General features: G+C 67.4%; 47 protein-coding genes and 2 pseudogenes (1 of these 49 running past the window's edge). 11 read left to right on the top strand and 38 right to left on the bottom strand.

Annotated elements, in window-relative coordinates:
• The first annotated feature begins 162 nt into the window (after nucleotides 1–162).
• The 3 genes from ACFV57_RS36490 (at nucleotide 163) to ACFV57_RS36500 (ending at nucleotide 1,578) form a co-directional block, all read left to right on the top strand.
• Nucleotides 163–555 carry a hypothetical protein gene (locus ACFV57_RS36490; protein ID WP_385241430.1) on the top strand — a complete coding sequence of 131 codons (393 nt, stop codon included), beginning with the start codon at nucleotides 163–165 and terminating at the stop codon, nucleotides 553–555.
• On the top strand, nucleotides 545–1,054 hold the full coding sequence (locus tag ACFV57_RS36495; protein ID WP_385241432.1) for a hypothetical protein: 510 nt from the start codon (nucleotides 545–547) through the stop codon (nucleotides 1,052–1,054). Before ACFV57_RS36490 ends, ACFV57_RS36495 begins: the two co-directional genes overlap by 11 nt.
• Before the next feature lie 143 nt (nucleotides 1,055–1,197).
• Nucleotides 1,198–1,578: a hypothetical protein gene (locus tag ACFV57_RS36500; RefSeq protein WP_385241435.1), complete on the top strand. Its 381-nt coding sequence runs from the start codon at nucleotides 1,198–1,200 to the stop codon at nucleotides 1,576–1,578.
• An 84-nt stretch (nucleotides 1,579–1,662) separates the two neighbouring features.
• Here ACFV57_RS36500 and ACFV57_RS36505 read toward each other — a convergent pair whose 3' ends face one another.
• From ACFV57_RS36505 to ACFV57_RS36595, 19 genes are all read right to left on the bottom strand, one after another.
• The gene (locus tag ACFV57_RS36505) at nucleotides 1,663–2,046 is read right to left on the bottom strand and encodes an HU family DNA-binding protein (RefSeq protein WP_385241438.1); all 384 of its coding nucleotides are present in this window, start codon (nucleotides 2,044–2,046) and stop codon (nucleotides 1,663–1,665) included.
• 134 nt (nucleotides 2,047–2,180) lie between these two features.
• On the bottom strand, nucleotides 2,181–2,546 hold the full coding sequence (locus ACFV57_RS36510) for a hypothetical protein (protein ID WP_385241441.1): 366 nt from the start codon (nucleotides 2,544–2,546) through the stop codon (nucleotides 2,181–2,183).
• Between the two features lie 41 nt (nucleotides 2,547–2,587).
• Nucleotides 2,588–4,258: a hypothetical protein gene (locus ACFV57_RS36515; RefSeq protein WP_385241444.1), complete on the bottom strand. Its 1,671-nt coding sequence runs from the start codon at nucleotides 4,256–4,258 to the stop codon at nucleotides 2,588–2,590.
• A 67-nt stretch (nucleotides 4,259–4,325) separates the two neighbouring features.
• On the bottom strand, nucleotides 4,326–9,911 hold the full coding sequence (locus ACFV57_RS36520; protein ID WP_385241447.1) for a hypothetical protein: 5,586 nt from the start codon (nucleotides 9,909–9,911) through the stop codon (nucleotides 4,326–4,328).
• A gap of 176 nt (nucleotides 9,912–10,087) precedes the next feature.
• The gene (locus ACFV57_RS36525) at nucleotides 10,088–14,134 is read right to left on the bottom strand and encodes a type IV secretory system conjugative DNA transfer family protein (protein ID WP_385241450.1); all 4,047 of its coding nucleotides are present in this window, start codon (nucleotides 14,132–14,134) and stop codon (nucleotides 10,088–10,090) included.
• Nucleotides 14,135–14,270: 136 nt separating this feature from the next.
• On the bottom strand, nucleotides 14,271–16,340 hold the full coding sequence (locus ACFV57_RS36530) for a hypothetical protein (RefSeq protein WP_385241453.1): 2,070 nt from the start codon (nucleotides 16,338–16,340) through the stop codon (nucleotides 14,271–14,273).
• Between the two features lie 140 nt (nucleotides 16,341–16,480).
• Nucleotides 16,481–18,247: an AAA family ATPase gene (locus ACFV57_RS36535; RefSeq protein ID WP_385241456.1), complete on the bottom strand. Its 1,767-nt coding sequence runs from the start codon at nucleotides 18,245–18,247 to the stop codon at nucleotides 16,481–16,483.
• Between the two features lie 478 nt (nucleotides 18,248–18,725).
• Nucleotides 18,726–19,268: a hypothetical protein gene (locus ACFV57_RS36540; protein WP_385241459.1), complete on the bottom strand. Its 543-nt coding sequence runs from the start codon at nucleotides 19,266–19,268 to the stop codon at nucleotides 18,726–18,728.
• Between the two features lie 147 nt (nucleotides 19,269–19,415).
• On the bottom strand, nucleotides 19,416–21,695 hold the full coding sequence (mobL, locus tag ACFV57_RS36545; RefSeq protein ID WP_385241461.1) for a relaxase MobL: 2,280 nt from the start codon (nucleotides 21,693–21,695) through the stop codon (nucleotides 19,416–19,418).
• Between the two features lie 94 nt (nucleotides 21,696–21,789).
• Complete coding sequence (locus tag ACFV57_RS36550; RefSeq protein ID WP_385241464.1) at nucleotides 21,790–22,836, bottom strand: hypothetical protein; 1,047 nt, start codon at nucleotides 22,834–22,836, stop codon at nucleotides 21,790–21,792.
• Nucleotides 22,818–23,342, bottom strand: a complete 525-nt coding sequence (locus ACFV57_RS36555; RefSeq protein ID WP_385241468.1) for a hypothetical protein — start codon at nucleotides 23,340–23,342, stop codon at nucleotides 22,818–22,820. Before ACFV57_RS36555 ends, ACFV57_RS36550 begins: the two co-directional genes overlap by 19 nt.
• Nucleotides 23,343–23,403: 61 nt before the next feature.
• Nucleotides 23,404–24,114: a hypothetical protein gene (locus tag ACFV57_RS36560; RefSeq protein ID WP_385241471.1), complete on the bottom strand. Its 711-nt coding sequence runs from the start codon at nucleotides 24,112–24,114 to the stop codon at nucleotides 23,404–23,406.
• A complete protein-coding gene (locus tag ACFV57_RS36565; protein ID WP_385241474.1) occupies nucleotides 24,111–24,860 on the bottom strand; it encodes a hypothetical protein in 750 nt (249 codons plus the stop codon). The genes ACFV57_RS36560 and ACFV57_RS36565 overlap by 4 nt, the downstream gene beginning before the upstream one ends.
• 112 nt (nucleotides 24,861–24,972) lie before the next feature.
• A complete protein-coding gene (locus ACFV57_RS36570; RefSeq protein WP_385241477.1) occupies nucleotides 24,973–25,674 on the bottom strand; it encodes a hypothetical protein in 702 nt (233 codons plus the stop codon).
• Nucleotides 25,671–26,654 carry a hypothetical protein gene (locus ACFV57_RS36575; protein ID WP_385241480.1) on the bottom strand — a complete coding sequence of 328 codons (984 nt, stop codon included), beginning with the start codon at nucleotides 26,652–26,654 and terminating at the stop codon, nucleotides 25,671–25,673. Before ACFV57_RS36575 ends, ACFV57_RS36570 begins: the two co-directional genes overlap by 4 nt.
• A gap of 195 nt (nucleotides 26,655–26,849) precedes the next feature.
• On the bottom strand, nucleotides 26,850–29,060 hold the full coding sequence (locus ACFV57_RS36580) for a phage tail tip lysozyme (protein WP_385241483.1): 2,211 nt from the start codon (nucleotides 29,058–29,060) through the stop codon (nucleotides 26,850–26,852).
• 58 nt (nucleotides 29,061–29,118) lie between these two features.
• Entirely contained in the window at nucleotides 29,119–30,423 is a 1,305-nt protein-coding gene (locus tag ACFV57_RS36585; protein WP_385241486.1) for a hypothetical protein, read from the bottom strand.
• Nucleotides 30,424–30,561: 138 nt separating this feature from the next.
• On the bottom strand, nucleotides 30,562–30,954 hold the full coding sequence (locus ACFV57_RS36590; RefSeq protein WP_385241489.1) for a hypothetical protein: 393 nt from the start codon (nucleotides 30,952–30,954) through the stop codon (nucleotides 30,562–30,564).
• A gap of 125 nt (nucleotides 30,955–31,079) precedes the next feature.
• On the bottom strand, nucleotides 31,080–31,349 hold the full coding sequence (locus ACFV57_RS36595; RefSeq protein WP_385241492.1) for a hypothetical protein: 270 nt from the start codon (nucleotides 31,347–31,349) through the stop codon (nucleotides 31,080–31,082).
• A gap of 28 nt (nucleotides 31,350–31,377) precedes the next feature.
• Here ACFV57_RS36595 and ACFV57_RS36600 point away from each other — a divergent pair, with 28 nt between their 5' ends.
• Together ACFV57_RS36600 and ACFV57_RS36605 are read left to right on the top strand one after the other, a co-directional pair.
• Nucleotides 31,378–31,968 (top strand): helix-turn-helix domain-containing protein, encoded by a 591-nt coding sequence (locus ACFV57_RS36600; protein ID WP_385241495.1) that lies wholly within the window; start codon nucleotides 31,378–31,380, stop codon nucleotides 31,966–31,968.
• Nucleotides 31,969–32,293: 325 nt separating this feature from the next.
• Nucleotides 32,294–32,617 (top strand): hypothetical protein, encoded by a 324-nt coding sequence (locus ACFV57_RS36605; protein ID WP_385241498.1) that lies wholly within the window; start codon nucleotides 32,294–32,296, stop codon nucleotides 32,615–32,617.
• Between the two features lie 823 nt (nucleotides 32,618–33,440).
• On the opposite strand, the gene ACFV57_RS36610 is transcribed toward ACFV57_RS36605, so the two are convergent.
• The 6 genes from ACFV57_RS36610 to ACFV57_RS36635 all read right to left on the bottom strand — a co-directional run bounded on the left by ACFV57_RS36610 (nucleotide 33,441) and on the right by ACFV57_RS36635 (nucleotide 38,563).
• Complete coding sequence (locus ACFV57_RS36610; protein WP_385241501.1) at nucleotides 33,441–34,607, bottom strand: methyltransferase domain-containing protein; 1,167 nt, start codon at nucleotides 34,605–34,607, stop codon at nucleotides 33,441–33,443.
• Between the two features lie 170 nt (nucleotides 34,608–34,777).
• A complete protein-coding gene (locus ACFV57_RS36615) occupies nucleotides 34,778–35,569 on the bottom strand; it encodes an MvdC/MvdD family ATP grasp protein (RefSeq protein ID WP_385241504.1) in 792 nt (263 codons plus the stop codon).
• Nucleotides 35,569–35,907 (bottom strand): hypothetical protein, encoded by a 339-nt coding sequence (locus ACFV57_RS36620; protein ID WP_385241507.1) that lies wholly within the window; start codon nucleotides 35,905–35,907, stop codon nucleotides 35,569–35,571. The genes ACFV57_RS36615 and ACFV57_RS36620 overlap by 1 nt, the downstream gene beginning before the upstream one ends.
• Nucleotides 35,908–36,719: 812 nt before the next feature.
• Nucleotides 36,720–37,142 (bottom strand): DUF6193 family natural product biosynthesis protein, encoded by a 423-nt coding sequence (locus tag ACFV57_RS36625; protein ID WP_385241510.1) that lies wholly within the window; start codon nucleotides 37,140–37,142, stop codon nucleotides 36,720–36,722.
• A 42-nt stretch (nucleotides 37,143–37,184) separates the two neighbouring features.
• The gene (locus ACFV57_RS36630) at nucleotides 37,185–37,676 is read right to left on the bottom strand and encodes a YfbM family protein (RefSeq protein WP_385241574.1); all 492 of its coding nucleotides are present in this window, start codon (nucleotides 37,674–37,676) and stop codon (nucleotides 37,185–37,187) included.
• Between the two features lie 554 nt (nucleotides 37,677–38,230).
• Nucleotides 38,231–38,563, bottom strand: coding sequence for an Lsr2 family protein (locus ACFV57_RS36635; RefSeq protein WP_385241513.1), 333 nt, complete (start codon nucleotides 38,561–38,563; stop codon nucleotides 38,231–38,233).
• A 613-nt stretch (nucleotides 38,564–39,176) separates the two neighbouring features.
• Here ACFV57_RS36635 and ACFV57_RS36640 point away from each other — a divergent pair.
• Entirely contained in the window at nucleotides 39,177–39,539 is a 363-nt protein-coding gene (locus ACFV57_RS36640; protein WP_385241515.1) for a hypothetical protein, read from the top strand.
• 214 nt (nucleotides 39,540–39,753) lie between these two features.
• Nucleotides 39,754–40,370: pseudogene (locus ACFV57_RS36645) on the top strand (S8 family serine peptidase).
• A 152-nt stretch (nucleotides 40,371–40,522) separates the two neighbouring features.
• Here the strand turns inward: ACFV57_RS36645 and ACFV57_RS36650 are convergent.
• From ACFV57_RS36650 to ACFV57_RS36680, 7 genes are all read right to left on the bottom strand, one after another.
• On the bottom strand, nucleotides 40,523–41,380 hold the full coding sequence (locus ACFV57_RS36650) for a 3'-5' exonuclease (RefSeq protein ID WP_385241518.1): 858 nt from the start codon (nucleotides 41,378–41,380) through the stop codon (nucleotides 40,523–40,525).
• Nucleotides 41,377–42,510, bottom strand: a complete 1,134-nt coding sequence (locus ACFV57_RS36655; RefSeq protein WP_385241521.1) for a hypothetical protein — start codon at nucleotides 42,508–42,510, stop codon at nucleotides 41,377–41,379. The genes ACFV57_RS36650 and ACFV57_RS36655 overlap by 4 nt, the downstream gene beginning before the upstream one ends.
• Nucleotides 42,507–47,084 (bottom strand): hypothetical protein, encoded by a 4,578-nt coding sequence (locus ACFV57_RS36660; RefSeq protein WP_385241524.1) that lies wholly within the window; start codon nucleotides 47,082–47,084, stop codon nucleotides 42,507–42,509. Before ACFV57_RS36660 ends, ACFV57_RS36655 begins: the two co-directional genes overlap by 4 nt.
• Before the next feature lie 3 nt (nucleotides 47,085–47,087).
• Nucleotides 47,088–47,837 carry a hypothetical protein gene (locus ACFV57_RS36665; protein ID WP_385241527.1) on the bottom strand — a complete coding sequence of 250 codons (750 nt, stop codon included), beginning with the start codon at nucleotides 47,835–47,837 and terminating at the stop codon, nucleotides 47,088–47,090.
• Nucleotides 47,834–49,471 (bottom strand): hypothetical protein, encoded by a 1,638-nt coding sequence (locus tag ACFV57_RS36670; protein ID WP_385241530.1) that lies wholly within the window; start codon nucleotides 49,469–49,471, stop codon nucleotides 47,834–47,836. The genes ACFV57_RS36665 and ACFV57_RS36670 overlap by 4 nt, the downstream gene beginning before the upstream one ends.
• Before the next feature lie 545 nt (nucleotides 49,472–50,016).
• Nucleotides 50,017–50,547, bottom strand: a complete 531-nt coding sequence (locus tag ACFV57_RS36675) for a hypothetical protein (protein ID WP_385241533.1) — start codon at nucleotides 50,545–50,547, stop codon at nucleotides 50,017–50,019.
• The gene (locus tag ACFV57_RS36680) at nucleotides 50,544–50,747 is read right to left on the bottom strand and encodes a hypothetical protein (protein WP_385241536.1); all 204 of its coding nucleotides are present in this window, start codon (nucleotides 50,745–50,747) and stop codon (nucleotides 50,544–50,546) included. The genes ACFV57_RS36675 and ACFV57_RS36680 overlap by 4 nt, the downstream gene beginning before the upstream one ends.
• A gap of 86 nt (nucleotides 50,748–50,833) precedes the next feature.
• On the opposite strand from ACFV57_RS36680, the gene ACFV57_RS36685 reads away from it, so the two are divergent.
• Nucleotides 50,834–51,292: a hypothetical protein gene (locus ACFV57_RS36685; protein WP_385241539.1), complete on the top strand. Its 459-nt coding sequence runs from the start codon at nucleotides 50,834–50,836 to the stop codon at nucleotides 51,290–51,292.
• 221 nt (nucleotides 51,293–51,513) lie between these two features.
• Here ACFV57_RS36685 and ACFV57_RS36690 read toward each other — a convergent pair.
• Nucleotides 51,514–51,837 (bottom strand): annotated as a pseudogene (locus ACFV57_RS36690) (glycoside hydrolase family 15 protein); the annotation flags it as partial.
• Between the two features lie 57 nt (nucleotides 51,838–51,894).
• Between ACFV57_RS36690 and ACFV57_RS36695 the strand changes: the two are divergent.
• Nucleotides 51,895–52,407: a cell wall assembly protein Knr4 gene (locus tag ACFV57_RS36695; RefSeq protein ID WP_385241577.1), complete on the top strand. Its 513-nt coding sequence runs from the start codon at nucleotides 51,895–51,897 to the stop codon at nucleotides 52,405–52,407.
• 146 nt (nucleotides 52,408–52,553) lie between these two features.
• On the opposite strand, the gene ACFV57_RS36700 is transcribed toward ACFV57_RS36695, so the two are convergent.
• Complete coding sequence (locus ACFV57_RS36700; protein WP_385241579.1) at nucleotides 52,554–52,808, bottom strand: DUF397 domain-containing protein; 255 nt, start codon at nucleotides 52,806–52,808, stop codon at nucleotides 52,554–52,556.
• Nucleotides 52,805–53,671, bottom strand: a complete 867-nt coding sequence (locus ACFV57_RS36705) for a helix-turn-helix domain-containing protein (RefSeq protein WP_385241542.1) — start codon at nucleotides 53,669–53,671, stop codon at nucleotides 52,805–52,807. Before ACFV57_RS36705 ends, ACFV57_RS36700 begins: the two co-directional genes overlap by 4 nt.
• Nucleotides 53,672–53,872: 201 nt before the next feature.
• Here ACFV57_RS36705 and ACFV57_RS36710 point away from each other — a divergent pair, with 201 nt between their 5' ends.
• The gene (locus ACFV57_RS36710; protein WP_385241545.1) at nucleotides 53,873–54,241 is read left to right on the top strand and encodes a DUF6415 family natural product biosynthesis protein; all 369 of its coding nucleotides are present in this window, start codon (nucleotides 53,873–53,875) and stop codon (nucleotides 54,239–54,241) included.
• Nucleotides 54,242–54,598: 357 nt separating this feature from the next.
• Nucleotides 54,599–55,162, top strand: coding sequence for a hypothetical protein (locus ACFV57_RS36715; RefSeq protein ID WP_385241548.1), 564 nt, complete (start codon nucleotides 54,599–54,601; stop codon nucleotides 55,160–55,162).
• Between the two features lie 238 nt (nucleotides 55,163–55,400).
• Here the strand turns inward: ACFV57_RS36715 and ACFV57_RS36720 are convergent, their stop codons facing one another.
• The 3 genes from ACFV57_RS36720 to ACFV57_RS36730 form a co-directional block, all read right to left on the bottom strand.
• Complete coding sequence (locus ACFV57_RS36720) at nucleotides 55,401–55,712, bottom strand: hypothetical protein (RefSeq protein WP_385241551.1); 312 nt, start codon at nucleotides 55,710–55,712, stop codon at nucleotides 55,401–55,403.
• A 687-nt stretch (nucleotides 55,713–56,399) separates the two neighbouring features.
• Nucleotides 56,400–56,540 (bottom strand): hypothetical protein, encoded by a 141-nt coding sequence (locus ACFV57_RS36725; protein WP_385241554.1) that lies wholly within the window; start codon nucleotides 56,538–56,540, stop codon nucleotides 56,400–56,402.
• Nucleotides 56,537–57,671, bottom strand: the 3' portion of a protein-coding gene (locus tag ACFV57_RS36730; protein ID WP_385241556.1) for an IS110 family transposase. Its footprint extends 68 nt past the window's final position; 1,135 of the gene's 1,203 nt are visible here — the last part of the coding sequence; the start codon falls outside the window, past its right edge; the stop codon is at nucleotides 56,537–56,539. The genes ACFV57_RS36725 and ACFV57_RS36730 overlap by 4 nt, the downstream gene beginning before the upstream one ends.

A 57,671-nucleotide genomic window follows, 5' to 3' on the forward strand; every position in this document is an offset into this window, starting at 1 on the left:
GTCCCGCATCATGCGGGACTGGGACACGGGCCTTTTCTTTCTCTCTGCCCGTCCGGCCCCTCAAAAGCAGGGCGATCCATCGTTCGAGTCCTTTGCCGGCTCGGCGGACTTATTCGTATGCGAGACGATGACCAATCATTCCCGACTGATTAGGGTGAGCCTATGACTCACAATGACAACGTTCACGACAACAGCACTCCCGGCGCCGAGCTCCCGAAGTTCCCCGTCAACGTCGTCCCGGCCGACCAGCTCAGGCGTGAGGACCTCGGCAAGATGCTGAAGCGCTATCGCCGTGGTGAGATCACGCCGCTGATCTTCGGCGACGACAACAAGCCCGAGGCCGCGATCATCCCTTTTGCTGCCCTCGTGCGCCTCATGAAGTACGACCACGCTGCTCACGTCCGTCAGGAGGCCGCCTTCCAGGCTGAGCTCTCCCGCCGTGTGCAGGAGTCCGATGCCTCCGGCGAGCCGGGCATGACCTTGGAAGAGCTCGGTGAGGAGCTCGGTGGGCCCGCACAGTCGATGATCCGCAGGGTGCGTGACGATGACGAATAGCCTCCGGATCAAGGTCTGTCTGAGTCCCGGAGCCCGCACCGACCTTCAGCGGCTCAACGAGCGAGCCCTCAAGGATCCGCACGGGAAAGAGGAGGCACTGCTGGAGGCGGCCATCGTGATGCTGCACCGACTGAACGGGCGTCGCCATCCCACGAAGCCTCTCGACCACAACCCGCACTTCGCCGATCTCTCCGATTGCGACGCGACCTACGTCGGGGCTGACCCCTACGAGAAGCCGCCGCTGCGGATCGTCTCCCGGGACATTCGGCCGAGCCGCCCCGACGGGATTACCCGCCGCGAGATCGTCGCGATCGGCGCTCGGCAGGACAGCAAGGTATACCGAGTCGCCGGCCAGCGCTTAGGCCGGCCCGTGGGCATCACCCTCGCAGAGCTGGCCGCGCAGCGTGAGCCGACCACAGGTCCCTCGCGATCCCATCAGCGCTCGGCCAACGGCTTCGATGCTCCATCCGAGAGTGAGCCCGACCTCGACTTCGGGTGACCTGTGGTCGGCGATTGAACCCTTCATTGAGGGCTTATCTCTGACTGGACGCAATGGCAGTACGATAGGGCTGAGTTGGTGACGATGTGCGAGTACGAGTCGGTAGCCCAGGTTGTTGCCCCTGAGGCCGATACCAGTCTGATGTGACCATGGACCGCCGCCGGGGGGTGAGCCCTCGCGGTGCCCTCCTCGTGCGATGCGGTATCGGGCTGGCCATCACCCTCGGCCTGGCCTATGCGATTTTCCACGTTGTCTTCCGCACCGGCGTGCTCGCCTCCGCGCTGGCCTGCGTCGGAGCCGTCAAGGACTTCATCGGCTGGGTGGCCGAGGATGCGGGGCGGGCCTGGAGCGCGCTGGAGGGCCTCATCGCCCCGCACATCAGGCTTGTACTGCCTGCCCTTCGAGGACCAGAAGTAAGGCAGACCCTTGAGGTCAAGACCATGCTCATGAGCGCCCGCGTCACCGTCGCCCTCAGCTTGACCGGCGGGCTCGGCCTTGCTTGTTCTGATCTTCGCCATCGCTGACGACTGAGGTCGTCCCGCCACGACAGAACCCCCGTGATGCCTGTGCATCGCGGGGGTTCTCTTTTTCTGCTGACTCCTCCACGCCTACGACGCGGCCCGCAGGTCACGATCTCCGATGGCGCTCTCGAACTGGTCGGCATCCTCGATCATCCCGTAAGTCTCCGGCTCTAACTCGTCCGTGTTGCCTGCGAGTCGGCGGTTGAAGCTGCTCGACGCGGAGAACTTCAGCACCGTGTAGTCGTCGACGTCGCTCTTGCCGAAGCGCACCTTGTGACCCTTGTGGTCCTGCCGGTAGAAGCGGCCGAAGCTCGTGAGCACGACCGTCTCCCCGCAGATGACCGCCCCTGTGAGTTCACGGAGCAACGACTCGTACACTTTGCTCACCGTCCGGACCGGCAACCCACTGCGAGTCGCGACCCGGGAGATGAATGCGCGTTTGCTCACACGCGGGTTCGTCGTCGTCTCCATACCCACACCTTGTCCTGTCGTCCGTCATGCCGCGGTTCTGCTTAGAAACCAGTCTATCGAAGGCAGCCGCGAGTCAAAAAGGCAGAACATGGCTTATCTATTGCCACTCGATGCGCTTGTTGTGGCCCATTCGACTAGGGCTCCAGGTCCGGCTCGATCTCTTCCCGGTCGTCCTTGGGTTCGTAGCCGACCGACTCGATGATCGACCGCGTGTTCGGATCCCGATACTGGTTCACGATCTTGTTGTGGGACTCCTCGAACCGCTGCTGCGCCGCCACGCGGTGGGCCGCGTCGAGCTTCGCGCCGATGTTGCGGTCCCCGAACTCCACCATCGAGCCCAGCAACGACTTCGCGCCCTGCTTGATCGCACCGATGTTCGGCTTGTTCTGGGCCCGCTGCTGCTCCCATCGGCTCCGGTCCTCGGGCGTGACATAGCCGAACATCCGCGCGAAGCGCGATCCGTACCTGACCTGCTGTCCCTCGTTCTGTTCCTGGCTCACTGACCTTCCTCCTGTTCCCCGTTCGCACTCTCGGATCGCCCTCAGGCGGGCTGGTAGTTCTCGGAGCCGGCCTCGGCGCCCGGGCCATCGCCCTGCGGGCCGGCCTCCTGCTCGCGTGACGGGCCCGCGGGGCGCGCCCGCGGCCTGAGCCGCTGTTCCTCGAAGAAGGCCCCCGGGTCGTCGACCGCGGTCTGCAGCGTCTGCTGCCAGTTCTCCCCGAGGCTCCGCTTCAGCTCGGCCCCGAGATCCGGGTACGTCTCGTTCACCGCTTCCATCGCGTCGACAAAGGCGTTGGAGTAGACCCGCTGCTGTTCCTCGGAGGCGAGGCCGTCGATGTCCATGCTCGCGATCATCACCTCGGACTGGTCCAGGCGGTGCTGGAGCATGCCGGGCAGCCCACTGGTGTCCAGCCCCTGCTTCTGTGCCGCGAAGCCGACCAGGTAGCCGAGCATGTTGCCTGCGTAGCCTCCCTGGTCGCCGCGGCCGAGCGCGTTGAGCATCGAGGTCTTCATCGTCTCGCCGAGCTGGACCTGATGGGCGTTCGCGTCCATGGGCCGGCGCAGCGTGAACATCCCGTCCTCGGGCAGGCGCTGGCCCAGCTGGTCGTCGAACTCTCCGCTCCAGACCGTGCGGACCCGGTCCGAGCCAGCGATCCGCTCCTCGTGTGCGGGAGCCTTGACGATCCGGCCATGGGCCACACCGTTGAACATCGTGCGCAGCTCGGGCTCGTACTCCATTCGCTCTCCGATGATCATCCTGGCGCGCTGGACGACCTCCTGGCGCTCCAGGCCGTCCTCGCCCATCTGCTCGTGCAGGCGCTTGCGCATCGCCATGTAGCTGTCGCGGATCAGGCCGGCGTCCGCACCCGGCTCCCGCATCTTCCAGAAGGCGTTCTCCATGAGCGCGACCTCGGTCATGGCCGCCGAGTCCGGGGTGTACATTTCCCGGTGGCCGCGTTCGCGGTGCTGCATGGCGTCGAAGCGCTTTTGCCACTTTTTCGTCAGGTGATCACGCGGATCGGTGCTGCCGATGAGGCGCTCGTGCCGGGCGCCGCTCGGCACATCCTTGAAGATCCGCTGCCGGTGCGAGATGCCGCTCTCGGCGGCGGCGACCATGCCGCGGGTCCGGCTGTCGATGCGCTCCTGGATCTTGTCCTTGAGGGGCTGGAGGTAGCTGTCCATCTCCCTCTTGAAGTCCGGGGCGAGCATCCGCATCGCCATCACCATGCCGACGGCCTGGACGACCGAGTTGGCGTTGACCCCGCGTGAGAGCGGCTTGAGGCACGACTGCATCATCATCTGCATGTAGACGTGGTGCATGACGCTGAGCTCCTGCGTCCGCTCGTCGTCATTGAAGCCGGGTACCAGCAGCTTTGAGTCCCGCAGGGAGGCCATGTACTTCTCACCAGCCAGCCGCGTCTCCGCCCGGAGCTTGAGCAGCTGCTCGCGCTGGTCCAGGACTTCGCCCTCCTCTGCGGCACGATCGAGGTCGATCCAGTGCTCCGCATCCCGGTCGGCCATCCGCTCCCGGGTCTTCTGGCCGAAGTATCCTCGGGTCCTGTCCCGGAGCCGCTCGCGCCAGGCGCGCGAGCCGTCGTCCTCCGGTCCCGGCTCCTCGATCACCTCGGTGTCGATCGGCTCGTCTGAGCGCGAGTCCCAGTGGGCGTGAGCGCCGCCCTGAGGCTCGTCGGCCTGCTGCCGGTCGTCGTCCACCGGGAGCTCCTTGGTCGCGCGCCGGCGACCCGCGAATTCCGTTCCCAGTTTCTTGTGCTGCGCCATCTCAGTACCCCACCCCGTAGCCGTCGTCGTTGCCCTGCTGCTCGATCTCGATGCTCGGTGTGTAGAGCGGGCGCGATGCGCCGACGCCCACGGCGTGCGCCGAGCGGCGGTGCGAGCCGCGGATCCGGGAGGCCCCCGCGTCCTGGGAGATCACATCGTGCTTGACCACCGAGTCGTCGACGGCGATCGCGGCGCTGTCCGGGCTGCGCGCTTCCGTGGACCCAAGCTGATCGAGTTGCCGGGACGTCTCCGCCCGGGCCTTTTGGGTGCCCGAGGACGCGAACTGCTCGTTCTTCTCGCCGTCGTAGACGCTCTCGCGGTTCTTGGCCGCCTGCACGAGCGCATCGAAGTCACCGCCGTAAGCCATGCGATCCATCACGGTGCCAGCCAGCGACGGGTCGTCCTCCAGGTTGCGGATGAGCCCGGTCTTCGGGTCCTCCAGGGCGCTGGCCACGCGGGCCACGTAGTCCGGGTTGACCGTGACGTTGAACCCGTCCTTGGCCTCGTAAAACTCCGTGAACTGCTGCTCCCACTCCTCAGCCGTGGCCTGGAGGGGCTCACCGTCGACGAAGGCCGTGCGCCACTGGCCCGGGCCGACGTGCTCGATGCTGCGGCCCCTCCAGAGCTCGCGGCCGGGGCCCTGGAGCATCTCGTACTTGTGCCGGGCCTCAGCCGCGTCGTGCTTGGCCTGCAGAATGCTCTGCGTCACCGGGTAGGTGACTTCCAGGACCGCCTTGAGGTCTTCGCCGCGCAGCGCTCGCACAGCACGCTGGCTGAACGAGCCGCCCAGTCCGGTGCCGTGGGCCTTGATTGCCGTGGCGAACATCGAGGCCTCCTGGTCGGCCTGCGTGATGCCGGGCGTGCCCTGCGCATCGCCCAGGTTCCGGGCGTAGTCGGCCAGCTTCTTCTCGCTGCCCTTCGCCCCGGTCTCGACGCAGACTTCGCGCACGCTCTGCAGGTGCGCCTCGCGGTCCGAGAACGTCAGTGCAGCGCCGAACTCGCCGCGCTGCGCCTGGCGGTAGAGCGCGCTCAGTTCCTCCGCCACGACCTGCTGGCCGAGCCAGATGTCCGCTGGCGACTCTGTACCGGTGCGCGCCTGCATCCGGAGCCGGTTCGCCTCGCGCCGCGAGCTCTCCAGCTCGTCGGCCAGAGCCGCGTCCTTGGAGAGGGCGACCTGGGTGTCCAGCGAGACCTGCATGGCCAGTGGATGCGAGCCGTCGCCCTTGACCACGCCGGTGTCCAGCAGGTTGGCCGGCACCGAGAGCTTCGCCAGGGCCTCCTGCTTGGCGGCCTCGCTGTGCAGCTTGACCACGGCGACGGCGTCGCCGTCGAAGTCGCCGTCGAAGCACTGGTCCATCACGGGGTTGATCGCGGCACCGGTGAGCCGGTCGTCGATTGCGACCCGCATGTAGCGCACGCCGGCGTCACGGAGCACCGGGTCGCGCCACACCAGCGCGTGGTCGCCTTCGGCCAGCCCCAACTGCCCGGCCTTGACGGAGCTGAGCGCGACCTGGTCCACGTCCAGCCTCGGGTCCGCGGTCCACACCATCGTTGCCGAGTCGGTCAGCCGTGAGGCCATCAGCCCGGTCTTGAAGATGTTGTTCTTGCCCGTGAGCACCCGGTTCTGCACGTCGGTCGTGATCACCTCGAAGGCGCGCTGGGCGCGCGAGACGGATTCGCTCATGCCGCGACGCACCTGGGCGCGCTTCTCGGCGGACAGGCCCTGGCCGCCCAGCTGCTCGGCCATGTAGCGGTAGCGGCAGGCCTCCACGAAGACGTCCTGGTAGCTGCGGGTGTAGTCGTGCGTGACGGAGGACCCGTCCTCGAACTCCTGGCCGCTGCGCAGATGCGAGGACATCACCGGCAGCTTCCAGGAGGCGGCGCTTACTGTCTCGGTCTGCTCGCCGGTCGGGTACGTGAGCGGGAACGGGATCTCCATGTCGCCGCCGCGGTTGCCGATGAGGTCGCCGAAGGACTTGCGCATCGCCGTGGTATTCAGCCCCGGGGGCTGACCCTGCTTGCGCGGCTGGGTGCGCAGGAGCGCGGGCATCGGGATGAACCGGCGCTCGGGGCGCTCGTCGACGTCCTCAGCCTTGCCGACCACGCGTAGCGTGCCATCGGCCTCCATGTCCAGACCGGTGACCAGCAGGTACTCCCGCAGGTTCGACTCGGCCCCGCTGTTGTGGCCGTAGAATTCGCGCATGATCGCAGGGCAGTCCTGCGACTGCAGCGCCCAGGCCAGCTGTGAGGAGGCCTTGCGGCCCTTGCCGGCGCGCACCTGCTCGTCGTCGTAGATCTTGGTCTTCTCGTCGACGGCCATGTGTGTGACGACGAAGCGCATCTGACCGATGCCACCCGGCGTCACCGTAGCCAGATCAGTCACGGTGCGCCCGTCGGGGTCTTCGGCCTCGACGCGCTCGCGCAGATCGGAGACCGAGCTGCTCATGAGCTCACGTGCCGAACCGGCGTTGCGCCGGGAGATCAGCGAGAACGGGCTCATCACCACGTCCATCTCCGGGTTCGCCCTGAACCAGGACACCTCCTGGTTCAGCCCCTGCCGCTCAGCCTCGTCCCACGGCATCGCACGATCGATGATCAGCGAGATGACGCCCTTGTTGCCGTGCAGGTCGGAGATCTTGTCGCCGACCACGAGGTCACGCAGCTGGCCGCCGGCGCCGCGGATCTGGTGCTCCCGGGCGAACTCGGTGCTGACCACGATCGGGTCGTCCGCCGTCCACCCGCCGAAGGTCATCAGCGCGGTGCCCACGGGCTTGGTCACCTCCGCCGACTGCATGATCGTCGAGGCCGTCATCTGCTGGCGGTCGAACGGGTCGTATTGGAGCGACCGGAGTTCCGGGAGGGTCATGAGCGGCGCACGCTGCCCGGCCACGCTCGCATCGCCCGGCACGATCCGGCCGTCGGCGTCGACCTGCGCCTGGGCGGTCAGGTAGCGCACGATGCCCTGGTTGGTCGCGCCTCCGGTCATCACCGGGTCGAAGTAGCCTCCGGGGGCCTGGACGCCGTCCTTGCCGGTGCCCGTCAGCACCGTCATGTTGCGCCCGCCGGTGAGCCGCCAGGCGTCGAAGCGGTTGTCGTCGGCCGGGTCGGTGCGGTCACGCTGGGCCCGGTACTCGGCGTAGATCGTCGAGCCTGCCTTGATCTCGTTGGAGTAGCGCACCCGGCGCGCCTCGGTCTGCAAGATCGCGGCCGTCCACTCGTCCAGGTGCTCGGTGATCTCTCCGGTGGACTCGTCGAGCTGGTTCGCGGTGGCGCGCTCGATGAAGTCGACCGGGTGCTTCGTGCCGTACAGCTGCGAGTAGACCGCGTTGAGCGATGAGGGCTCGCCGGTCTCGCTGCGCCCGGCGGTGAGGTCACCTGCGATCTGGTACTGGATGCGCTCGTGCATGAGCTGCTCGTAGCCGCGCAGACGCGTACGCTCCTCGACGGACGCCGGAGCCTCGCCCGGCATCTGGGCCGCGATCGTGGCCTCGTAGCCCGGCACGATGAGCGCGTTCTGCCCGCTGGCGAAGGCAGTGGTGATCTCACCATGCTCGCCGACGTCGAAAACCTGGCCGATCTCACCGGAGACCGGCGTCCCCGTGCCGTCGCGGCGCAGCTTCTCGCCGCTCCATCGGATAACGCCCCGCTCGTCGACGAGGATCTCGGAGACCGTCGCCGCATTGCGCTCGATGCTTTCGCGCACGGTGTCCCCGATGCGCCGCATGAACGCGGACCCGTGTTCGGCGATCGGCACGCAGCGGTCGGGGCTGAAGCGGACGAGCCGGTCCTTGAACCGGGTCGTCTGGAAGGTCGAGCCCATCATCTCCTCGGGGGGGACGCCGCAACGGCGCAGCGCCGAGGCCAGGTTGTCGAGATTCGACCACTGCCCAGTGGGGCTGGTCATGTACCGGGCGACCCGGTCCGGGGCGAAGCGCTGGTCGACCCACTCGCCGTCGACGTCGTGGGGCTCCGCCTCCCAGGTTCCGATGAGCTCGAAGGGGACATCCTCGGCGTGCTGCCGGACCTTCTCGACGGCGGTGCCGCCGTAGACGAGATTGCCCAGCTCGGGCACCTCGTAGGCCTGCAGTTCGCCGATCTCCTCCAGGCGCTCCCGGTACATCTCCTCGGTCGCGCCCGGGCGCAGCAGATTGCTGTGCGCACCGGTGAGCACATCCCAGTACGAGCGCTGGATCGCGGCGACCTCGGCGTCGGGCGAGTACTCCGGCGGCTCGATCGCGTCCACCTGGCCGCCGGTTCGCTCCAGCTCGGCCGCGGCGCTGGCGATCAGGTCCTCGACGCCGAGGGCTGCCTGCAGGTTCTCCCGCGCGCTCTCGACTGCGGCCTTCGCGTACGCCTCGGCCGGCTCGGCGTCGACGAAGAAGGTCGGCAGGGACCGGTTCTTCGCGTCCCGGCGCAGCATCACCTTCGCCCCGGGCCGGGGTCCCGCCTCGCCGGGGGCCACGTAGTCGCCGACCACGAACATCGACTCGCGGTCGACGTGGTAGCTGTCGGGCACGTCCACGACAGTGCGGCCACGGCCGCGCTCGTGGTGCGTTGTGCCGGTCTCGCCGACGGCGTGCCCCGGGAGGTCGGTGCGCTCGACGCGGTGGCCCTGGGCGAAGCGCAGCAGCTGCACAGCCTCGGCCGGCGAGGGGGAGTGGACCGCCACGCCGCCGGGGACCCGGTAGTTCGTGGAGTAGCGCAGCACGGTGCCGTTGTCGTAGATCCGGACTCCGGCGTACTCCTCCTGGCGCGCGTCGGTGAGGCGGACCTCCATGCCTGTCCCGGCGATCTTGGCCTTGATCTGGCCGGGCTCGCGATCGCGCATCACGTGGTAGGACACGCCCTGGGCCTTCAGTTCTTCGAGCAGTGCCGCCGAGCGCGCCGCGGCGCGCCGGGACATGAAGCGGTTGCGGTCCACGCGCCCCGTCTGCGGATCCCGGCCGCCGTCGATGACCCACTCGCGGACCTGGTCGTACTCCTGTTGGCTCATCTTGTCCATCAGAGCAGTGAGCCCGGCGGCGTCGTCGTTCGTCATCGCTCGGCCGGCCTCGAAAGGCTTGCCCTCGTCGTCGATGCGCCAGAGCACCATGTTTCCGCGCCGCGGGTCGGCCAGGGTCTCCACCGCACCGCCGGCCACGCGTCCGATCGTCTCGTCCGGCAGGTACACCAGCGCAGTCCCGGCGCGCTTCACAGTCGCGCGTTCGGACCAGTCGGGGTCATAGGGGCTGATCGGCAGCCGGGCCGACTTCGGGGCGACCTGGGCACCGACGCCGGTGGCACGGGTGAACTCCCGCTGCGACTGCTGGTAGCGCTCGTTCTGCGGGGAATGATCACCGAACTGCGGCTCGTAGCCGGACACCCGCTCACCGAATGCCTGGTCGATGGCGGTGAGGCAGTCGGTGACGCCCAACCGTGAGTCGGCCAGCGCGGTGCCCCGCTGGCCGAGGATCTCGTCGATCCGGGCGCGGATCGCCTTGGCCTGGGAGATCGGAATGACCTGTCCGGTCTGCTCCCGGGCCTGCTCGACTGCCTTGTAGTAGACGTACTCGTAGAAGTACCTGCGCAGCCCGTGTGCCTTCTGCATAGTCAATCGGCCACCTATGAGACTCGGGGTTACATAAGCATTTATAGACCTTACCCCGCTTATCGAAAGGAAGCGAAAGGCCATTCAGAAAGGTCAGTGCCGAAGCTGTCTCTCTGAGTCGAGAGACGGCTTCGGCGCTGACCGTGGTCCTTGCCTGGACCCCAAGCGGCCTTCGGCTACTTCGAGTTCATCTCGATGGCCATGGCCCGGTCGAACCAGCCGCCGGCCAGCACCTCCCAGCTCGGCAGCGAGGCCAGGTACTGGTAGAAGGCCGAGTGGACCGTCACCGTCGCCAGCGACTTCAGGTCCTCCGCGGTGACGTCCTCCTCGGCGAACACCCGCGCTTTCTTGTCATTCACGTGGCCGTTGATCCGGCGGGCCGCATTGGTGTACGCGTCCGAGCGGATCTGGCTGATGTACGTCTGAGACCCATCGGCGCTGCGCAGCTCGCCGTCGCCGCCGACTGAGAAGTGCTCGCGATCCTGTTCCAACTCAGTCTGCGCCGACTTGTAGGCCTCACCGATCTCGATGTCCAGGCTTTTGACCTTCGCCGAGCCGTCGGGATTGACCAGCATCTCCTTGCTGATCGTCCCCTCGGCGTAGAGCAGACGCTGCCGCTCGACGCTGGCCGCCCGACTCTCGGCGACTGCAACCCCGACCTCGACGTTTTCGATGAACTGGTCCTCGTCGAACATGCTCATCCCCTCGTACGCGTCGGGGTCGACAACCACCGGAGTGTTGGGGTCCTGGCCCTCGTCGACCGTGGTCATCGTCGTGATGACCGCCATGACCTCGTCGGCGTAGACATCCGGGTCCAGGCGCTCGATGTCGACCTCCTGGTAGCCGTAGATCTCCTTGTACTGCGCCTTCGCGTCCGCGGCCTTGACCGCCTGCCGCATGCGCTTCTCCAGCATCTTCACGAAGTCCGGCTGATTCATCCGCACGTCGAAGTCCATGGCACTGGACAGCGTCGGGATCGTCTGCAGCGAGTACGTATGCCCCGGATGCTTGATCGTGTTCCCCAGCAGCCGGAACGACATGGGCAGGACCGTCTGGTTGCGGTTCCAGATCGGCGCATCCCCGGCCCGGAAGACGATCGAATTGCGCGGCGAGAGGAATGCCATGTCGTTGTAGCTGATCAGCGGCTCCTCCTTGGTGTTCATCGTGTAGGAGACCCGGCCCTCGGTCTTGCCGCCGATGACCTTGTCGAGATCCTGACTGATCTGCTTGCTGTCCCTGTACGACCGGTGCGTCAGGCCGCTCATCTTCTCCAGAGTCTCGATCATCGAATCGTCCGTGGACTTCAAGAAGACGATGTTCGAGGTGTTGCCCTGCACGATTTTGTCGACGCTCTCGCCGTAGACGTCGCGCAGCTGCTGCAGGGTCTGCAGGATGAGCGTGAACTGCTGCTCCTGGCCCAGGCCGATGGAGAGCATTGTCTCGAAGCCGTCGATGCCCTTGCCCTCCGACTGCAGGTTGCCGAGCTCGTCGAGCATGTACCGCGTACGGTAGAGAGGCTTCTGGTTCGACTTCGTCATGTACGCCTGGTCGGCGCTCACGTCGAACAGCTGCTTGACCAGGATCATGATCAGCTTCGCGTACTTCATCAGGTGAGGCGGAGTCACCAGGAACAGCGCCTTTAAGGACTCTGAGTAGCGCGACACTGTCTGCGTGATCGCCCGTGCCTGATACGAGACCTTCTCCGGGTTGCCGCCGCCGGAGAAGTCGAGTCGCGTGTCCGGGTAGAGCGTGTCCCCGGCCTGGAAGGACAGGATCTTCCCGTCCCGAGTGCCGCCCTCACGCACTGGCTTCAACTCACGCATCACGCCGTTCTTCACGATCTTCTTGCCCGTCACCGGCTCAACCACGTAGTGCCGGCCGTTGAGCGAGACCTGGTAGTTCTTCGTGAAGCTGAAGTAGAAGGTGCGCACCAGCATCTTCGTCTGCGGGTTGACCAGCTCCAGCTTGAGCCAGGCTTCGTCGCCAGGGAACTTGCCCTCGAAGTTGTACCGGGCCCAGCCTTCGCGGCCGACGATCTCCTCGTGCTCGAAGTCCTCGCCGAGGCTCTTCGTGAACATCGGGTCCGCGTAGGCTGCCCATACGGCCTGCTGACCGACGAGGTGGTCGCGCTTGACGTAGTTCGGCGAGAAGCGCACACCGAGGCGACGCGGGAAGCTCAGGCCGGCCAGGTCGGTGTTCTGCGAAGGCTTGCCCGAGGTCAGCGTCGAGATCGTGGGGTCGGTGAAGAACGACATGGCGGTGATCGCGATGCCGTACACCGAAGCCAGCATCTTCTCCGCCCCGGCCATCGAGCGCAGCGCGTTGTGGGCGTTGCCCACCAACGTGCGCATGTTGTTGCGGGGCAGCTCCTCGCTCGCGTTGAAGTACAGGCTGAGCATGTCCTGATCGGCCTTGCCCTCCCACATGAAAGCCTGGACCGCCGCCTTCTCCTGCTCCTCGACCAGGGCGTCCTCGTTGTTCTCGAACTCGCCGGCCTTGACCCGCTTCTCCAGCTCGGCCTCAGGGTTCTTGATCTTCTTCGAGCTCATCTGCACAAAGAGCTGGTAGCAGTTGTAGAGCGTGACCTTGCCCCAGAGGTCATCGAGCTTCTGCTCCAGCAGCGCCGGATCCATGTTCAGCGCGGCTGCGGCGCTGCGCAGCTCCCGCTCCTCCTCCAGGTAGAAATCAATGAGTCCGTAGGCCGCGCGCTTGAAGGCGTTGTTGGCGGCATTGGGCCAGACCGGGTCCTCACCGCCGTCGAGCGGAAAGAAGATTCCGGCGATGTTCTCCACGTACAGGGCGCACTTGGTGAAGTTGCCCTCGCGCGCCGCGTCGGCCGCCAGCCCCAGGGGATTGTAGATGTCGGTCTTCATGGAGTTGATCAGATTGAACTGCACCGGCTCGAACCCGCGGGTGACCAGAGGAACGTAGTTCTTCACCAACAACTCGCCCTTGGGATCGTTGATGACCACGTTCGAGGGCTTCTTCTCCCGCGACCACATGTCGATGATCGGCTCGATGTACGTCTGGCCCTTACCTGCACGGGTAATGGCCAGCACCATCGTGTTCACCGGCGCGGTATCGACCACATACGCCCCGGCGGGGCGCTGGACCTCGTACGCCGGGAACGTCCAGTCCTCCTTGATCAGGGCAGCGACGGTCTTGTACTTGTCCGACCCGAAGCCGAGCTTGTCCCGGTTCTTGCCGTCCGGGTTGTACGGAATCAGCGTCGTGTCGTACTTCTGCCACAGGGTCTTGTCATCGGGAAGCCCGGATGCCTCGAACAGCTCGTCGCCGAAGTCTTCGTCGATAATCGGCAGGGTCTGCGTCAGCGGATTGCCCTCGTCATCATCCATGACCTCACCGACGTAATAGACAAAGTTTCCCTCCGCATCGATGACGTCTTTCGTGGCGCGCTGGGCGACCTCCACGGTGCCCAGGCCCTTCCTCTTGAGCATCATGTGGCTGAGCATCGAGCTGACCTGCACGCTTGAGTGAGCACCGGCGTCAGGGAACCAGTCATAGTTCTGCTGGACCTCTTCCGGCAGGGCGATGTGCTGGTCGTTGTGGTACTGGTTGATGTCGCTCGTGGTGTTCATCAAATTCGCCGCGGCGACCTTCCGCGAGAACCACGTGCCGATGATGAGGGCGACCATCAGCCCCGAGCCGAGCGTGATGAAGAGCTTGACCCCCGAGACGTCGGCCAGCTGCTCGCGGACTGTCGTCGCGCTGTTCTTGGGCTCAGACGGCCTCTCGGCGTTGGGCTTGCCGTCCTTCGCCGCGGTGTACCAGCTGGGGACCGGAACAGCATCAGCGTTGGGGTAACACTTCGCCTTCACGTCCGGGTTGCCGTCCTTGGCCAGGGGGCGGTAGCACTTCACGACCGAGCCGCCCTTGCCTGTCGTGGTGTCCTGGACGTAGTACGCGCTCGGCTCGCCGCTGCCGTTGCCGGGCGTGCTCTGGCCCACGGACGCGCTCACCGAGAGCACCCCCGTGGCGATGACCGAGTAGAGGAGCCAGGCGACGATTGCCACCAGTACGCCGATGACCACCGCGGCGATGATGCCCGGGGTCGTCGACCTCCGGGACCGGAGTTCGCTGCGGTCCAGTTGCTGGTTGTCGTAGACGTCTCGGTTCGCCAGCGTCTCGCCGGGCGTCCGCGCCGAGATCTTATCCCAGCTGCTCGCCTTCGGTCGTGTCGCCTTTTGCCTGTTCGTGGCCATCGTGATTCCTTACCCCCGAGCCTCGCTCGTTTTGTTGTCCTGCTGTCCAGTGCGCCTACCTGCGCAGACGACGGCGGCGCATGGGGAACGCGCCCCATGCGCCGCCAGATCACCCCGTCGGTCATAACCGGATCGCTCAACGGGTCAAGACCACCCCGACGATGAAGCCGGCCACGCCCATGAGGAGCGAGAGCGTGACGATCATGACGACGAGGATCTTGTTCGAGCGGCTCTGTATCTCGGATGCCCGCGCCATGTCGTTGGTGCGGGCCTCCTTGTCGGCCTGCAGCTCTGCCAGGCGCGCGTCATACCGCTTGGCCACTGAATCCTCGACCGTCGACAGCTGCTGGTGCAGATCGGTGTTGTGTGCCGCCTGGGAGTTGGCCTTCTGCTTCTCCAGGTCGAGGTTGTGCTGCCACTCGGCGTCCCGAGCTGTCATCTGCGTGATGGCGTCCTTGCGGTTGCGTTCGAGCTCGTCCTCCATCCGGCGGATCCGGTCGGCGTGCTCAGAGCGCACTGACGCCAGGAGGTCCTGCTGCTCCCGACGCAGGACGCCGATCTCGTCCGTGGTCCGCAGGTGCTCGGCCAGCGCCTCGGACTGGGCGATGTCGGCCTTGCGGTTGTCATCGACGATCCGCTGAATCTCGGACTTCCACTGATTCAGACGCTCTTCCTCTGCCGCCAGGTACTCCGACTGCCGTTCGGCCAGTACCTCGAAGATGCGTGTCTGCCCGGTCTGCATCTTCAGTGTCGCGTCCGAACGCCGGACCCGCAGGATCTCCTGCTGGTTGTGCGCGTGGGTATCCTCGATGTCCCGCTCGATCTCGGCGACGGAGTCGAGCTGCTGACGCTCCATCTTCGAGCGGTTGCGCTCCTTGTACTGCAGTTCCGCTGAGAGTGCCGCCTGCTGAGCCGCCTTGGCGGCCTGCGATTCGTAGTCCTTGGTGATCTCCGCCCGGCGGGTCCGGATCTTTTCGTCTTTCTCCGCCCGCCGCTGCTGGTGCTCGGCCTCGGCGGCGTCCTTCAGCCGCTTGTACCGGGAGCCCGCACGGTCGGTGGCCACATCACGGATGACCTGCTCGGTGTGCGCCGACATGAGGTTGACGTAGAGCGCACGCAGCGCGTCCTCGTGCGCGTAGCGCAACTGCGTCAGATCCGCGTTGGCCTGCCGATTGAGCTGGGCGACCTGGTCCCCAAGCCACTCGGATGTGCCCTCGGGCACGGCGATCTGCACGATGGGTGCGCCGATGGCGAAGGTCGCGTTGAACTCATTGAGCTGGACGTTCAGGTCCAGTTCCTCGGAGAGGAACCGACGGGCGATCACCTCGCGCACCTGACCCTGATCCAGCAACACGGTGTCACCGGTCTGCGCCGGCGAGTCCTCCTGGTAACTGTCCTCGATGCCGTAGCCGGCGTCGCTCTCGTCGAAACCCTCGTAGCCGGCCGCCTCGTCGCGGGCGTAGTCCGGTGCTGACTCGACCGGAGCGGTGCCCGTGTCATCCTCGTCGAACATGGGGGCGTCCGGCTGTTCATTGTCGTCAACGACATCGCTGAAGAGCGGCTCGTCCTCCAGGCCCTCCTCCGCACCTTCGTTGCCGGGGATCTCGTCGAAGATGGCATCCCCCTCGTCTTCTCCGAGGACTGCGGGGGAAAGTTCAGTGGCTCCAGCCTCGGCGACCAGGCCGCTGTGCTCTTGCCATGCCTTCTTGCCTACGGCTTCTTCGAGGCTCGTGCTACCTGCGGCGACCAAGCACGCCTGCATGAAGGTTGCATCATTCACCAGATCGACGAGTAGATCGCCGCTGGGCTTCTGCCACACCACGGCCCAGGCGTACTTGGCACCAGCGAGCAGCGAGTACTCCTCCATGCGCGCGAGAGTCTCCTCGGTGGGAATGATGCCGAAGACCTCCTCTTCGAGCATCTCCGCCGTGGCCACCGTGCGGATCTGGTCGGAGCTGATGAGCTCGATGATCGAACCCTTCGCCTCGTCCCGGCCGTGCCGTTTGCTCAAGCCGCCGATCTCGTTGGCTGCAAGCACGAGCATCACCCAGGCCGTACCGCTGGGAAAGGCGAACTGTGTGTTCGACCTCAGCAGCTCCACCGCCGCCGGGATCGCCGTCTCTCTCACCACGGAGGTCAGAAGCTCGTCGGGCTTCCTTTTCCGTTCCTTCTTCTGGCCGGCCGCAGTCGTTCCCAGAAAGCCCATTGATGATGTTCCTTTTGTTAGTAGGACTCGGCTTGCCTGGCCTATGAGTAGCGTATTGCCTCCGAATTGGAGTGGACAGTAATGGGATGTGAAAGGCTATCGACGCGCGAGTCGACTCGGTCCCGCTGTCCTTGTCCGGCTCATCGCACCGCGCTGACCTCGACGTAGGCATCGGAACTCAGCAGGTTCTTGTCGTCGCTGACCAGGTCGCCGACGACGTCGATGCGGATCCGTCGCTCCGAGGGGTACTCGTTGATGAAGGTCGCCACCGCGGTGGTGACCTCGTCGGTCAGCTTCGCCACAGCCGCACGCGCACCGCCGGCATCTGAGTCGGTGTCGCCCTTGTCCTCGATGAGGTACTGCAGGACCCTCGCATCGACGTCGATCCGCACGTTGTGCTTGACGAACACCTCCTGCACCATCTGGCGCAGCTTCTTCCGCACGATCGCCTGCTGTGTCAGCAGCGACAGCGGCTGGAAAGGCACGATTGCGTCGATACGGCCCAGCAACTCGGGCGGAAACCGGTTGTCGCCCGTTGTCGAAGAGATCGAGCGACGGATGAGCTTCTCGTACTCCATCAAATGCTTGCCCGACCCGGTGTCGTCTGCCGCGTACTGCGAGATGTCCCTGTAAATCTCCGAGCCCGCGTTCGTCGTCAGCACGATGTAGGTGTTGAGGAAGCTCACTTCGCGGTTGTTGTCATCGTTGAGCCGGCCGTCGTCGAGCACCTGCAGCAGCACGCGTGTCACCATCGCTGAGGCCTTCTCGACCTCGTCGAAGAGCAGCACCGCGTGAGAGAGGTCCCATACGCGCTTGGTGAGCTCAGAACGGAACGCCGCGAACGACGAGTCCTCGGCGTACTCCGTCATGTCGAACCGGATCAGGTGCCGCTGGTCGTCGCCGAACAGCAATCGTGCCAGCCGCTTCGCCAACTCGGTCTTGCCGACACCGGTGGAGCCTGTGAACAGCAGGCTCGCCATCGGCTTTCCCTTGTCGTTGAGATCCGCTACCGACACCTGCAGACGACGCGCCACCGCGCCGGTCGCCCAGTCCTGACTGAACACCTTCTCGTCCAGCTGTTTCTTGATCTTCGCGCCGTCGACCCGGAACGCGACGTTCACATTCAGCGACTCCATGAGCACGTCCGAGAGCAGGTCCCGGTCCATCGGCCGGCGTGTCAGGCGATGCCAGCCGACCATGGAGTCGAGCACAAGGATCGACTTGCGCGGCTGGGCGCTGGCCGGCATGTAGCGCTGGGTGTACTCGTAGATCTGCCGGAAGACGTGGTCGTCGTAGAACTGGGCGGCCACGCCGTACCGTTCGGCCATCCCTTTGAGGATACTGATCGTCGTCCCCTGGTCCGGCGGGTTGAGGTTGATGCGCTGCAGACGCTCGACGAGCGGCACATTCGGCGAGATGTGCTTGTGGAACTCGCCGTACGTCGTGGCCGCGATGATCCTGATGCCGCGGGACCCCGAAGCGGCGAGGACCGGCTTGATCGCCTCGACGGCAGCACCGGAGAGCTGGGTGATCTGGTGGAACTCGTCGATGAAGAGGACCAACTCGTGCTTCTCTTCCTTGACAAAGCTCTGCGCCTCATCGAAGAGGCCCTTGAGCATCGCGGCCATGTTCTCGGCGTTGCCCGCTTCAAAGATCATGCGCGCCGGATCGACCTCGAGGTAGCGGCGATCCTTGTCCACCAGCATCGTGGCCTGCACCAGGGCCGTCTTGCCTGTACCGGCCTCGGCCAGCAGAAGTGCGTTGCACAGCTCTGGACGGCTCATGGCGGCCAGCAACTGCGTCGTTTCGCGCTCGCGGCCGACGATGTCACGCTCGGCCTTCTTCAGTGGCTCCGAGAGCTTGGACAGGAGCGGATAGCGCTCGTTGAGCATTGCCTCGTGAAACATGCCACGCAGCACCTCTCGACTGGGCTTGTAGAAGTGATTTGGCAATCAGTCGAAATGATATCAAGAGTTGCATCCAACAGGGTTTTGAATGCGAGCCGAAAGGATCCGGACTCCAGGCCAGACCCCTTCGCCATGCGTGCTCTGACACGAGTTGCTCACCTGCCGCGCACGGACGAGCCGCCTTCGGCGTCTGAGGCTGGCGCTCACGCACCATCGGGATGAACCTCCCCCCGGGCACCCGATGCGGCACCGACGGATGGCGTGACGCGGCCCGCCGTGCGTGCCGAGCCAGGCCTGCGACTCTGTCGCCGAAATCCCGCCCGCCCCGAAGGTGACATCGACCTGCACGCCCAGGCACATGCGCTCACGTGCGTAGTGCTGATGGTTGCTCTGTTCCTCATTCCTGCTCGTGTCCCGTGTAGCCGAAAGGCCCCCGGAATGGCATCCAGGGGCCTTTCGGATGAAGTTCCACTCGGCCTCAGCAGGCCGCCGGCTCGTCGGCCTCGGCAGCCTGCCCCTGCTCTGCCTCGGGTGCCGGGGCCTCGGCCTGCGACTCCTTGCTCGCCTTCCCAACGGCCGCAGCCGCCTTCATCGACCTGAACTGGTTGTCCAGGGTCTTGTCGTCGACCTTGAACTCGGAGGCCTCGACCGACTTGGTGTTGACCACCAGGCCAGCGCCACGAGTTGCCGGCATCACATTGCCCTTGAAGCCGTAGACGATGCCGACCGCGTTGCCACCCTTGTCCAGGATCGGCTCCGTGTTCGGACCTGCGGCTTTGGCGATCTCCTCCATCTGATCAACGGAGTACGGAGCGCCGTTGTTGTAGCGGACCTTGCCGTCCTCGCTCTTCATCCGATCGGACTTCAGATGCAGGTTGGTCTGCTCCGGACCGCGCGGATCCCGGGCGTCGACCTGGATGTCGGCGTACTGGGACTTGCCGTCCTCGGTCTTGCCGTGACCGTAGACCCGAGCGATGAGGTTGACTCCGGTCATCGCGCCCTTGCCCTTGAGAAGTGCCACGACCTCTTCCTTTCGTCCGTCCCGACAACCTTCTGACAGATCGGCTGCGACCAGTTACGCCATGCGGATAAGCCATTGAGTCCCTGTCTGACACTCCTCGCAATAATACTGCAATAGGGCATTCAATAAGACTCGCGACTAGCCTGTCTACTCGCGCCCAAAACCATCCGAGAAGGGAGTCGGCTGCAAGTCGAACGTGACTCCGGCGTCCGGCGCGGTCACGGCCTGGTCGACCTGGGCCTGGACTCGCACGACGAGGCCGGCGTCCAGCGACGAGGCCTTGGACCGCCGCATCCGCTCGGTCTGCTCGCTCTCGGTGCGCAGCTTTGCGATCCGGGAACACAACACGAGCGAGCCAGATCCCTCGTCCTGCTGCCGAGGTGTCAGCCCCCGGGAGCTGCGCGTCATCGCCGCGACGTCGTCCACGGGCAGATCGGAAATTGCCTCGGCCTGGCCGGACTGGTCGAGATAGTCCATCGCCGCCAGCAGCAGCCGGCGGCGCTCCCTGGTCGTCTCGACGAAGGCCTGGCACGCGTGCGGCCCGATCTCGACGTCGGTGATGAAGTCGTAGCCCAGGTGGTGCAGGTCCAGGGCCTTGACCGCGTCGAAGTCATACGCGGCACTGGCCACGATCTCGAAGTCCGTGCTGACTGCATCGGGCTCCGCGCTCGTCTTGTCCTCGGCGCTCGACCCCACACGCAGCACCAGGCCCGAGGATGCGAGATCGGCCCGCAGGTCGTCCAGCTTCAGATCATAGACCTGCTTCATCGTCCGGATGCGTGCGTCCAGCACCGCCCGGCCGCGCTTGCCGGCGGCCAGGAGCCGGCCGCCGGGCTGATCGTAGATCGTCCGGCCCAGGCTCTCGGCCTCCTCGGGGTCCTTCATCCGCGGCAGGGAGGCATCCGCGCGCAGCGCCATGAGCGAGAGCAGCCGCCGGCCGTAGGCCACCACATCCTGCTGCTGCTCGTACCACTGGCTGGCGTCCCCGAGGAAGGGCAGGAAGTGCCGGTACTTGCTCGCGAGCCGACGCTGGTAGTCCCCCTCGAAGCGGTAGAAGTCGTAGAGCGGGCGCGAGTCCTCGGCGGCGACGCCGGCTTTCTCGGCCCGCTCCCACTGGTGCGCGAGATCCCGGTAGATCCCGGCCTTCTCCCGGTGGTGCTGCAGGCGCGAGGCGTAGCTGCGCAGCCGGAAGCCGAAGGAGACCAGGTCGGCCTCGGCGTTCTCGTCCTCGCCCTGCCGGTTCGCGGCCAGCACCGCCATCCGCCGGTAGTCCCTCCCCATGACATCAAGCATCGGCGTGCGCACCCGCAGCTCCGACTCCGGCATCGCCCGCAGCATCTGGTAGACACCGTTGACGGCGCGCTCCGTGATCTGCGTGCGTCCCTGCTCGACGAGCTTGTGCCATTCCTCCGTGTCCAAGGACTCTTTCGAGTGGCGCTCGTTGGCGTAGCCCACGATGCGTTCCATGGCCTCCGGCATCGGGGAGCTGGCGCGTCCGAGCTGCTCCTGCACGAGCTCGGCCACCAGCTGATTCGCCTTGCGCATGCGAGCATCGTTGGAGTCGGCGCGCCATAGCGTCCGGTCCGCAGGCAGGCACGCGAGCAGGAACTGCGGCAGGGACTCGGCGCGGATGCGCTCGTGCGCCCACCGCTTGATGAACGTGGTGACGTTGCGCCGCTCGTAACCGACGGCGCTGGAGAGGTGAGCCACTGCCTGCTTCTCATCGAGCCAGGCGTCGGCACCACGGCGAAGCCGGGACTTGTGCCGGTCCAGCAGCTTGCCGCGTTGCTCGCCGGTCTTCGTCACCCGGCCTACCCCGCCGTCAACCATGGCCAGGTGGCAGTGCACGTGCTCGGTGTCGACCTGGATGACCCCGATGTAACGGAGGTCGTCGAAGCCGCTGCTGCCCGCGCTCATCCGCTCCAGACCGTGCATGATCGCCATGCGCAGCTTCATCTGGTCGATGTGGCCGCGGTAGTCCCCGCGCTTCTCGCACACGAAGTCCTTGGGGATGATCCCGCGCTTGCGGAGGTACTCCTGATCGAACGACAGCACGGTCTTCAGTACCGTCTTGCCATTCTCGAAGTGGTGCTGGATGTCCCTGGACGCCGCCTTGAGCTGCTCGTCGGAGAGCGAGACCGAGCCGTAGCCGAAAGCCACACCGCCGTCGCCCTGCGCCTGGCGCATCTCATACTTCGCCGCGCCCCGCGATATACCGGCGCGCTCAACGGCGAACTCCCGCGCCGTGTAGCGCAGGATGAAGTCGTCGGTGCGCAGACGCTGGATCGGAGCCAGCGACTCCGTCGCCTGCTCACGGACCATGTACCGGGTGACGTAGTCGCCCGGCGTCGCGCCGCGCGATCCCTTGCCGCCGGGCAGCGGCACGCTGAATTCGTTGACCACGATGATGTCCTGCTTGAGCCCCATCGTCGCCCTCCTTCCTTCTTCGGTGCCGATGCGCTGCAGACCCGGCTGCTGTGCGCCAGCAACCGGGCCCGCTCTCCTCATGCCTGACCCGGTCTCAGGAACCCAAGTTCTGCTCCCCGTCCTCGCCGAAGTCCAGATCGGCCGCACGCTGGGCCACCTGGCGCTTACGCTCGTCCAGGCTCAAGGCGGGCTTGGCCGCCTCGCGTCGCCGGGTCTCCCGCTCCTCCGGCTCCAGGTCGAGATCGAGGTCCAGGACGCGCTGCGCCTCGCGAGCCGGGGCCGGGCGAACGAACAGCTCCTCAAGCTCCTCGGCCCGGTGCAGAGGAGCGGCCACGCGTTCCCGGTAGAGGTTCTCCGTGGTGCCCTCGGTACTCGCGCGCTCGGTCTGGCACTGCTCGCGCTCGGCGGCGATCTCCGCCTCGATCTGCTGCAGGCGCGCGCTCATGCCGTCAGCGACCGGTGCCGTCTCGGGCGCAGGCGCCCCGACGACCACCTTGGCCTCGCGGTCCAGGCCCAGCTCGTCCTCGGTGAACAGAGAGTTGATCGCGTCCGAGCGCGCCTTCAGCCCATGTGCATCGACCACGGCCTCGGCCCGAGGGACGCCGTTCTTGGGGTGGTCGGCGAAGTAGGCGGCGAGGTCGTAGCCGCTGGCCTCGAGGTCGATCTCCAGGTTCCCGATGTCGTGGATCTGGGTGAAGACCACGGGCGCGTCGCCTTCGGCCTGCGCCCCGGACGGGGCGAGCACGAGCATGTCCGCCGTGGCCGGCAGCTCCCACTCGATTCCGGTGACCTGCTCGGGCACGGCGAAGCCGCTCGTGAAGTAGCCCTTTCCGGCGAGCACGACCAGCTGTTGGTCGTCGAACTCGTAGAAGGCGTCCACCTTCTCACCCTGGCCGGGGGAGTAGGTCACCTGAGAGATGCCGAACGGCAGCGCCGTGGCCGGGGTGACCGAGCGCAGCTCGCCCGTCATGTGCAGATACGGGCGGTAGTTCTCCTCCTTGCCCCGGTGCTTGAGGTCGAGCGATTCGACCATGACGCCCAGCTCGGCGGTCACCCCCTGCAGCCGGTACGTCTCCACTCCGCGTTCACGCAGGACACGGTGCGCCCATACGTCGTTCATCGTCAGTCCCGCGGTACGCATCCCTTGCTCCTCTTGCGGTTGGTCCTGCTGTGGTTGGTGGTCCTGGCCGCGGGCTTGGGTGCGACGTCGCGGGCGTCCCGGACCTTCGCGGTTATCCGCGCCGCCCAGCGCCACATGGCACGCATCACGACGATCTCGCCCGCGGCGAGCAGCGCGACCAGGAAGAGGAGCGGCATCAGCCACATGGCGATGAGCCCGTCCGTGCTGAGCACACCTTTGGTTGCGCCCGACTGCTGGTGCAGCCATGCGCCCAGCAGCGGGATGACGACCATGGCCGTGATGAACGCCAGCAGGTAGTCGGCGAGAAGGACGACCGCCCGGAAGAACCCCGCCCACACCACGACGGAGAACCTGCCGCCCTTCTCCCTCGGGGCCAGGGTCCGCCAGCCGGCGCGCAGCTTCGAGCCCTTCTTCTCCTCCACGGGCTTCGCCGTGGTCTTCTTCGCCGTTGCGGCCGTGCTCGTCGGGGTGGTCGTCTCGGTCTTCTCCCGGGTCTGGGTGGACATGCGCTTGTCCTTCGTCTCGTCGGTGTCTGCTGGGGTGCGTGCTGGAGCGGCGGCGCTTGGCTCACCCGGACGGCGAGGAGGAGGGCGGGTCGTCGTTGGCGGCGGCGAGGGCGTCGCGGGTCTTGCTGGAGGCCCGGCAGGCGTCCAGCGACGTCACCGCGCCGCCCTGGGAGGTGGAGTAGGTGAAGACCACGAACTCGCTCTTGGTGGCGCTGGTCTGCTTTGGTCCGATACGGACGGGATCGAGCCGGGCCACTCCCGTGTAGGCGTAGTTCAGGCCCTGCACCCGGCTCACATCGATGTCCAGATCAGCGAGCGTGTACGTCGTCCCAGCGCCCTTCGTGGCCCCGGTCGCCGTCATCCACTCCGGCACGAACTCGGTGAGCACCCGGGACACGTGGTCCAGGAAGGCGTAGCGCGCGTCCAGCAGCACCTGCTGCTCCTTGACGGTCCGGAGTGATGCCGAGCTGTCGGTGAGGCTGAGCAGGAGGGACCGACCCGTCGTCCTGTCGCGGTTCACCCGCTCGATGTCCATGCCCGGCAGCTGGGCAAGCAGCGCCGCGTGCTGCGTCGCCAGCTTGGCCCGGGCGTCGCTGAGCTTGCCTTCGAGGTTCCGGGCGACCGCCTTGGCCTGGGGGTCTGAGGCGGCCGGGCGGTCGCTGAGCAGGCTGGCTCCGAGCGTGACCGCCGAGAGCGTCAGCAGTGCCCCGGTGCCGCCGAGCAGGACCTTCCCGGCGTGCTGGCGCAGCCTGTCCTTGATCTCCTCATTCACGGGGCCGTCACCTCCTGCTTCAGGGACTCGCCCGTGGTTGTCGTGCCGGTCTGGATGCTCACGAATGCCTTGCGGACCAGGTCGTAGTCGGCGCGGGCCCAGGCCAGCGCCGCCGGCTTCTCGCCCGCGCCCGTCCCGGCCTCCACGGCCAGCCAGGTCACCGTGATGTTGCTGTCGTCGTTGACCAGGCAGGGCACCTGGGCGACCCACTCGAAGCCGGAGTCGAAGCTCATCGGGATCCCGGCGCCGGCCGGCACGGCCTTGTCACTGGCGAGCAGGTACCACGGCTCCAGCTCCGCCCGGGGCACCGAGGGCGCGAAGTAGGGGATGAGGTTGCGCAGCGTCGACTGGGACGTCGTGGGATCGAGCTTGCCGTCGGCTGTTGCTACGCCGGGCGTCAGGAAGCGGTAGTCGTTCTGCAGCTTCGCCACCTGGCCGGCCGCCGTCAGGGCTGCGGTCAGGCCGCGCTCGGCGTCGTCGGCCTTCGGCAGCGCCGCCGTCTTCGCCTCGACAGTCCGGATCCGCTTCTGCAGGGAAGAGATCTCAGGCGCTGCCGTGTCGCTCACCGCGCTTTGGCCGCCGGAAGAGCCGGCGGAGAGGACGAAGCACAGCAGCGCGCCCGCACCCATGCCCACGCCGGCCACGAGGGTGCGCTTGCGCAGGCCGCCTGTGGGCTCCGTCTGCTCAGGAGTATCCCCGCCCTCCTGCGAGGACGCGGACATCGCGACGAAGCGCGTCTTGCGCACTGCGCCCCCACTCGATTCATCGGCCTGTGTCGATGCCATTAGCTCCAACTCGCCGTCCCACTCGAATGCCAGTAGGACTCTATCAATAAGGCGAGTCGAAAGGAGGTTGGTGTCATCCGGAATGCCGAGTCTCGCCACTCGCTGGGACACCGGAGAGGCCCGAGACTTCACCCTGGGCGTCGACCGTGACAAAGAGCAGCGCGCGCCGGTGCGCCGTGACACTGGCTTTGCTCGCCTTGTTCTGGGACACCGCGTCGGAGGTGGCTTCGACGTCGGCCAGGATGGCGTAGGTGTAGACGCCCGCCTTGGCGTCGGTGACCTCTATGTCTGGATCCGCGCCGAGGGCCGAGTTCAGGCCGACGGTGTCGATGTAGTAGTAACGCCGCCCTAGGGAGTCCTCGTTGAACCTCGACGGAGGCATGAACGACTTCAGAAACGTCTCGTTCTCGGTGAGGCCGAACCGGCTCTTTAGGCTCTCGCGCGCCGCCTGGTAACTCTGCCCCGAGTCCCACGTGAACGCCATCGAGAGCAGCGACTTGATGCGCTCACCATCGGTGCTCAGCCGGTTCTGGGTGACACCCAGAACCGCCATCATGTCCGCGTTCACCTGCTCGGCGTTCCTCTTCTGGATGGCCGCCAGACGTCCCTTGATGTCGTCGGCCCGGCCTTCCTGCTCAACTAGGGCCGCGTGCTGGCTGCTCCAGGTCACGCCGGCAACCGTCGCGACGACCGCGAGGACCGCTGCTGTCACCAGGACCCAGAGGTTGGACCGGAAGGGCCCCCGCCGCGTGGGTGCCGCGCTCTGCTCCGTCATCGCTTCCCGCCCTTCTTCTGTGCGCCCGCGCCGCTGAGTTCAGGGACTCCGGACCTGGCCGGCATCTTGATCGCGGGGTTCTCGTACTGAGCCCCAGCGGCGGTCACCACGAGTGCCAAGCGCTCGAAGGCTCCCGTCGTGCCGTCGCGCACGTAACGCGCGCTCGCCCAGGCGAGCACCACGCCGCTCTTCGTGTCCCGGCACAGCCAGACGGCCTTCGCCTGGTTCGTCGCGCCCGAGCCGCCCTTCACGCTCAGATCGGGCATCACCGTCTCGACCTTCCACGTGTACGCGCTCGGGGCAGCTGCGTCCTGGCCGTCGTAACGGATGTACCAGGCGTGGCGCGGATCGATCTCGGTGGTCGCATCGAACGGGGTCAGCGACGAGGTGCTGTACGCCTCCTTGTCACTGACCAGGAAGGAACTCTTGCTGAACAGCGGCGCCATGTCCCGGCGGTGCTTGATGATCTCCAACGCGGCCTGGTTCGGAGCCCCGTCCTTCGGGCTGGGCCGGACGCTGGCCTGGTGGTACAACGCGGCGAAGGCCTGCTCCCCGGACGCGACCTTCTTCGCGGCGGCGGCTGCCGCCCCAGTGAGCTTGGACAGCTGCGCGCCGGCTTCCGCCTTCACGGGCGTGGACTGGGCATCATCCAGCTGTCCCTTGAGCCGGACGATCTGGGACTGCTTGTCCGCCGTGCTCGCCTTGAAGCTCTCACCGGACACGCTCGTAGCGACGACCAGGGCGAGGACCCCGGCCCCCATCACCGCGGTGACGCCGCGTCGGACCAAGCGCGCGTTGTCCTGCGGGGCGCGGGCCTGGACCTTCCCGCGCTGGCGCATCGTCCAGTCCGTGAACCGCTCTTCGAGCTCAACACCGGTGAGCTTCTTGCGCGTCTTCGGTGCCGCGGGCTTCTCCTCGGGCGCCGCCCCGCTCTCCTGCTCTGAGTCGGCTCTCTCGGACTCATCATGGCCTGTCGTCACGAAACGCACTCCTCACTCCACATTGATTTCATAAACGACTCAAGTCTATATCGGCAGGCATTTACTGCTGAGTGTGAATCCATTCGGTAAAAGCGACGAAAGCGGGACTGGCGCGCAGGCCCTGGCCCGGACATGAAGAAGCCGATGCCCGGATCGCCGGGCATCGGCTCACGCTCCCCGATCAAATGCGGCGCATCAGACCGTCTTGATCTTGTCGGAGGGGAGCATCGCATCCGACATGTCCACGAACTTCCAGCCCTCGGCCGCCATCCGCGCCGCACTGTCGACGCGGACTCGCCCCATGTAGGCGCAATAGCCAGCCTCACCGAGGATGACCTTGTCGCCCTGGATGCCGAGCACCACGAGGGTGTGTCCAACGGGAGTGGATCCCGGCCCGGACCCGACCGAGTAGGGGACCGGGGTCGACTGCATCTTCTTGCCGGTCTTCTCTGCGATCGTGTACGCCGTTTCCTTGCCGTCGCCAGCCGGGTAGGTCTGGAACGTCGTGTACTTGTTCACGAAGTAGGTTGAGAAGCTCACGCAGTTCATCGCGTGGTTGCCGCCGCACGAGCCGGGGCCGCCGCGCGGACCGTACCGGTCGTCGAGGAACTTGTCGCCCTCCTTGTTGAAGAGGCTGACCAGGGCCTGGGCTTCTTCCTGCGTCATCCCGCCGTCCCTCAGCGGGACGGAACTGCCACCCTTGACCGTGCAGTTGCCCAGGATCGTGCTGATCCCAGTACCGATGTTCTCGATGATTCCGCCGACGATGTTCTCGATGCCGCCCACGATCGAGCTGTCGACCGACCAGCCGCTCATCGTGCCGAACCACATCTCGGCACTGTCCCCGCGCGCCGTGAGCCCTGCCACGCCGTCAGCCGAGCGTTCCCAGTTCTCGTGGAAGTGCAGCGCCGCCGTACGCGGTGAGCCCTGCGACTTCTTGAGCATGTCCTTGAAGACCGTGACGTCGCCCGGGCTGTCGCCATCGACCATGAAGGCCAGCTGGGCCTTGATCGTGAACCAGTCGACGCTTTTTCCCTTCGCGTACTGGCGCAGCAACGTGTTGCGGCCGAACGTCCACTGCCCGAGACCGATGCCGGTGCCCGTGTTCTGCGCGGCGCTGGCCTTCTCGGCCGTCATCGCATACGTCCCCGTGGGGAAATTTTGCACGCTGGTCGGGTCGATGCCGGACTCCTGCGACCAGTTGCCGAGGATGCCCGCGATGTTCTCCTTCGGCATCCCCCATCTGCTGAGTACCGAGAAGATCTCTTTGGCGTTCTTCTCCACGTCCGCCGGAACGGTGGCGCCGGAACCGTTGCCGGCGCCACCCGCGTTGACTACGCACGTCGCCCCGTGTGCGTTGATGCTGCCTTCGGTCAGCGCCGTCGAGTTGAGGAGGCCGGCGAAGACCATGCCCAGCAGGGTCACGGTGGTGATCATCGCGACTGCACCCGACATCGCTGCCGCTACAGGGGCCATCGTCGCCGTGACAGTGAAGCCCAGGACCGCGCCGATCCCCTTGGCTATAGAGCTGCCGATTGCCATGAACGGCGCAGCGATCGCATGACCGACCGCCTTAGCGATGTTGACGATGAGCGCCCACAGCAGCGTCCAGGCGTTGACGGCCATCGCCATGGCGGCGAAGAACATGGACTTGAGCCAGTTCAGGAGGGCCATGGCCATGACCACCCCCATGGTCGGCGGAGCAGCAGCCGCGCCACCGCCAGCTGCGACGCCCTTGGCCGCCCTCAAGCCCTTGCCCTCGTCGCCCTTCGACGCACCGCGCTCGTAGCCCGTACCGCCGGCACCCAGCTCACGCTGGTCGGCCGGGTTGGCGTCCGGGCTGCCGCCGGTGACCTTCGACGCACCCTCGACCGTATCCTGGGCCCCCTCGACGCCAACGTTCTTCGCCGCGCCAACGGCGGCTCCCGCAAGCCCGCCGGTCTGTGCGCCGGCCACGGCACCGGAGACGGCAACTCCCGCGTAACGCGCGGCGTTACGGCGCGTCGCGCTGCTGCCGTCCTCCTCGATCGCCTTCTGGGCAGCGCCTGCGGCCATGTTCCCGGCGACGCCGTTCACGCCCTGCTTGATCTTCGAACCGGCATGCGCGGCACAGGCCGCCTTGCCTGCGGTCTCCGCGGTGTCGGCCACGTCCGACACCTTCGATGCGGCCTCTGGTCTCTCCGGTGCAGTGGTCACCGCGCCGGAAGGAGCAGAAGAATCACCTCCCGGGGCCGGGAGCTGTTTGGGCGCGCTGGCCTCGCCCTCGGGAGGCTTCTCGATGCCCTCCTCAGGGCCGAGGCTCTTGGTCCCGCGACCCTGCCGCGGCATCCCCTGGCTCACCGACGTGCGCAGCTGGTCCTTCGTCGCCCCCTTCGTGGGACTTCGATTCGGCTTGCCGGTGGCCATATCGTTTTCCTTTCCGGCTCAATGCCAGGTAGAGGAATGCGTCACCTCCTCGCCGCACTCAATGAAGCGTGGTGAGGAAGTCCTTGTCGTCGCGAAGGGTGCTGTTGGACTGCACATCCCGCAGACTCACGTCCAGCCGGAGCAGGTCGAGTGAGAGATCCGACTCGTACTGCGACTTGTTTCGGGAGTAGTTCTGATACGCCTGTGAAAGGTTGTTCATGATGTTCATGAGCGGGCGCATCGTCACGTCAGAGGACTGGTAATCCCTGACGAGGCTGGTGCCGTCCGAGAGGATCCACTGCATGGCTGAAATCTGCTGGCCCGTCGGATCCGATCCCTCGTCACGCCGCTTGGTGAAGAACTGGGCGTAGCTCTGGCCGGCCGGCGCCAGGGCATCGAGGTAGCCGACATAGACGTTGCCTGCACGCCAGTTGAGATCGAAGCCACCCGGGACAACGTGCTTGGTCTGCAGGGCCAGCGTCGAGACGCCGTCCTTGGCCTCGGCTGGGGAGACGCCCGTGATCTTGTCGGTGGCGATCGAGACCGGAACGGCAGGCGGGCGCAGGAACAGACCGTCGATCTTCGTTGTCTGCAGGTCGGTCGTGTAAGACTGAATTTGCGTCAGGTTGGCGCGCATCTCGATGAGCTTGCGGTCGAGGGCGTTCCTGGCCTCGACCTCCCTCTCCTTGAGCGCGACCTCGTAGTAGGCCTGCGCGGGATCGAAGGTCAGAGCGTCGAGCGCCGCGATCTTCTCGACCCTGGATGCGCCGGGGTTGAAGAAGACCCGCCACTGGTCGTACTTGGAGAAGGACTCGTCGCCGGCCAGCTTGCCGCTGCTCTGTTCCTGCTCCGCTGCTGGTGTGGTGAGCTCGGCATTGGCACGGACCGTCAGGTTCAACACCTGACGGTCGAAGGGCTTTTCGGCGTTCAGGAGGACCCCGACGTAGCCGGTCGAGCCGAAAGCGTAGAAAGAGCCCTTGATCCCGCTGGTGCTGACCGGCTCGCTGTTCAGCGAGGGGTCCGATCCGAGCAGGAACGCCTTGTAGTCCGCGGCGTTGTACGAGATCTGAGCGGTCGGGCTGACATGCATCATCACGAGCGCCTTGTTGCCGCTCTTGTTGGTGTAGACCCCGTCGACTGTGCCGTCGAGATTCGTCTTCGACGTCTTGAAGCCGCTGGTGTACAGCGCTGTCTGTGACAGCGAGTCACGCCCCTCCTGGTACGCCGACACCCCTGATGCGCTGATCACGATCGCGCCCGTGACCGCGAAGATGCCGAAGAACACTCCAAAACGCTCGATCGCGTGGTGCGAGTCGAGCTTGAACCGTCCGCTGAAGGCCAGTGCCTTGTCCTTGATCCCCATGTTCTGCTCTCTTTCGCGTCTGCACCGTGCTGCGGGCCCGGATATGGCGAACCGGGTCGGAGGAGGCCTTGCGCCTCAACCGCCCCGGTTCGCTCGACGCCTTTGTCACCAGCCGTGTGCGTGACCTGTGGCGGCCTCCTACTCGGAAGGGCCGCTCAGGAACCCGCTGACCTGGTCGATGGTCCGGACGATCACTGTGCCGCCGCCGAGATCCGTAATGGTCTGCTGGCCGCCGGAGCCGATCGTCGAGATCAGCGTCCACCCGCCAGTGGCCAGGCCTCCGCCGACGAGAATGAGGAGCGCGATCGTGCCCCAGCTCTGCTGTTGACCCGCGGTCTGCTGGTTGGCCATCAGCTTCTTGAGCAGGAGCACACCGCCCCAGACCAGGCTGGCAGCACCGATCAGCATGAGCAGAAGGCCTCCCCAGAGCTGGATCTGGGACTTGGCGTTCTGCAGGAAGCTGGTCAGGTCCCAGGCTGCGCTCGGTAGGGATGCCTGCGTGAGGACGGCTGCCTCGTAGATCTTCGGCATAGTTCTTTCCTCTCGCCTTCCGAATCACGTCGGTGACATGGCAGTAAGTCACAAGGCAACAAGAGCAGATTGCCTAACAGGGTGGGCAGCGATAGAAGCTGGAGCGATCGGTTGCGTCTGTCGACTCACTCTGCCGACTCGTTTACGTGCGCGTCTGGGATGGCTAATCTACACCATTCGAATGGCTTATCGGAGGCGCGCAAAAGGGTCTGTTGAGAAGCGATTGAAAGAGACTCGGAAACGAGTCGAATCAACGTCTCGATGTGCGGCTGCGGGAGCGTGGCGGGTGCCTGTGGAATCCGCAGTGCGGGATGTGTAGTGTGCTCTTCCAGCACTGCCGCGATGCTGGCCTGCTCGATTTCGAGGCGGGCCACCTCACATGCACCGTCGATCACGATCTTGACCAGAAAGCACCAAACCGTCATGAACCCACTGCCCGCGGACCTTTTTGCCCGCCGACTTCGTCAAGAACGCGAACGCCTCGACATCAGCCAGGGAGAGGTAGCGCGCCGTATGGCCGCATTGCTCGGCACGAACGTTGACCCCACCGTCATCACGCGCATCGAGCAGCAGACCCGCGCGGTCAGGCTCGACGAGGCGGTCACCGCTGCCAAGGCTCTCGGGGTTCCTCTGATCACGCTGATCAGCGACAACTACGCCCGTGAAAACGAGGCTGAGATCCAGCACCAGCTCGCCGAGCTCGCCCTCGCCGAGCAGGAATGGGAGCAGCTGCGCCAGAAGATCCACCAGATCACTGAGATCCGGCACCAGCTCGCCGAGCTCGCCCTCGCCGAGCAGGAATGGGAGCAGCTGCGCCAGAAGATCCACCGGATCACCCAGACCATCCAGCAACTCTCCGGCGAGCGGGAGGCCATCCGCTCTCACGCGCTGGACGTCAGCCCCGAAACCGCTGGCGACTACGAGCTCGACCCTGAGACTCAGGTCGCTTTCGACGCCCGGATGCGTGATGTCCGCAACAAACCGGCCGGAGAGGTCGCTGGCCCAGGCGCGTAATGCTGTTGTGGGTGGTCGGGTTGAACTCCCGGTCGTAGACGTTCACCGTCTCAGGCTTCCGCCACCGGCCGGCCCGCATGGTCTACTCGGCGCTCGCGCCGTTCCGCCTTGCCCGGGCGGCATGGCCAGCTCGCAGACTGTGGAAGCCGTATGCCGACGGATCCATCTCGTGCGTTCCTCCTATTGCGGCACGTCGCCCGGCCCCTGGCCCGGACTGGCGAGACTCCCGGGCCTGTTGCCGGCCGTCAACCGGTGGGGCTACATCAACCAGTACGCCTCGATGCACGCCTCGTCCCTGTCGGTCCTCATTCAGACGATGACCGCCATGATCGAGAGCACGTTCGTCCCGGCTCCTGCGGCGAAGATTGTGCCGAGGCTTGCGGCACGCGCATCACCCCTGAAGCGGAAGCCGCAATCTTCGCCCGGGCCGACGAGCTCAACGCCCTCATCGCCGAGGTTCTCGGCCGGTACAGCTAGGCTCGTAGGTATGGGAACCGACTGGGAGAACATACTCGGCTCAAGCGGCAACGGACTCAACGATGCCTACGACAACGCGGTCTCCGCGGTCATCTACAGCGAGGACTCGGGAGACGACCGTCGGTCACTCTCAGTCGGCGAAGAACACGACGACACAGACGGCCTGCTCTGACCTGAGCAAACACGCGAAATCTCTCAGGTGAGCCGGTGTGTTTTGCCTCAGAGGTTAGTCAGGAGATGGCCGAGCTCGGCCTTGCGTTCCTCGGGGATCTCCGGCCAGCCAGTTGGTGTTGGCTTCGCCACCAACGCATCGAGGTCTTCCTCGGCCGGCCCATCGGAACGAGAAGCGTCGACCGGCTCAACTAACAGAAGGATGTCTCGTGCGTCCGCACTCTGCGCTGCGAGCTCTGGCCGAGTCCGCCCCTCATTCCGTGTTCCGTGTGGGTCGTATGGTCTGGCGTATGCCTGGATTGGCGGCACCATCTGGGTGTTGTCCTGATCCTCAGACTACTCGATCCCCCTGCGATTTTAACAACCTTCAATCTGGGCACTGTGAATTCTGCATGGACCCTGATTCGCTGTACGCCGGGCGGTCAATGCGGACGACACACCGCTCAGTCGAGGGCCCCAGGCCCCGGGGATGGCCGTCTGCCCCTCGATGAGCTGCGCAAAATGTGGGCTGTCTGCCTCCGAGATTGCCTCATCCCAAGCAGCACCGTCATAGGCCCGCCATGAGGGAGGCTGCTGTCACAGCGCCTTCCTCGCTCACCCCACGCGTAGCACCTCCGCAGCGTGCGCGTTCCGTCACGGCCTGCGCGCCGCGCACCTCGCGCGGCCTGTCCGCTGGGAGTGCCGAAGCGTCCGCACGCCGTACGACGTCGTGCGCCAGCACCGCGAGAACCGCGTTGATGTCGCCAGCTCGCACCGCCGCCAAGAACCCCTCGATCACGAGTCGCTACTGGGCGAGCCCCGTGCTGGCCGGTGTCACACCGGTGTCACAGGCTCCATTGGTGGGCGCCGCCGTCCTCGGCGGTGTAGTTGACGGTCTGCTCGGCAGCGCTGATGTGCAGGGTGAACCATTCGCGGCGAGGACGGTGCAGGGACCGCCACCTGCTGTGGGCCGCCTCGATCGTCTCCCACAGGTCCCGGGGCCCACAGCAGGTGACCTCCACACCGTCGGGATGGTCGGCGATGCGGGACGCCGAACCATCGGCGGTGTCGCGCAAGACCGTGACGTGGCCCGCGCCCGCCTGCTCGTAGGTTCGGGTCACGGTGGGCGGCATGTGCAACTGGGCGTAGAAGGAAAAGGACCAGTCGTCCAAGATGCGCGCGGACAGCGAGGAGGCACGAGGCGGGCTGTCGAAGACGGCAGGGGCCGCGAGCGGGGAAGGGGCCGAAAGCAGGGGCATGAAAGCAGCCGGGGCGTGCAGGAGGCGGCCGGCCGCGGAGCCGTCGGACAGTTTGACGAGCCGGGCGATCGTCCCGCCGGCCAGGGTGCCTTTGAGCGGGACGACAAGGAGGCCGCCGGGGCGGCAGCACTCCAGCCACCGCACCGGCACGCGGGGCACGGACGCGGTGGCGATGATGCGGTCGTAGACGGCGCCGTCCGGCAGATCGCACACGCCGTCGCCGGTCAGGACCTGCGGGGTGAAGCCTGTGGCGGTAAGCCGGCAGCGGGCCGCTGCGGTCAGGCCGGGGGAGTGGTCGATGGTGGTGATGTGCCGGTCGCCGGCCAGGCGGCACAACAGGGCCGCGTTGTAGCCGGTGCCGGTGCCGATCTCCAGGACCTCGTTCCCTTCGGCCACATTGAGGGCGTCGAGCATGTCCGCCATCAGGCTCGGCGCGGTCGAGGACGAGGTGGGCACCCCCCGCAGACCTGCGGCCGGGGCCTGTTCGGCGTGCACACCGTCCACCTCGGTGATCAGCGAGTCGTCGTCGTAGACGGCCGCCAGCCACGCGTCCGGATCCCCGTCGCTGATCCGCCAGGGCACGAACCCACCATGGTCGCGGCGGTAGAAGACCGGGACAAAGGGGTGCCGCGGCACGTTCAGGAACGCCTCGGCCAGGGCGACCGGCATCACCACACCGCTGCGCTCGATCTGCCGGGCCAGGCGGACACGCGCGGCCGTCAGCTGACGCTCGTCCTCCAGCACACCGGTCACCGGGTCACTCCTTCCAGGTAGTCGCAGATCGCCGCTGTGATCGGCAGCCCGGTAGCCTGCTCGATGAACCCGTACTGCCCGTGCGCGTTCACCTACAAAAACGCCCAACGATCGGCGGTCACCGCGAAGTCGAACGCACCGTACGCAAGCCCCAGAGCATCGAGCATCCGCTACACGCCCCGGGCAACATCAGGCGGGGGAACGCATATCTTGTAGACGTGGTCGATGTAGTCGCGGCGCCAGTCCACCCGGTTGGCCTCGGCGGTGGTGTGGATCTCAGCCGCGAGCAGCCGCCCGTCTACAGCGGTCAGCCGCACATCACGCGTCTTGGGTACGAACTCCTGCAGCAGGTGGGCTGTAGTGGCCAAGTCCGGCGAAGCCACGTCCTGGGCCGAGACCACGTCGGCGTATACCGACGCGCCGCGCCCGGCGAGCGTGCCGCGCACCGGTAGGAACGGCTTGCAGATCACTTGCCCGCCCAGCGAGACAGCGAAGGTCTCCGCCTCGGCGGGATCATTGGTGATCAGGGTGCGGGGCACGTGCAGCCCGGCCTCGGCGGCCAGGCGAAGTTGCCGCGGCTTGTGCTCGGCGTCGGCCGCGGCGCCGGGCGGCGGCAGCCACCGGCACGGCAGCGCCATCAGCAGCCCGCCCACACCGCGCCGCGCTTCCCGTTCGGCGATCTTCCGCGCCTCGGGGTCCATGTCGGCCGGCAGACGCGGGCGGGCCGGACGCCGGTAGTACACCGACCGCACCGCCTCCAGCTGAAGGGTGCGCCGCCGGCTGGCCAGCGTGCCGGTCCAGCGCCCGTCCTCGAAGCGGGCGCTGAGCGTCAGGGCTTGGGGAAAATCGGCTGTGTCAGCGCGGAAGACGGGTACCTTGCGCCGGTTGAGCTCTTCCACGGCCAGGTCGGCGGTCGGGTCGAAGCGCCCTGCCAAGACCAGCACCGGTGCGGGTGCTGCCATCAGTCGTCGCTCGGGCCCGGATCGTCGGGCGCGTCCAGCTGACCGCTCGGTGCGGTAGGCCCGTAGGTTTTGGGCGGGTTCTTCGTCATGTAGACGCCCGGCGGCAGTCCCTCGTACACCCCGGTCTGACTTTCCTCGTCATAGCCGACATCTTCGGGCAGGACGCCGCCATCGCCCGTGGTCGCCACCAGCAGACGCAAGGCCAGCGGCCGGGCCCCGCGGATGCGTGAGAGTTCCGGCATCGACACCGCCGTGCCCGCCTCCAGTGGCAGACGCCGGTCCGCATCGTCCAAATCCAGCGGGGTGGGGAGCGCAACGGGGTCACGCACAGTGGTCATGGCAGCCGCCTCCTCGTTGAGGGACGAGGGCGAGTACGCCCCACGGCAGCGCAGTGGCCGGTTCCCGCCCGGTTCCGTATCGAGCATGACGGCCGTCACCTCGGGTGCCTACCGGGCCAGGCGGTTTTCAGCCGTTCAGGGAATGGCGGAGCGGCGGGAGAGGCGGCGTGGGTTCGGCCCCTGTGGGCTGTGTACATGAACCACGGCGTCGCCTTGCGAGGAAGTCGGGCAAGAAGAAGCGGCGTGTGGGCGAACCGGAGCCGTACAGCGCATCGTTGACGTTGGCGAGGACGCAGGACGTTGCGGAAGGGCAAAGGAATGCTGGAAGATCCAGACACGATCGCGTACAGGCGGGAGTTTGCCGTTGTCGCGGAGTGTGCCGCCCTTGTCGGTGTCCTCGCTTTTGCGCGGCAGGGCACTGCTGCACCTCACTCCCACAGTTCGGCCCAGCCTGGCTGCGGTCAGGTGGCCGGTGACGGTCTGGCGCGGCAGTTCCCCCCATCACCTTCTTGGTGACCCCGCCCGTGCGGGCGCCGGGGGAGGGCACGCCCGGTCAACCGGCCCGGGGTGGCGAAATGACCGCCCGCGCGATGCGGTCACCGACCAGACGTTGCGCCTCCGCAAGCGGGTACCACGCGGCACCGGTGACTTCTGACTCCTGGATGCGCCCGACCTCCGCTCGCGATGTCGTGAAGACATAGCCGAAGTCGAGGTGGTAGTGCTCCGGTTCTCGCTTCTCCGGCCGTGCCGGAACCCGGCCGTTGAGCCGTGACGCGACAGTTGGAACCTGGCCGCGATAGTTGGAACCAAGATCAGTTCGCGGAGGGATTAGGGGTTGGGGCCTCAGGGTTCATGGGCAGAGTCGCGGCGTCATGAGCGGCGAGTTCCTCTCGAGTGCCAACAAGCGCAGGTCCGCAGTTGGGAGGGAGACGGTCGACCACCATCGCGACGGCCTGCTGCGGCGTTGCGGCCGGCCCCACGGACTCGCTGCGCATAGGGCCGGAGACCCAGTATTCGCCGTTGGCTGCGGGTTGGATGTAGGGGACGTCCCAGACCCATGGCCACTCGGTGCAGCGACTGAAGTGCAACTCTCCCATTCCCGTCCAGGGGAACAAATGGCGCAGGCGGGGTTCCGCGTAGGCAGCTTCGAGTAGTTCCGGACGGACACGTCCGTCGCTGCGGACCTTCTGCCAGCCTGCCTCGACGAGGGCGTGCCCCGACGGTGTCGTGTCCATGGGGCCTATCCTTCCCTGCCGATACTGATGGGATCGAGCAGATCAGTCGAGCCAGACCAGCATGGCCTCACCCGCCAGCGCGGCTGCCCCGAAAAACGGAGACAGAGGGGCAAACCAGCGGCGCACCCATTCGAGGGCATCGGTCTCATCCCAATGGAGAGGGTAGATCTGCTCGGCTGTCAGTTGGCCAGGGTCCACCTCCCGAATCAGGTCATCGAAGGAGAGCCGGGCCAAGGACTCGGCAGCGAGCTTGACCTGGTCCGCGTCTAGGTACTTGGCCGGCCCGTAGCCCCAGTCCTCGCTGGTGAACGTGTGCTCGCCGTGAACGACGTCGATGGGAAACGCCGCCCGCTCGAGGAGGAAGGCGATGGCGTGCCACGCCTTGTGGGTCGTCAGCTGCCGAGCATCCGTGGGAGCAACGTCATTGATGCCGTCCGTCTCCATGATCTCCTCGACGTACTCGAACGCCCAAACTGGATCTTCGATCGCCCTGGCCAGCTCGGCGGCGGTCACTCGCAGGTACTCACCATTCATGCTCACCAGCGCAGGATAAGAGGCGCCACTGACACCACTGTCATCAGTCCTCGGCCGCCTGTGCTGAAATGTCGCAGTTATCGATCTGCTTCGCCAGCTGCTCGCCGAACTCGATGAGGAGTGTCCGTAGCGCTGTGTGATGGGGCGTGGTCGTGACACCGATGTGGGACCACGTGCTGCTGCACTGCGCTGGCCACGCGTGGCGGTGTTCCGGGCCGGTGTGCTCGATAGGGCGAGGCACGTATCACGCCTCACCTTGCGTAACATACGCCCAGATGAAGGCCGAAGCTCCGTGACGGGCGTCGTGGTCGGGGCGGGTACCCCAGGCATCGGCGAGGGCTTCGACCAGCAGCAGCCCCCGGGCGCTGAGCACCCTCTGGCGGCCGCCCCTGGACCTTGCTGGCGACGCCGCACCGTCTTCCCGGTGGCCCACCGGCGGCCACCGGGCTGTCCGGAAAAAGGACATCTGCCGGCGTCACCCGTTGGCGGGGCGCAGCGAAAAGCCCCCCACCACCAAGGTGAGGGGCACCGAATCCGTAGGTGAATCAGGTCAGTCAGTTCGCGTCGAAATACGCCTTGCGGATTCCGGCCGGGACGCGCCCGCGGCCGCTGATCTCGTGACCGTTCGACTTCGCCCAGGCCCGGATCTTGGGGGTGTCGTCACCACCCGATGGGGCTTTGCGGGTACCCGCCCCGCTCTTGATGCGGCCGACGCGACGGCCAGCCTTCAGGAACGGGCCGATCGCCTCCAGCAACTTGTCGTAGCTGTCCGAGGCGAGGTCGACCTCGTATGCAATACCGTCGACCGCGAGGGAGTGCGTGGCGACCTCCGTGGATTCTTCCCCGGTGAGGTCATCAGTGTAGATAGTAATGATTCTCTGAGCCATGGTGTGCAGTGTAGGGGCTGTGGCGGACACGGAAACACCGAATAGAAAAAGTGCTACCGGTGCCGGCCGCTGCGGGGAATGCGTGTCACGCATTGCACCCCCCAACTATGTTGGTAGGTAGGAGTGTTCACTTCCTTGGCGCTAGGCCCACTGCTTCTTCCTGGCCAAAGTTGAGAGCGGTAAGCCTCTTTATCCGCAACCGGGAGATGTGCGGCGGCGAGAGCCGTGCAATTGGCGCTGCTGACGCTCTTGAAGTCGTCGCGCGCGCCGCGTGTACGGCCCCACCTGCGACCGCTGGGCGCGATCGATGAAAAGCATCTGGGGGTCTGCCGCCCGTTCGTACAGCTCGACTTCGAAGAGGTCTGCGTCCACCGCGATAAGCCCAGCCAGGGCATCCCGGTCCTGCCCAGCTGTCGGACGCACTCGGACCTCGTTTCTCCACACCTGACCGCTCACCTCGGCTTCGTCCATCTCGCCAACATAGCCGGCCTCGGCGATCGGCCGGGGGATCTCCAGGGGCTCGTACACCACCCTGGCACCGTCGTGGAGAGACGCCGCGGCCTGATCAGCGGAGTATTTTGCCCAGACCGCGACGGCAGCCGATCATGTGCTGATGAGATCCGAAGCACTGGCGTTTGTCGCCGATGGCCCGCTGCCCGACTGGGACGCGAGCGAGGAAGAGGCCGACAGGCGGAGCCAGCAACTCGAGGCCATCGTGGAACCCGTCACGGGCGAAGAGGCTCGGGCCCCCGTTGCCTGTTTCGGTCCGGACGACTGCTATGGCGTCGCCGGGTCGCTGCTGCACCTCATCGAGACCGGCCCAAACCCTGTCCTGTCTGAAGACCCCGACCCCGGTGCCAACGAGTGGGTCCAGCGGCTCTACGCCCGGGCCGTGTGCGGCGAACTCATCCAGGGTGCGGCGGCGACGGGTGAGAGACGATGGCGGAGCGCCGGATCCGTGGTTCAGGCGTGCTAAGGCGGGCCCGCAGCCCTTCGGCTGCGGGCCGGTTCCGTCTCAGGAGGAATGCGGGTGGGGGAGTGTGGCGCGGGCGCTGCGTGTGGCGGCGGGTGTGCTGCTGTTGGGCGCCGCTCCGGTCGCTTCGGCGGATCAGATCAGGGACGGCCAGTGGGCGCTGCGTTTCGTCCGCGCCCAGGATGCCCGGACGGTATCCACCGGCAAGGGCGTGGCCGTGGCGGTCATCGGCAGCGGCGTCAACGGCAGCCCCGACCTTGAGGGCAACGTCCTTGTCGACAAGAACTTCTCCACCGGGGATCCCGCTGACGCCGAGACTCACAGCGGCCACGGTACGGGCATGGCGTCCCTGATCGTCGGCCACGGCATGATGGGCATCGCGCCCGACGCCAAGGTCCTGCCGGTCAAGCACTCGGATTCCGAGGGAGACACCTACGACGCGCACATCGCGGGTCCACTGCGGTACGCGGTCGACCACGGAGCCAAGATCGTCAACATGTCAATCGGCGGCGTCGGCAGTCTCAGCGACGACGACAAGCGCGCGGTCGCCTACGCACGGCAGCGCACGATGCCCTGATGGTGGCCGGGTCCGGCAACGAGGGCTCGGCGAACCCGAACTACCCGGCCGCCGAGCCCGGGGTACTGGCCGTGGGCGCCGTAGGGTCCGGCGGGGAGCTCTGGGAGGACTCCAACTACGGTCCCCATGTCCTGCTCGCCGCCCCGGCGAGAAGATCGGCTCCGTCGGCCGCGGCCAGTCATACCGGTACACCAGCGGCACCTAGGGCTCCACGGCCTTCTGCGGACGGTTCCGGTGTGTTGCCGCTTACTCGATGACGGTATCAGGGTGATGGGCCTTCGCACGCTGCTTCGCCACGTCAGCGAGGGCGGCTTCAATGTCCGGTGGTACACGGTCGAGGCGTTGCCCGACATTGCAGGTGGTCATGGCGGACTGGTGGGGTGGTGGCAGGTCAGGGCCGGGCCTTGGGTCAGAACTCCACGCAGTAACTGGCGAGTTGCTGAAGGCGGCGCAGAAGCAGATGACAGTTGGCAGCGGCTGTGTAGTGGCTGCCGAGCTTGATGTGGCGGTAGGCGTGATATCGGGTGGACCACAGGCCGGTCCAGGTAGAGATGGGCGGTATGGCGTCATGCCAGCGACTGCTGCTCAGCCATGCCCTGACACGGACGGGGTCGCTCAGGTTGCGATGGAGCTCGCGGGCGATGACGGCGCGGTCGAAGGTGCTGTAGGCGACGAGGTGTCGCCCGTGGAAGAGCTCGGCAAGCACGGGCAGTAGGTCGTTGAAGGTGCAGGCGTTGCGGGTGCTTTCTTCGGTGAGGCCGTGCAGCGCGCTTGCTTCCGGTTCGAACTCGGCTTGCGGGTCGAGGGACTCGTTCAGGATGAGAGTCCCGCTGCCGTCAGCCGCAGCGATCTGGGCGGCGAAGGGGCTGGTGAGCCCGGTGGTCTGTACGTCAATGATGAGCAGGGCCGGGTCGGCCAGCAGCCGGCGGGCCCACCACGTGGCGCGGGCACGTTCACGGGGCCAGGTAGGCGGGCGGCGCAGGGCACGAACGGCATCGGCGAACGAGTCGTGGCGCTCACCGGTGGCCTGGACGTGCCAGAGGCTTTCGGTGTCGAGGGCGTGGAGGGTGCCGAGGTAGTCCTCGGGCCGGTAGCTGCCTGGAGTGTAGATGCTCCAGGTGGGCCGGTCGGTGTCGCTGGGCCGGATGCATTCGATGGGAACGGTGTCGATAGTCGTGATGAAGATGTCGCTCCAGGTCTGCGGGTTCGAGCAGGACATGTCGGTTCTGGCCTTCAGCAGGCATGACGGGGGGTAGTGGGGATTCATGTGCTGGGGCCTCTCGGTACCAGCTCAGATTGAGGCGAGAGTTGGGAGATCGCCTGCGTGACAGGCAGCGCCGAGCCGAGGATTTGGGGTAGCAGCGGCGTGTCGGGGACGAAGAGGGAGCGGAGTTGGGGAAGCGGGAGGGCTTCGTGGCGTAGGACCAAGCCATCGCTGAGCAACTGTGTGACGGGAGCGGCGAGGTGTGGTGGCAGCCAGGTGGCCGCGACGTGGGCGTCGACGGCGTCGACGGGCGGGTGCGTGCGTGGTGGGCGGGTGAGGAGGGCTTGGTAGAGGCCGGCGGCAGGCTGCAGCGGGGGGAGGCCGACGGCGCGGGCGCGCTCACTGGCCTTCTGGGCGCAGCACAGGCCCTCAAGGTCGAGGTCTGCGTAGAGCAGCAGGGTATCCACGAAGTGGTCGCGCTCGCGGAAGGAGGCCTGAGCCGTGGGCAGGGAGGCGATGAGGTGGTCGCCTTGGCCGAAGCCGAGCCAGCCGACCTGACTGCGGTCGGGCCAGGTGCCGAGGATGTCGCGCAGGCTGGTGAACGCAGCGGTGTTCTCGACGATGAGCAGCCAGGGCGCCGGCCCGAGTTCGTACATGGCCAGTGGGGCGGGTGTGGGTCGGGCTCGGAGGTGCACGGTGAGGTCCAGCAGTTCCTTGGTGACGAGGTGGTGGCGCTCGATGTTCTTGAGGCGTTTTTCGTCGCCGTACAACTCGTAGGAGCGGTCCGCCACCGGGACGATCTCGGCGTCCGGGTGGTCGCGCAGCAGTGCGTTGATGGGGCCGAGCAGGGCGTGGTCGTCCGCGGTCAGGCGCAGGGTGGTGGCGAAGTGTAGCTGCTCGACATAGGCGCGAGTGGCATGCTGGCGGCGGGGCTGCCGCGCGGCGGGCGGGCGTTTGACCCAGCGGGGCAGGGGTGGGTCGGCGCTGTAGTCCCAGCCGTCGCTTCCTTTGGGCAGCGTGGCCAGGCCGCGGTGGGCCAAGGTGCGGGCGGCGTCGGCGAGGATCCGGCGGCGCCGGGGCGAGGTGGGCAGGCTGGAGTCGCCCGCGTCGGCGGCGCCCGCCAGCGCGTCGAAGTCGACGCGCTGGCGAAGCTGTCGGGCGAGGAACGCGGCCATGTGATCGGCGGCGGTCACACGGCATCCTGCGTGGGGTCCTTGATGTCCGGTTCTGCTTCGGTGTGCAGGACGGCGCGGCGCAGGAGATGGGCGGTGGTGATGCTGTCGTCTTGGGCGCGGGCGACTCCGGTCGCGACGGCGTCGCCGTACCGGTCGAGAATCTGGACGTAGCGCCGTCTGGTGCGCACATCCACGCCGTTACGCATGCGGATGATGAGGGGGAAGCGGCCCAGAGCGGGCAGATCGTAGGATCCGGTGGTGTACACGAGCTGGATGCCGTGGGCGGCGGCGACGCGGCGCTGCAGGTCGACGAAGGGCCTGTAGTTGGCTTTCCCGAACGGGTTGTCCAGCACCAGGGTGCCCACGCCGCCGGGGAGGCGCGGGTCGCGCTGGGCGGCACGCATCCGGGCAAGCGTGCAGTACAGCAGCACGGACACGGTCAGCAGTTCGCCGCCGCTGAATTTCTGGATCTCGGTGACGGATTCGCGTTCGACGGTGTCCAGACTCTGCGTCGGCTTGATGATTTTCGCGACGATGTTGCCTTGACCGCCAAGGGCTGCCAGGACGAGCCGCTTTGCCAGAGGGATCGCCTCGGGCAGGGCGCTGGCCCGCCCGGCGGCGCTGGCCGGCAGGGCGCTGATGAGACGGTCGACCTCGGTGGACAGCCTGCGGGCCAGTTCGTCGCCTGTGGCGCGTTGGCGCAGCTCCAGTGACAGGAACCGCTGGCTGGACCAACTCCCCAGCTTCTGGGGAAGACGAGAGTGGCGGGCGGCTTCTTCCACGCTGTCCAGGACGGCTTCGACCGTGCTCGTACAGGCGTCCACGACGCGGGCCTGGTCCTCGGCGGACTCGGCCAGCAGCGCGACGACCTGCCGTTCACGCTCCTCGATGTCCTCCAGGAGTGTGGCCAACCGGGTGGGAGTTGCGAGGTCTTGCTGCAGGCGTTCGCGCAGCCGTCCGTCGACGATGTGCACGTACTCGGGCTGTTGCGCGTGCCGTTCTACCTTCTGCACGTCCTTGCGCAGGGCGTTTCTGGCTCTCTCCAGGGCGCGTTCGGCCTGAGTGACCTCGCGGACGAGGGCGTCCTTGATCTGCTCGGCGTCCTGCGGCTGCAGCGACTGCGCGGTCACAACTGACAGTCCGTGCTGTTCGAGCAGGAGCGCGTCCACGCTCATCTCCGGGGCGCCGTCAGCATCCTGGCCAGGTCCTGGATGGTCGCTTGCCGTACCGAGCGCGCCGGCTGATTGTCGAAGCTGCGCGGCGTGGCTTGCCGCTTGGTCGGCGCGCCGGTGGATCTTCTGGGCGTCCAGATGCCGCACCTGGGCGAGGGCGCGGTCCTGATCGAGCAGTTGCCGCTCTGACTGCAGTCGCTCCTGCGCTTCCTGGGTGCTGTCGAAGATCGGCGCCTGGGCACCGGAGAAGTCGTCGAGGGCTGTGGTCGCCTCTTCGTGGTCCTTCGTGACCTGCCGCAGCAGCAGTGCCGCTTCTGCCTCCGCCCGCTCAGCGTCCTTGAGGGCTGTGTCGGCAACGGCGATGCGGGCAGCAAGGTGCTCGGCGTCCAAGGTCTCGGCTTGGTCCAGGAGCTCGGTGGCCCCAGCGCGGGCAGCAGAGCCGGCCTCGGCCAGCTTCTGGTTGAGGCTCTTGATGGCGGTTTCGGCAGCGGTGAGCCGCTGGTGCAGGGCAGTGTCGCTGATGCCGTTGAGCCAGTCCCGGCGGGTCTGTGCCCAGCGCTCGCGCAAGGCCTGCAGGCTGCCCTCGGTGACGGTGGCCGGACGGGCGGCGTCGAGGACCTCGTCGGACAGGTCCTGCCGGATTTCCTGCGTCCATCCCTTCCAGCGCTCCGCGCGGTCCTGGCACTGACGCAGAGCTGCTTGTGCACCACGCTCTTGCTCCAGAGCGGCCTGCCAGCGGTCTTTGCATGCCTGAGCGGCCGCGCGCTTCTCCCGTGCCTCGGCCTGAGCGTGCTGCCGCTGAGATACCCAGTGGTCCACGGCGCGGGCCGTCACCACTAGCGACTTCACCTGGGGGAGCGCCGCGGCGAGTGCCCGCAGCGCAGCCGTGTACTGAGCCGACCGGCCTTCCGCCCGGCGCCCGGCGTCCTCGGCGTCGGCGGCCTGGCGCACCAGGACACTCGTACGCTCGGTGAGCGTGTTCACCTCCTCGTCGAGCTGCCCAAGGCATTCCTCCAGACCGGCCCGTGTCCGCGCGTCGAACGCGTGCAGGTGGTCGCGCAGCCGCCCGCGAAGAACGCGATCGGCCTCCCGCCGCTGGACAATGGCCGCGCAACGATCGTCCACGGTGGCCAGACGGGCGCTGACGCGGAGTAGCTCCACCTCGCCGGCCTCGGCATCCAGCACCGAGGGACGCATCGGCAACACCGCGATGTCACCAAAGGGCTTCGACAGCAGGGTCTGGGCCCGGCCGTCGGTGGAAATGCAGATTACAGTCGGCAGCGCGATATCCGCCCGGCGGGCCAGCGCCGCCAGATCACCGCCGGGCACCGGTCCGCAGATGACCACGCCACCGATCAGGTGGGGGATGGCCGCGATGACGGCGTCGTGCTGATGGGCGGGTACGGTCTCGCGCAGGAACTGCGCCCCGGCGACCGCCGGGGCGCCCTGCTTCCGCAGGGCGGTGACAGCCTGCTCAACCTCGCGAGGTGGCGGGCAGAAACCGTCCTGCTCCAGACCGTCACGCAGCCGCTCGTCCTCAAACGCCTGGGCGCGCTCGGCGGCCAGCTGCTTGTCCGCGGTCAGCAGTTGGTCCGTGAGCATCGCGATGAGGTCCTCGCCGACGCTGTCCAAGTCAAGCTCACCGGCCTCCTCCCCGATTCCGGCCAGTTCTCTCAGGCGGAGGTCGGCAACCAGATCGCGGCGGTTCTGGGACAGGGCGCTCCACTGTTCCCACACCTGGTCATGCCTCTGCCGGGCGGTAGTGAGCCGGCTGGCGCAGGAGACTCGCTCCGCCGCGATGGACGTGGCTTGCTCGCGGGCCGCTTCCACTTGGCGCCTCGCCTGTTCGGCCTGCTCCGTGGCTGCTTCTTCCTCGTGAACGAGCCGCGTCAGGGCCTCGGTGGGATCTTCCTGCTTTCCGAGGAGGCCGGTACGGCGGGCAGCCGTCAGCTTCGCCTGCTCCCCCTTGCGGGCCTCCTCAGCAGACGCCGCCCGGCTCTCGGCCCGGCCCTTCGCAGCCGCCTCCTCCTCATACTCCCGCTCGCCCGCCTCGGCCTGCGCGGCGGCTGTCTCAAGCACGGCACTGATTTGGTCGGACTCGACCGCAAGCCGTGCGAGACCGTCTTCGAGCTTGGCGTACAGTTCGGCGCCGGCGTGCTCCACGGCCTCGCGCAACGGGGCCTGCTCGCTTTGGGCGCACGCCAAGAGGTGCTTGGCCTCGCGGCGTTCGGTCTCCTGGTCTGCCAGGTCCAAGAGCCAGGGGACCGCCTTCCAGGCCGCTGCTTCACGTTCCGCACCGGAAACCGCCTCGACCTGAGCGGCATGGTCCCGCCGGTGATCCGCCATCCGCAGCCGATCAGCCGCCTCCCTGACCTCGGCCACACTTCGCTTCCGCTCCTCGGCCCGGCCCTCGGCCCCGCGCGCCTCGCGTTCGGCGGTGTCCGCCTCGCGGCGCAAGGCGGTCTCTTGCAGGGCCTGGCGCTCGGCCTGGGCCTGAATGTGATCGCCCGCACGCCGGGCGACCCGGGCCTGCTGGTAGAGCGTCTGTTCGGCAACGGCGACCTCGGTCGTGCTCTTCTGCACCGGCTTCAGCCGCAGAACACTTTCGGCGAGGAAGCGTTCCTCCATTTCGCGCGCGGGCCGGGCGGCCAGCTTGTCGGCATGTTTGGACAGTGCCGCGCGCGCCGCAACGGGCGCGGCCGGATCAACGACCATGTCGATGAGGAAGTCGACGAACTCCTCGGCGGTGGTGAACTTGAACAGCTCGGTGATGCCGCCCTCTTCTTGGTTCATGGCCTTCTGGATCTTGAAGACCTGGGGGTCCAGGCCGTGGCTCCCCAGATGCTCCTCCCACTCGTACTGCTCGTCCGCGACGGCCAGGTGCAGCCGCCGCTCCGTCTTGTTCGCCGCCTCGAGCGCTGCGACGTACATGCTCATGGTGAGCTGGCCGTCCTCGGTGCGGACCGGTAGGGAATTCAGTTCCAGTCCGCCGGGCTGTGGGCGCAGGAGGTACCAGCGGCGCTCCAGACGTTCCCAGTTGCTGCTCGGGTCCGCCGGTCGCTGGCGGTCGCGCCACTGGTAGACCCCTCCCGTGAGGAGGACGGCGCCGGATGCGGGGCGGTCGGAGTCGCCCCACTCGACGATCACGTGGGAGACCTGGCCGTCAGGGACGTACTCGGCGAGGGACTTGGCCTTGGCCGCTCCGATGAAGTCCTTCTTGGCCGGCAGCAGCAGGCTGAAGAGCAGCGAGAGCAGGCTCGACTTGCCGCCGCCGTTGCGCAGCCACAAGATCACGTCGACCGGCTGCATGGGGCGGCCGTCGAGCGAGCTGGGGCCGCCGGTCAGGTCCAGGACGAGTGACTTGAAGCCGGCCGCACGGTGGCCGATGTTCTCCAGACGAAGGCGTCGGGCTTGGAGCATGGGTCAGTCCTCCTCGGCGAGGTGGGCTCGGCGCAGGTCGCACAGCGCGGTGTATGCCGCCGAGGCCGCTGCTTCGCGTACCTGGACGCGGAAGCGGTGGGCGAGCCGATAGGTCCCGGGCCCGAGTCCGTCGGCGCGGTAGGCCATGCCCTGGTCCACGAGCCAGTCCAGCGCTTCCTTGATCACCCGCTGGGTGCTCGACTGCGACAGCTGTCCCTTCTTGCGTGTCAGCTGGGAGGGCGACAGCTTGGTGTACAGCTGCCACGCGGCCTGGAGTTCGGGGTGCGGCACGGGCAGGCCGTCTGTGTCCACGGTCGCCTCGCGGAGCTTGGCGGTGAGCCGCCGCAGAAAGTCATCGACATCCGTGAGCGAGACCCGCTTGACGGTCTCCTCCTCCAGGTCCCTAGCCGTGGGGTAGGCGCGGGCGGCGATGGCGACATGGGCGAGCCCGAGGACGAGGCGATCGTTGACCCCCAGCTTCGGGTGGTCCTTGAGCCGATAGGACAGCCAGGAGCCCTCCCGGGGATGCAGGATCAGCCCTTCGACGGTGTGTGCCTCCTTCACCTCCAGGTCCATGCCGTCCGCACTGGCGTCCACCGCGTCGCGGAATGCTCCGTCCATCCGGTAGCGCTGCAGCAGGTCCCGATACTGAGGGAACTGCAGGGGTCGGAGGCGCGGCTGGCATCCGAACCGCACCAGCACAGCGGCGTCGGCGAGGTCGGCGGGAGTGTAGGCATGCGTGCTGGTGGTCATACCGGGGCCTCCAAGGTGTCTTCGGCGTGTGTGGGATCGGGGATCAGCGACTGGGCGGGGACGAGCAGCAGGTCACTGCCGGCGAGTGGGCCGAGGTCGAAGACAGCGCCGTCATCGAGTACCACCACGAGTTCACCGAGAAGGTCCGCCAACTCGTCCGCGGCATCGTCCTCCCCGTCCTCCTCGGGATCGGGGGCATAGGCCCGCAGCACGGAGAAAGCCAGCAAGTCGGCGGCCTCCACCGTGTGGACCAGCGCCTGCTCAAGAAGCTGGGACAGCCGCACCGGAGTACGCAGAGCCTCCATGAGCACACTGCGCGCGACAGCGAGGTCCTCCCGGCTGTAGACAGACAGCTCGCCCGGATCGTCGGCGATCAGCTCGATGTCCTCGTCGGGCACTGCCTCCTGCACATCCCGGGCCGGGGACAGCAGCGACGCCCACCAATCCTGAAGCCGCGGCAAACGAGAGGTCACAGGACCGCCGGCAGCATCGGCAAACCGACTCGCGATCACTTCGGCCTCCTCGATGTTGAGGCAGAGCAACGGCTCCAGCACGTCCTCCTGCACTCCCACAAGGGCCAGACGCGGCGGGGGACGGAAGCGCTGCTCGGCCTGGGACCGCAAGAACGCCGGACGGGCATCGATGACCTTCTCCAGCAGCTGCGTATGTCGCAGGTGGGCCCGGCCCAGCAGCCGCAGTACCCGCTCACAGGTACGCCGGACGTCGGCGTCCTCCACGGCATTGCGGACCCCACGCATGTACTCCATCAGGTCGCGCTCCACCCGCTGGCGCTCACCGAGGTGTTCGCGAGACGCCGCCAGCAGCACGGGCACGTTCCGGCCCCAGTCCACCGCCCGCACATCGCGTTCGGTCTCCTCCAGCACCGCTCGCACCCGCTCGCAGTACATAAGGGACAGCTTCAGGCTCTCGGCCGCGCTCTCTTCAGCGCGACCCCACCGGCCGCTCACCACCTGGCGGCGCAGCATCGTGTCCTTCGCCGCCTGCTCGTCCTCAAGGTCGTGCTCCAGCCCGGACAGCAGCAGGTTGATAGCCGGGGTCGTGGCGCGCAGGACGGCCTGGCCACGCCTGCCGATACCTTCCTCCAGCATCCGCAGCGACAGCGTAATCCGGCTGTGTCCCCCGCGGTAGTCGCTGTAGGAGACCTCGACCTCCTCTCCGTGCTGCGCATCATTCAGCAGCTCGCGCAGGACGAACCGGGATACCGCCAGGTGCTCGGAAGCCTCCCGCTCGGGCGCCGCTGACGCTGCCAGGGATGCGAGGAACTCGACCACTTCCTCGGTCGTCGCCTCCGCCTCCATCTCCTGCCTGCTCACCACCGCTTCCAGCGCGGCCAAAGCGAGGGTGCGGGGGTCATAGAAACCGCGGGGGAACCGCTGCCAGGCCTGGCGCTGATCGATCCGGTGCAGCGGGACCCCGCGAGCCAGGACCGAACTGCGTCGGACGAAGCCAACCTCGGACACCAGCGCCCGCCACTCATTGACGCCGTCAGGAACTGCCGACGCCGATGCAAGCAGCCGCCGCTCCTCGCGATCCAGAAGGGCCTGGACCATCGAATCGCAGCCGTCTTCCTCGGCACGGTCAATGCCGTCGGGAAACTTCTTGTGTTCTGTCACGACGACAGTGGAGCAGCAAGTACTGACAAAACATGTGATTATCGAGTGAATAGGTAACCCGTTTGGCGCGCAGCCAAAATGATGAAACTACGATTTTCAGCCCCGAATAACGGTGTCAGCAGCCACGAGGGAACGTCCTCGACGACACCGTTCGGGTGATGAGCCACGTTGCCGCAGCCAGCGCATCAGGCGGGCGGTCGCGATCCGGCTCACGGGTGCCCTCCACTACGTACGCCTGGTGCTTCGACCATGGGACGCTTCACTGCTTTCTCGCGCAGGCCGAGCCGTGGTTTACGGGACGTCTGGGTACCAGTCACTGCAACCTCCTAAGATCAGGCGTTGGAGGCCATGCAGCACGATTTGGGGAATGCCCGGTTCTTCGACAGTTCCCAGGTGACGAGGAGTTGCAAGTCATTCGAGATCCGCGAGAGAACATCGACGCCTGGTCTCGTCTCCTGACTGGGGCCTTGGCCCGTAGGACTCCGTACTGAAGAGCGGCGGCCCCTAGGCGAGTGCCGCCGCTCGGCGTTGATTCCGGGGCGGGGTCAGGGCCGACGCCTCCGACGGGTGAGGTCGGGGACCGCGGCTTGGGCGGCCACCTGCTGCTCCAGGGCCGCGTTGGTCTCCTTGCGCTTGCTGTTCTCGATTTCCAGGACGTGGACGATCCGGGCTAGGAGCTGCGCCTGTCCGCGTAGATCGTCGCGTTCGGCGCGGACGCGGGCATGGTCCTTCTGTTGCTTGGTGGCGCGGGCTCGCGCCGAGTCGTGCAGCGCTTCGAAAAGGGAAGTGCGGGCCTTGACCAGGGCGTAGAACAGGTCCTTGAGACCGGTGTGTTTGTGGGTGAGCTTGTTGCGGCGCAGTCCGGCTTCGGTGGCCAGGGAGACGACAGTCAGCTTGCCGTCGGAGTGCAGCGGGGCGCCGATCAGAAGGCGGACCATGGCGTCGGTGATGGCCCGCACCTCCTCGGCGTCCTCGGTGACGGCGTGGCCCTGGGCGCGGGTGAGGGCCTCCCCGACGAGTTGAGCCAGGGCGGCACCGTTGCTTGGGTGGGGGCCATCTCCGCCGGGAGTGCTCATCGGAGGTCCTTGGGGTCTGCTGCGCCCGGCTGCTGGGCGCCGTGGCGGCGGACGATGTCGGTGAGGTGGGCCCTGCGCTGCTGCTCGCGGGCCGCGATGGGGAAGGGGTCGAGACCGGCCTCGGCAGCGTCGTCAATCCGTACGATCTCGGCCCGCAGAGCGGTGATCTGGCTGTCGGTGCGGCTGATGTTGGCGCACACCGACTGGCAGCGGGAGTGGTCCGGAGTGCTGCGCCGCCGTCGTGCGCCCGGTCCCGGTCCGGGTCGCACAGCGCGGTGAACGCGTCGTGGTTGCAGATCAGGAAGGCTTTCGGGTCTTCGTAGACCTGGAGGCGCGGGTTGTCGACGAGCGCACGGAGCTCGCGTTTGCCGAGGTAGGTCCCGGCGTAACGGTCGGAGGACTCGGCGACTGTGGCGCGGTAGCGGTCGGCGGCCGGGCCGCTGACCTTTTCGCCGGCGGCGAGGCGTTCGCGGGCCTCGGTGAGGGGCTCGACCAAAGCCAAGCCCTTCTCCTGGTCGAGGACCTCGAGCATGTCGGCCTTGGAGCGGCCGGCGCACGACTCCGACATGGCGGTGGCCCCGTGGCCGTACTGCACCGCGAGGGCGATCCGGCCGCCGGGCTGGCGGTAGATGAACCAGGCTATGGTGCGGCGGAAGCGGCGCAGTGCGACGGCACCGTCCGGGTCGTCCGGGATCAGCTCGTGCGGGCGCTGGCGGGCGCCGAAACCACTCCCTTGCAGCCGTGAGGCGTGGGGCCACTGCCACCGCTCTGACCAGCGGTTTCCGTAGCTGTCCCATCTTGAGCCCACAGTGCTGCGTCCGGTCGCGGTGTCCAATTTTTCGGGCCGTGCACCGCCCCCCTGGTCGGGAGGAGACGCCTCACCTGCGGATTCCCATTCCTGTGTCCTGTTGGCCACGCGGTGGACATCACCGGTGGGAAATGGACACGGGACATGGGATCCCACAGTCAGGTGTTCGCCGCAGGCAGCCGGTCGGACAGTGCGAGCGCTGCGCACACTAGTCCGATATGGCTGAACGCCTGCGGGAAGTTGCCCACCTGCCGCTAGAGGCGGGAGTCCCCCTCCTCGGCCAGCAGCCCCAGGTCGCTGCGGAGCGAGAGCAGCTTCTCGAACAGGATGCGGGCCTCCTCGACCCGCCCGATCATCGCCAGGTCGTCGGCCAGCCAGAACGAGCACGCCAGGAACGCGCCCTCGTCGCCCTCCAGGCCGTCCACGCCCGCGTCCTCGCCCGAGGTCGGGTAGCGCAGCACGAAGCCGTCCTCGGTGCCCAGCACGCCGCGCTTCGGCCGCCGGCCACCGCCACGGAGATCGCCGCGGCGGAGGACCAGCTGGGCTTCGCCCTCCATCCTCAGCTCAGGAGGCTGCTGGAGCGGCGCAACGGCGTCGCCGAGCCGGAGCAGGACGGCGGTCCGGTGCCGGACGTCTTCCCGGCCGGAGGCATCCTGCCGCTGAGTCACCGGCTCCTGTCCACCGCGGAGATCCCCTCGGCACACGAGATTCTCGTGGAGGTCCATGAGGACCACGTTGCCCCTTATGTTGCGGACGACGAGGATGCCGAAGAGGTCGCTGGCCACCTGCACCGGTGCGTGCCCTTCGCGCTGCCCAACGACGGCGGTGTGGCGTTCGTGGACCATCAGCCCGGCCCCACGTACGGGCACGTGTTCGAGATGGGCATCGGCTCCGGTGATCTGGACGGCACGCTCTGGGGCCCCAGCCTGGCCGATGTCGCCGGGGCCGTGACCGATGCGCTGGAAACGGGCACTGCGTTCCTGTCCTACCGGCCCACCACCTTCGCCCACTCCTCCGGCCGGACCTGCATCGAGTGGGAGATCCGGCCGTAGCTCACCGAGCTGCACGCTCTACTTCCTCGTCGTCAGCCGCCGCGGATCTCGCGCACAGCCGGTGGGCATGGCCGCTCCCGGCCGTACCCAAGGTGGGGGGAAGGAGACGGCCGGGTCCGTGTCGGGCCCGGCCGGGATGGTGACGATCAGGGCCGGTGCAGCGTGCCGCCCTCCTTCGGTGAGAGGCGCCCCGCGGTCTGCTGGAGGAACGCGGCCCAGGCCGTCAGGGGGAAAGTGAGGTGCGGGCCGCCCTCCGCGTTCTGCTTGGAGTCGCGCATGTGGACCCTGCCGGGCTGCGGGCACGCTTCCACGCACTCCGTGCCGCCTTCGCTGCTGTAGGAGGACTTGAACCACTGGCCGTATCGGCGGCCGTCGCCGGTGTGCGCGTTAATGGTGATCAGACCTTCCGTGCGAGTTGTTCCAGGTAGGCCGCGGTCTCGTGGTCGGGCAGGGCCCCGCGGGCGAGGAAGTCGAAGCGGCGGGTGAACTGCCGGACCACCTTCGGCTTCGAGACCACCTGCACGGTGTGCGAGACCGTGCTGACGGCCACGACCGGTCCCTGCAGGGCGGTGCGGTCGAAGTCCAAAACGGTGAACCCGCCGGAGGTGACGCGGTAGGCCGGAGCCGCGAACGGGATGATCCGCACTGTGACGTTGGGGAGCTTCGAGAGCCCCGCGATCTCTGCGTACTGCCGGCGCATGACTGCGCCGTCCCCGACGACGTTGCGCAGCGCGGACTCGTCCATGAGGCAGACGAGTTCGACGCCCTGCTCGGTGATCAGCCTCTTGCGGTTCGCCCGTACCTCGACCGAGCTGTCGACGAAGTCCGTGGTCCGTTCGTCGGCGGCCTTGGCCGACTCGAACAGCGCCCGGGCGTACTCCTCGGTCTGCAGCAGTCCGTAGACGACGTTCGGGCACCATGGGCTCACGATCCGGGCGCCGGACTCGAACCCGAGGTAGGTGGGCATCCCGGAGGGCAGGACGGAGGTGTTCGGCGTCCACCAGTCGTCGCCCTTGGCGCTCTTGTACCAGTCGAGCAGCAGGTCCTGGCCCTCGAAGCCGACGTTGTAGGCGGCCAGGAGTTCGGTGAACTGGCCGATGCGGCGAAAGCCGGTGGTGCCCTTCTCGATGTTGGTGATCGTCGAGGGCGCGCAGCCCGCCGCCTTCGCGGCCTGCTCGCCCGAGAGCTCGGCTTTGTCCCTGAGCTGGGTGAGTTCGACTCCCAGCATGATCCGCAGGAACGTCGATCCGGTGTTCGCCGCCATCCGACCGCCTTCCTCCGGCTGCCCGCGCCGGGCCGTCGGCGCTGAGGAGGCCGGCGCCGGTTCACCCCGCATCGGGCCGGGGTCGTTGTCTCCGCCGCGGTACGGCTCCTGCACATGCGGCGGGCCCTTCGGGTGTCGTCCTGGGCGCTGGTCCCCGGCGGGTCTGCCGCACCCAGCACCCGATGCGAGGAGGCAGCCGCCATGGACCCGACGCAGGCAGCCCCGGCACCGGCAGGGCTGCCCCACCCCTGGGACGTCGCGATCGATGCGGGCCTTGCTCTGCGCCTGGCGGCCGGGCGCCCCACGGGGGAGGTCGCCGACGTCCTGCGGGAGCGGCTGCGCGGCTACCTCACCCTCCTCGTCGACGACGCGGACGCCTATGCCGCAGCCCTCGCCGAGGGCCACCCCAAGGACGTGGCGGCCGGCACCGTGCACCACGCCCGCGCCCTGGCCCGGGAGACCGGCGCCGGGGCCGACCCGGCCGCCTTGCTGCGCCTGCTCGCCAAGGCCGTGCACTACACAGCCCGCTACGCCGCCACCGCCCGGCCTGCCCGGCGTCAGGGCCGGTGACGTCCCGGCCCGCGCGGCGCCGAGGTTCACGCCGCGCGGTCCGGGCGCCTGCGACCGGCTGGCCTGCTAGCGCCTGGGCCCACGACCGCATCGCCGCACAGGTGAGACGCCGGGGCGAAGACGTGCGGCGGCAGCGCCCGGCGGCAGTGTCAGACCCTGCGGGCGCGCCCTGCCGGGCCAGGACACCACCGTCGGCTCCGGCTGGGCCGGCCGGCTTCACCCCGGCCTGCGCACGCGCAATGCCGCGTTTGACCGATGGTGAGTTCGCCGGCCGGGGTGAGCACGGGCACAGGGCGAGGCCCGCGGTCCGGCCGGCTGACGGTCCGGACCTCCCCGCGGTAGGGAAGTATGCGCGCCATGCCCGACACCCTGTTAACCCTGCTGGTGGCCACCGCCACCGCCGTGGTGACCGCCCTCGCCACCGGACTGCTCGTCACGCCCCGCATGGAGGCCCGCAAGAAGCGGCTCGGCGACGTCCACGCCGCCCGCGACGCCTTTCGCACGCATCTGTCCCGCATCGCATCGGTGTGCGCCCTGCTGCGGCAGGTGCCGCTTCCGGCGGACGGCGAGCCGGGCTGGACCCCGGTGATGCGCCAACGCCTGGCAGGCGAGCGGGAACGCTGGTGGCAGCAGCTCGACGAGTCCACCCGGTGGCTGATCGACAATGTCGCGGCGTACGCGGAAAGCTGGGGCCCGCAGCCGCTCGTCGTGCTCGCGGTCCAGTACGCCGGCAACGCCCGCATGGTGCTGCTGTCCGAGCGGGAGGAGGTCACGAAGGCGGAGATCCTGATTGCGCTGACGCTGCCGGTGCAGCGCCAGTTCTTCGGCTGGCCCTGGGCCCGGGCACGGCACGCCGTCGCCGACCGCCAGTGTTTCGCGCAGACGATCGCCCGCATCAACACCGAACCCGCCGCCCCGTAGGCAGGTGAGGGCACCCGAACGCGGAGTACCGCGCAACGGTCGGCGGCGAGGGACGTGCGGCTGACCGGGCGCCACCATCAGTTCGCTGAGCGGCGCTCTCTGGTGTTCCGGGCCGGGCGGGTCGGGGAATGCGTGAACGCCCCCGTGTGCCCGTGGGCCGAATTCCGTGGGTGACCACCGCATCCGGCCCACGCCTGCGGTACACGCAGGGCGCCGGTACCGCAGGCGTGCGGGGGTGCTACTTCCGCCACTCCACGTCGTAGGCGCCCATCTTGCTCTTGCCGCAGCTCATGCCGAACTTCCAGCTACCGCGCCCCATCCAGCGTCCGTAGTGTGACGTGCCGTCCCAGCACTCCACCATCGCGCGCGCCATGCCCTTGGTCACGCGGCAGTCGGCGGTCCAGCCGTGGCTGGTCGTCTTCCAGTTGGTGCATTTGTAGCCCGGATTGGCGGCCTGGGCGGGGGTGGCCGTCATGACGCCGCAGATCGCGGTCAGGGCAATGGCGCCGGCGGATGCTGCGGCCTTGTTGCGCACGGTCGAGAGCTTCACTTCACGGGTCCGTTCTGTGGGTGAGATCGGCGACTCGCCTGTCGAATCGCCTTCGCGGGCGGCCGGGCGAACCCCCTTCGGCCGGGGGTCGGAAAGGCCGAATCACCGGAAAGGCATATGTCCACGCCGGGCCCGCCGAAGATCATCTACTGACCGTGATCGATGTACATAATCTTCTGCCTGTGATCCGCCTCACCGTTCGGGTGGGGTGGCGTACGCCAAGCGCTGGCGTCACACCTTGGGCCAAGACGTAATCCACCTCGTCACCCGCCCCCGGGGAGTCCCGGCTGCCGCCCGGTGCGGCGGCCGGGGGCGGGCCGGTCTACCGCTGGTGCGGGGCCGCGGCGCGGCGGCGGGGCGACGTGTTCGCGGATCCTGTTGCAGCACGCCGTACAGCCGGTCGGCGCGGACGCTCTTGGCCGGTCCCAGGTCCTGGCGGGGGACGTCCAGGAGCACGGCCGGGTGGGCGGGGTCCAGGCGTCCGCCGACGCTGCGCGCCGCGTCGGCCAGGGCGGCGCGGACCGCCGCGCGGTAGGCGGGCGGCTCCAGGCGGGTGAGCTGGCCGCCGCCCCGGCGCACCTCGCTGGCGGCTCTGAACAGGTTGCCGCGCAGGCCCGGCGGGATCTGCCAGGCGGCGTCGTCCGGCGGCGGCAGGGGCCGGTAGGCGTCCTCGGCGGCGGCGACGGCTCAGCCGGCGGCGGTCAGGTCGCGGCAGAGCTGGGTGCGGCCGGTGGCGGTGGTCAGCAGGCGGCGGCGGTGGGTGGCGGTCCACCGTCCGGTGGGCCGCCCCCTCGCGCAGCGGGGGGGTGCCTCTATGTCCTTCGTCAAGCTGTTCGGGGGCTCCTCGGCTCGTAGGGGGTTCCGTCGCGGAGCATGGCGAACAGGACGCTGATGCGGTGGCGGGCGAGGCGGAGGAGGGCCTGGGTGTGGGTTTTGCCTCGGGCTCGGCTGCGGTCGTAGTAGGTCCGGGAGGCGGGATCGTGGAGGGCTGCGAACGCGGAGAGGAACATCGCCCGTTTCAGCTGCCGGTTCCCGCCCCTGGGAGCGTGCTCGCCGTGGATCGAGGTTCCCGACTGCCGGGTCGCCGGAGCGAGTCCCGCGTAGGAGGCCAGGTGGCCGGCGCTCGGGAACGAGCTGCCGTCGCCGACGGTGGTCAGCAGGACTGCGGCGGTCCTGACGCCGATGCCGGGCATCGAGGTCAGGACCGGGGAAAGAGGGTGGGCCTCCAGTAGGGCCTCGATCCGGGTTTCCAGGGCCCGGCGTTGTTCATGGACGGCGGCCAGCGACTTCGCCAGCGACGGGACGATCACGTCGAGGGTGCCGGTGCCCGGGACGACGACGGTCTGCTCGTCGAGGGCGGTGAAGATGTCGTCGACCAGCCGCTCGGCCATGCGCGGTGCCCTCGGGCGGACGACCTCGACCAGCTTGCGGCGGCCCGCCTTCCGCAGAGCCTGCGGGGATCCGTGGCGTTCGAGGAGCCAGGTGACCGCCCGGTGGTCCAGGCGTGGGCCGAGGACGCGTTCGAGGCTGGGGTGGAACTGGGTGAGCAGGCCTCGGATGCGGTTGGAGGTGCGGTTGGCCTCGCCGGCGAGGTCCTGGTCGAAGCCGACGAGCATGGTCAGCTCCGCGGTGACCTCGTCGGTCAGGTCGAGGGTGCGCAGGGTGTGGGGCATGGTGCGGGCGGCGTCCGCGATGACCGCGGCGTCCTTCGCGTCGGTCTCGGCCTCGCCGGGGTAGAGATCGGCGATCCGTCGCATCGCGAGGCCGGGCAGGTAGGCGACCTGACAGCCGGCGTCCCGGGCGACCGTCAACGGGAGGGCGCCGATGGACGCGGGCTGGTCCACCACCAGCAGAACCGCGCCGAACTTGTCCCTCAGCTTGTCGAAGACGGCCCGCAGCTTCGGTTCGCTGTTCGGCAGCGGCTTGTCGAACACCTTCTTCCCGGCCGGGGTCAGGCCG

It is taken from the genome of Streptomyces sp. NPDC059788, assembly GCF_042732265.1.
GTDB lineage: Bacteria > Actinomycetota > Actinomycetes > Streptomycetales > Streptomycetaceae > Streptomyces.

Excerpts from the sequence above, each read along its gene's own strand:
- ACFV57_RS36650 (WP_385241518.1), bottom strand. The coding sequence starts at position 41,380 with ATGAATCCCCACTACCCCCCGTCATGCCTGCTGAAGGCCAGAACCGAC.
- ACFV57_RS36635 (WP_385241513.1), bottom strand. The coding sequence starts at position 38,563 with ATGGCTCAGAGAATCATTACTATCTACACTGATGACCTCACCGGGGAA.
- ACFV57_RS36710 (WP_385241545.1), top strand. The coding sequence starts at position 53,873 with ATGGACCCGACGCAGGCAGCCCCGGCACCGGCAGGGCTGCCCCACCCC.
- mobL (WP_385241461.1), bottom strand. The coding sequence starts at position 21,695 with ATGGGGCTCAAGCAGGACATCATCGTGGTCAACGAATTCAGCGTGCCG.
- ACFV57_RS36590 (WP_385241489.1), bottom strand. The coding sequence starts at position 30,954 with ATGCCGAAGATCTACGAGGCAGCCGTCCTCACGCAGGCATCCCTACCG.
- ACFV57_RS36555 (WP_385241468.1), bottom strand. The coding sequence starts at position 23,342 with ATGTCCACCCAGACCCGGGAGAAGACCGAGACGACCACCCCGACGAGC.
- ACFV57_RS36625 (WP_385241510.1), bottom strand. The coding sequence starts at position 37,142 with ATGGACACGACACCGTCGGGGCACGCCCTCGTCGAGGCAGGCTGGCAG.
- ACFV57_RS36550 (WP_385241464.1), bottom strand. The coding sequence starts at position 22,836 with ATGCGTACCGCGGGACTGACGATGAACGACGTATGGGCGCACCGTGTC.
- ACFV57_RS36660 (WP_385241524.1), bottom strand. The coding sequence starts at position 47,084 with ATGCTCCAAGCCCGACGCCTTCGTCTGGAGAACATCGGCCACCGTGCG.
- ACFV57_RS36520 (WP_385241447.1), bottom strand. The coding sequence starts at position 9,911 with ATGCAGAAGGCACACGGGCTGCGCAGGTACTTCTACGAGTACGTCTAC.
- ACFV57_RS36585 (WP_385241486.1), bottom strand. The coding sequence starts at position 30,423 with ATGGGGATCAAGGACAAGGCACTGGCCTTCAGCGGACGGTTCAAGCTC.
- ACFV57_RS36495 (WP_385241432.1), top strand. The coding sequence starts at position 545 with ATGACGAATAGCCTCCGGATCAAGGTCTGTCTGAGTCCCGGAGCCCGC.
- ACFV57_RS36705 (WP_385241542.1), bottom strand. The coding sequence starts at position 53,671 with ATGGCGGCGAACACCGGATCGACGTTCCTGCGGATCATGCTGGGAGTC.
- ACFV57_RS36570 (WP_385241477.1), bottom strand. The coding sequence starts at position 25,674 with ATGACGGAGCAGAGCGCGGCACCCACGCGGCGGGGGCCCTTCCGGTCC.
- ACFV57_RS36490 (WP_385241430.1), top strand. The coding sequence starts at position 163 with ATGACTCACAATGACAACGTTCACGACAACAGCACTCCCGGCGCCGAG.
- ACFV57_RS36715 (WP_385241548.1), top strand. The coding sequence starts at position 54,599 with ATGCCCGACACCCTGTTAACCCTGCTGGTGGCCACCGCCACCGCCGTG.
- ACFV57_RS36525 (WP_385241450.1), bottom strand. The coding sequence starts at position 14,134 with ATGGCCACGAACAGGCAAAAGGCGACACGACCGAAGGCGAGCAGCTGG.
- ACFV57_RS36615 (WP_385241504.1), bottom strand. The coding sequence starts at position 35,569 with ATGGCAGCACCCGCACCGGTGCTGGTCTTGGCAGGGCGCTTCGACCCG.
- ACFV57_RS36605 (WP_385241498.1), top strand. The coding sequence starts at position 32,294 with ATGATCGAGAGCACGTTCGTCCCGGCTCCTGCGGCGAAGATTGTGCCG.
- ACFV57_RS36505 (WP_385241438.1), bottom strand. The coding sequence starts at position 2,046 with ATGGAGACGACGACGAACCCGCGTGTGAGCAAACGCGCATTCATCTCC.
- ACFV57_RS36530 (WP_385241453.1), bottom strand. The coding sequence starts at position 16,340 with ATGGGCTTTCTGGGAACGACTGCGGCCGGCCAGAAGAAGGAACGGAAA.
- ACFV57_RS36600 (WP_385241495.1), top strand. The coding sequence starts at position 31,378 with ATGAACCCACTGCCCGCGGACCTTTTTGCCCGCCGACTTCGTCAAGAA.
- ACFV57_RS36640 (WP_385241515.1), top strand. The coding sequence starts at position 39,177 with ATGAGATCCGAAGCACTGGCGTTTGTCGCCGATGGCCCGCTGCCCGAC.
- ACFV57_RS36535 (WP_385241456.1), bottom strand. The coding sequence starts at position 18,247 with ATGTTTCACGAGGCAATGCTCAACGAGCGCTATCCGCTCCTGTCCAAG.
- ACFV57_RS36665 (WP_385241527.1), bottom strand. The coding sequence starts at position 47,837 with ATGACCACCAGCACGCATGCCTACACTCCCGCCGACCTCGCCGACGCC.
- ACFV57_RS36630 (WP_385241574.1), bottom strand. The coding sequence starts at position 37,676 with ATGAATGGTGAGTACCTGCGAGTGACCGCCGCCGAGCTGGCCAGGGCG.
- ACFV57_RS36620 (WP_385241507.1), bottom strand. The coding sequence starts at position 35,907 with ATGACCACTGTGCGTGACCCCGTTGCGCTCCCCACCCCGCTGGATTTG.
- ACFV57_RS36580 (WP_385241483.1), bottom strand. The coding sequence starts at position 29,060 with ATGGCCACCGGCAAGCCGAATCGAAGTCCCACGAAGGGGGCGACGAAG.
- ACFV57_RS36675 (WP_385241533.1), bottom strand. The coding sequence starts at position 50,547 with ATGAGCACTCCCGGCGGAGATGGCCCCCACCCAAGCAACGGTGCCGCC.